Annotated in this window: 35 protein-coding genes and 2 pseudogenes; 10 read left to right on the top strand and 27 right to left on the bottom strand. The window is 62.2% G+C overall.

Annotation, left to right across the window (positions count from 1 at the left end):
• Positions 1-291, top strand: a pseudogene (locus tag BBIA_RS05925) (integrase core domain-containing protein); the annotation flags it as partial.
• Here BBIA_RS05925 and BBIA_RS15220 read toward each other — a convergent pair.
• On the bottom strand, positions 283-549 hold the full coding sequence (locus BBIA_RS15220; protein WP_152600622.1) for a DUF559 domain-containing protein: 267 nt from the start codon (positions 547-549) through the stop codon (positions 283-285). The pseudogene BBIA_RS05925 and the gene BBIA_RS15220 overlap by 9 nt on opposite strands.
• Before the next feature lie 897 nt (positions 550-1,446).
• Here BBIA_RS15220 and BBIA_RS05920 point away from each other — a divergent pair.
• The 3 genes from BBIA_RS05920 to BBIA_RS05910 all read left to right on the top strand — a co-directional run bounded on the left by BBIA_RS05920 (position 1,447) and on the right by BBIA_RS05910 (position 3,687).
• Entirely contained in the window at positions 1,447-1,677 is a 231-nt protein-coding gene (locus BBIA_RS05920; protein ID WP_033495215.1) for a DUF6364 family protein, read from the top strand.
• Complete coding sequence (locus BBIA_RS05915; RefSeq protein WP_033495217.1) at positions 1,677-2,102, top strand: PIN domain-containing protein; 426 nt, start codon at positions 1,677-1,679, stop codon at positions 2,100-2,102. The genes BBIA_RS05920 and BBIA_RS05915 overlap by 1 nt, the downstream gene beginning before the upstream one ends.
• 226 nt (positions 2,103-2,328) lie before the next feature.
• On the top strand, positions 2,329-3,687 hold the full coding sequence (locus tag BBIA_RS05910; RefSeq protein WP_033495219.1) for an ATP-binding protein: 1,359 nt from the start codon (positions 2,329-2,331) through the stop codon (positions 3,685-3,687).
• 14 nt (positions 3,688-3,701) lie between these two features.
• Here the strand turns inward: BBIA_RS05910 and BBIA_RS05905 are convergent, their stop codons facing one another.
• The 6 genes and pseudogenes from BBIA_RS05905 to BBIA_RS05885 form a co-directional block, all read right to left on the bottom strand.
• Positions 3,702-4,631, bottom strand: coding sequence for a class C sortase (locus BBIA_RS05905; protein ID WP_051923847.1), 930 nt, complete (start codon positions 4,629-4,631; stop codon positions 3,702-3,704).
• Positions 4,632-5,424: 793 nt separating this feature from the next.
• On the bottom strand, positions 5,425-6,456 hold the full coding sequence (locus tag BBIA_RS05900) for a Cna B-type domain-containing protein (RefSeq protein ID WP_033495221.1): 1,032 nt from the start codon (positions 6,454-6,456) through the stop codon (positions 5,425-5,427).
• Between the two features lie 118 nt (positions 6,457-6,574).
• Positions 6,575-8,713: an isopeptide-forming domain-containing fimbrial protein gene (locus BBIA_RS14860; RefSeq protein ID WP_035138133.1), complete on the bottom strand. Its 2,139-nt coding sequence runs from the start codon at positions 8,711-8,713 to the stop codon at positions 6,575-6,577.
• A gap of 377 nt (positions 8,714-9,090) precedes the next feature.
• Complete coding sequence (locus tag BBIA_RS15215) at positions 9,091-12,000, bottom strand: SpaA isopeptide-forming pilin-related protein (protein ID WP_420796688.1); 2,910 nt, start codon at positions 11,998-12,000, stop codon at positions 9,091-9,093.
• A 285-nt stretch (positions 12,001-12,285) separates the two neighbouring features.
• Positions 12,286-13,365, bottom strand: a pseudogene (locus BBIA_RS15210) (choice-of-anchor A family protein); the annotation flags it as partial.
• 1,072 nt (positions 13,366-14,437) lie between these two features.
• A complete protein-coding gene (locus tag BBIA_RS05885) occupies positions 14,438-15,592 on the bottom strand; it encodes an ATP-binding protein (RefSeq protein WP_033495225.1) in 1,155 nt (384 codons plus the stop codon).
• Positions 15,593-15,838: 246 nt separating this feature from the next.
• Here BBIA_RS05885 and dapD point away from each other — a divergent pair, with 246 nt between their 5' ends.
• Positions 15,839-16,858, top strand: a complete 1,020-nt coding sequence (gene dapD / locus BBIA_RS05880) for a 2,3,4,5-tetrahydropyridine-2,6-dicarboxylate N-succinyltransferase (RefSeq protein ID WP_033495227.1) — start codon at positions 15,839-15,841, stop codon at positions 16,856-16,858.
• A gap of 102 nt (positions 16,859-16,960) precedes the next feature.
• Here dapD and BBIA_RS05875 read toward each other — a convergent pair whose 3' ends face one another.
• The 6 genes from BBIA_RS05875 to BBIA_RS05850 form a co-directional block, all read right to left on the bottom strand.
• Positions 16,961-18,094, bottom strand: coding sequence for an ATP-binding protein (locus BBIA_RS05875; protein WP_033495229.1), 1,134 nt, complete (start codon positions 18,092-18,094; stop codon positions 16,961-16,963).
• Positions 18,095-19,076: 982 nt separating this feature from the next.
• The gene (locus BBIA_RS05870) at positions 19,077-20,708 is read right to left on the bottom strand and encodes a dipeptide ABC transporter ATP-binding protein (RefSeq protein ID WP_033495231.1); all 1,632 of its coding nucleotides are present in this window, start codon (positions 20,706-20,708) and stop codon (positions 19,077-19,079) included.
• Positions 20,705-21,655, bottom strand: coding sequence for an ABC transporter permease (locus BBIA_RS05865; RefSeq protein WP_051923846.1), 951 nt, complete (start codon positions 21,653-21,655; stop codon positions 20,705-20,707). The genes BBIA_RS05870 and BBIA_RS05865 overlap by 4 nt, the downstream gene beginning before the upstream one ends.
• The gene (locus tag BBIA_RS05860) at positions 21,648-22,586 is read right to left on the bottom strand and encodes an ABC transporter permease (protein WP_033495233.1); all 939 of its coding nucleotides are present in this window, start codon (positions 22,584-22,586) and stop codon (positions 21,648-21,650) included. Before BBIA_RS05860 ends, BBIA_RS05865 begins: the two co-directional genes overlap by 8 nt.
• A gap of 89 nt (positions 22,587-22,675) precedes the next feature.
• Positions 22,676-24,199, bottom strand: a complete 1,524-nt coding sequence (locus tag BBIA_RS05855; RefSeq protein ID WP_033495235.1) for a S10 family peptidase — start codon at positions 24,197-24,199, stop codon at positions 22,676-22,678.
• Between the two features lie 100 nt (positions 24,200-24,299).
• Positions 24,300-25,949: a peptide ABC transporter substrate-binding protein gene (locus tag BBIA_RS05850; protein ID WP_160268259.1), complete on the bottom strand. Its 1,650-nt coding sequence runs from the start codon at positions 25,947-25,949 to the stop codon at positions 24,300-24,302.
• Between the two features lie 369 nt (positions 25,950-26,318).
• On the opposite strand from BBIA_RS05850, the gene BBIA_RS13335 reads away from it, so the two are divergent.
• The 3 genes from BBIA_RS13335 to BBIA_RS05835 all read left to right on the top strand — a co-directional run bounded on the left by BBIA_RS13335 (position 26,319) and on the right by BBIA_RS05835 (position 29,381).
• Entirely contained in the window at positions 26,319-26,864 is a 546-nt protein-coding gene (locus tag BBIA_RS13335) for a GNAT family N-acetyltransferase (protein ID WP_051923844.1), read from the top strand.
• Positions 26,865-26,940: 76 nt separating this feature from the next.
• The gene (locus BBIA_RS13330) at positions 26,941-27,951 is read left to right on the top strand and encodes a glutathione S-transferase C-terminal domain-containing protein (protein ID WP_051923843.1); all 1,011 of its coding nucleotides are present in this window, start codon (positions 26,941-26,943) and stop codon (positions 27,949-27,951) included.
• Positions 27,952-28,052: 101 nt separating this feature from the next.
• Complete coding sequence (locus tag BBIA_RS05835; RefSeq protein WP_051923842.1) at positions 28,053-29,381, top strand: amidohydrolase family protein; 1,329 nt, start codon at positions 28,053-28,055, stop codon at positions 29,379-29,381.
• A gap of 570 nt (positions 29,382-29,951) precedes the next feature.
• Here the strand turns inward: BBIA_RS05835 and BBIA_RS05830 are convergent.
• The 4 genes from BBIA_RS05830 to BBIA_RS05815 all read right to left on the bottom strand — a co-directional run bounded on the left by BBIA_RS05830 (position 29,952) and on the right by BBIA_RS05815 (position 34,566).
• The gene (locus BBIA_RS05830) at positions 29,952-31,127 is read right to left on the bottom strand and encodes a glutathione S-transferase C-terminal domain-containing protein (protein ID WP_202962035.1); all 1,176 of its coding nucleotides are present in this window, start codon (positions 31,125-31,127) and stop codon (positions 29,952-29,954) included.
• A 156-nt stretch (positions 31,128-31,283) separates the two neighbouring features.
• Entirely contained in the window at positions 31,284-32,576 is a 1,293-nt protein-coding gene (locus BBIA_RS05825; RefSeq protein WP_033495237.1) for a citrate synthase, read from the bottom strand.
• Positions 32,577-32,745: 169 nt separating this feature from the next.
• The gene (gene map, locus BBIA_RS05820; RefSeq protein WP_033495239.1) at positions 32,746-33,528 is read right to left on the bottom strand and encodes a type I methionyl aminopeptidase; all 783 of its coding nucleotides are present in this window, start codon (positions 33,526-33,528) and stop codon (positions 32,746-32,748) included.
• A gap of 24 nt (positions 33,529-33,552) precedes the next feature.
• Positions 33,553-34,566: an HdeD family acid-resistance protein gene (locus BBIA_RS05815; RefSeq protein WP_033495240.1), complete on the bottom strand. Its 1,014-nt coding sequence runs from the start codon at positions 34,564-34,566 to the stop codon at positions 33,553-33,555.
• Positions 34,567-35,908: 1,342 nt separating this feature from the next.
• On the opposite strand from BBIA_RS05815, the gene BBIA_RS05810 reads away from it, so the two are divergent.
• Positions 35,909-37,996: a M13 family metallopeptidase gene (locus BBIA_RS05810; RefSeq protein ID WP_420796687.1), complete on the top strand. Its 2,088-nt coding sequence runs from the start codon at positions 35,909-35,911 to the stop codon at positions 37,994-37,996.
• Positions 37,997-38,281: 285 nt separating this feature from the next.
• Here the strand turns inward: BBIA_RS05810 and BBIA_RS05805 are convergent, their stop codons facing one another.
• The 5 genes from BBIA_RS05805 to BBIA_RS05785 all read right to left on the bottom strand — a co-directional run bounded on the left by BBIA_RS05805 (position 38,282) and on the right by BBIA_RS05785 (position 43,165).
• On the bottom strand, positions 38,282-38,659 hold the full coding sequence (locus tag BBIA_RS05805) for a HigA family addiction module antitoxin (protein WP_081892106.1): 378 nt from the start codon (positions 38,657-38,659) through the stop codon (positions 38,282-38,284).
• Complete coding sequence (locus tag BBIA_RS05800) at positions 38,631-38,924, bottom strand: type II toxin-antitoxin system RelE/ParE family toxin (RefSeq protein ID WP_033495242.1); 294 nt, start codon at positions 38,922-38,924, stop codon at positions 38,631-38,633. Before BBIA_RS05800 ends, BBIA_RS05805 begins: the two co-directional genes overlap by 29 nt.
• Before the next feature lie 79 nt (positions 38,925-39,003).
• Positions 39,004-39,729 carry a single-stranded DNA-binding protein gene (locus BBIA_RS13325; RefSeq protein ID WP_051923841.1) on the bottom strand — a complete coding sequence of 242 codons (726 nt, stop codon included), beginning with the start codon at positions 39,727-39,729 and terminating at the stop codon, positions 39,004-39,006.
• A 536-nt stretch (positions 39,730-40,265) separates the two neighbouring features.
• Positions 40,266-42,059: a GH39 family glycosyl hydrolase gene (locus BBIA_RS05790; RefSeq protein WP_035138129.1), complete on the bottom strand. Its 1,794-nt coding sequence runs from the start codon at positions 42,057-42,059 to the stop codon at positions 40,266-40,268.
• A gap of 110 nt (positions 42,060-42,169) precedes the next feature.
• On the bottom strand, positions 42,170-43,165 hold the full coding sequence (locus BBIA_RS05785) for an AEC family transporter (protein ID WP_033495244.1): 996 nt from the start codon (positions 43,163-43,165) through the stop codon (positions 42,170-42,172).
• A gap of 274 nt (positions 43,166-43,439) precedes the next feature.
• Between BBIA_RS05785 and BBIA_RS13320 the strand changes: the two genes are divergently transcribed.
• The gene (locus BBIA_RS13320) at positions 43,440-44,759 is read left to right on the top strand and encodes a LacI family DNA-binding transcriptional regulator (RefSeq protein ID WP_051923840.1); all 1,320 of its coding nucleotides are present in this window, start codon (positions 43,440-43,442) and stop codon (positions 44,757-44,759) included.
• 144 nt (positions 44,760-44,903) lie between these two features.
• On the opposite strand, the gene BBIA_RS05775 is transcribed toward BBIA_RS13320, so the two are convergent.
• The 5 genes from BBIA_RS05775 to BBIA_RS05755 form a co-directional block, all read right to left on the bottom strand.
• The gene (locus tag BBIA_RS05775; protein ID WP_033495246.1) at positions 44,904-46,154 is read right to left on the bottom strand and encodes a hypothetical protein; all 1,251 of its coding nucleotides are present in this window, start codon (positions 46,152-46,154) and stop codon (positions 44,904-44,906) included.
• 394 nt (positions 46,155-46,548) lie between these two features.
• Positions 46,549-48,354 (bottom strand): proline--tRNA ligase, encoded by a 1,806-nt coding sequence (locus BBIA_RS05770; RefSeq protein ID WP_033495315.1) that lies wholly within the window; start codon positions 48,352-48,354, stop codon positions 46,549-46,551.
• Positions 48,355-48,657: 303 nt separating this feature from the next.
• Entirely contained in the window at positions 48,658-50,094 is a 1,437-nt protein-coding gene (locus BBIA_RS05765; RefSeq protein WP_081892100.1) for a PIF1 family DEAD/DEAH box helicase, read from the bottom strand.
• Between the two features lie 108 nt (positions 50,095-50,202).
• Positions 50,203-50,850, bottom strand: coding sequence for an oligoribonuclease (gene orn, locus BBIA_RS05760; protein WP_033495248.1), 648 nt, complete (start codon positions 50,848-50,850; stop codon positions 50,203-50,205).
• Positions 50,851-51,034: 184 nt separating this feature from the next.
• A partial coding sequence (locus BBIA_RS05755) for an IMP dehydrogenase (protein WP_035138127.1) occupies positions 51,035-51,548 on the bottom strand: 514 nt, incomplete at its 5' end.

The following is a 51,548-nucleotide window of genomic DNA, read 5'->3' as shown; positions in this document are numbered from 1 at the left end:
GGCTGACGCGGGCATGCTCCCCTCGACCGGCACGGTCGGCGACTCGTACGACAACGCGCTGGCGGAACGCACGAACAACACGTACAAACGCGAGCTGATCTGGGTCAACAAGCCCTACCGGAGTGTGGCCGAGCTGGAGTATGCGACGATGCGGTGGGTCTCGTGGTACAACTCGAAGCGACTGCACGCCTCCCTGGGCTACAGGACACCGGAACAGGTCGAGAACGAGTATTATCAAAAGCAGATGGCACAAGCCGTCTCATAGCAGAGACGGAACAAAAATCAGGCCACTTCATTTCGCTTGTTGCTCCAACGTGTAGTGTGGCCTTCACTGTCGAGTTCGGCCACAAGCTTGGCTTTCGCGCAGTAGAAGTCGACGATGTATCGGCCGATTAGGGTTTGCCGTTGCCAGCGCAGGGTGTGAGTGCTTAGGAACCGGTACCAGAGTGGCTCTTCGTATTTTGGCGTGTAAGGATTGTTGACCGATGGCGTGTAGCTGAGAGTGTGGGCATGGACGGTATATGTACGCGGCTTATGAGCGTGTTTAATGACCCGTTTATGCCCACGCTCCCGTATATGAACCGGATATGCCCACGATCATCACCACGATCATCAGACCAAATGATCCGATTTCCACCCACACTCGGCACGGATCCGATCTTCGATCCGGTTTTCTTATATGGAAAATGACCCGTTTATACCCACACCCGGTATTCGACGGGACCGATCCGTCGTGCCTGCCGGACGTGGTGTGGGTGGGAACGGCACATTATGGGCTCTGGGCTCTTTGCATTGTGGTGTGGTTGAGCTGTGTGGCGGGTCGCGCAGTCCAAAGGTATTGGAATCGCGCTTGCGCGCGATGCTGTGCTTGTTGGCGGCACTGGCGTGCCGCGGACGCTCCCCCAGTCAGCCTGCGGCTGACAGCAACCTGCAATTACGGACAGCCTTCGGCTGACTGCTTGCTGGCTCGCTATCGCTCGCTCCTCGCCTAAAAACAGTCCACTGGACTGTTTTCTTAACGGCTCGGCCTATCCGAGGGGGCCGAGGCTACCGCCAGCATCGTGATGCGTTGAACACTCGCAAGTGCGGCGGCTGAGCCGTCGTCGGGAAACATAGCATTGCACGCGAGCGCAATCTCACAGCAACACAGCATCACGCGACAGCGTGATTCCGACACCACCAGACAACGCCCATACACACCAAAATGCGAAGAGCCCGTATGCGTCGGTGGATTCGCGAGGATGCAGTCTCATTCGCCGTCCTTAATGATTTTCATCATGCTAAAAAGCAGCATATATTGGCTGCCTCATTTTCAGTGTGCCGAACACAGTGGTGTCATGAAGAGTTGGTTCAGCAGCGACATTCGCACCACTCCCGTTCAGACGTGGTTTCCAGATCAACGATATACGTATACAATATGCTTTGTATACGTATAGGAGGTTTGTCATGACCAAACTCACGCTCAGCGTCGACGAGAGGGCCATCGAAAACGGAAAGGCCTACGCACATCGGCAGGGACGCACGCTGTCGTCGATCGTGGAATCGTATCTGTACTCGCTTGCAGCTCCGACAGGAGAGCGCGAAACATTGCCACCGTCCGTGCGCGCCCTTATGGGCATCGGCCGCGGACCGACTGACGAATCGGATTATCGCCGTCACCTGATGGAGAAGCACTGATGCAGCGACTGGTTGTCGACACCAATGTGTTTTTGGACGTCATACTGGAACGTGAACCATTGTGCGACGCATCGGCCCAGATTCTGGCATTGTCGTCGCGAGAGGGTTTCGAGCTGCTGATGCCGGCGCATAGCGCCGCAACCATCGCCTATATCGTGGAAGCGAACACTAAAAGCCGAGACAAGGCCCGCCAGGCTTTGTCTTTATGCCTAGGGCTCGCCCATGTTGCAGCGCTGGACGAGACGGCGATACTGCGTGGTCTGTCTTATGGCTTTAAGGACACGGAGGGCAGTTTCGTCGCCGCGATCGCAGAACGGGATCATGCGACGCATATCATCACAAACAACGTGAAGGATTTCGCGCTTTCGCCAGTCGAGGCCCTCTCCCCCGCTGAATATCTGAACCGCAATCCGTCATTGTTCTGACTTTCCGCAGACTTCCCGCAGTCCTATGCAGGGGCAAAACGTCACGTGCATGCCGCGAAACCTTAGAAACGTGCAATCTCAGGGCATCGCTAACCCTTAAAAACGTGTGATTTTCTCACCTTGCGAAACCTCAAAAACGTGCAATCTCAGCACCACACGAAACCTTAGAAACGTGCAATCCAGTGGTATGCTTAAACCTTAGAAACGTGCAATGCAAGGAGTTGACATGTTCCGCAGGAAGGCATACGACCGGTTGCTCGAGTGGAAGAAGACAAGCGCCGGACATACCGCCATGCTCATCGAGGGGGCACGTCGTGTGGGTAAGTCCACCGTCGCCGTCGAGTTTGCCCGCAATGAGTACGACTCGTACGTGCTGGTGGATTTCACGCGCGTCACCGACGAGTTCAAGCAGACGTTCCTTGACATGCGCAATGATTTGGATGGCTTCTTTCTGTACCTGAGCGCGGCGTTCGGCGTCAATCTGGTCCGTCGTAAATCATTGGTGATTTTCGACGAAGTGCAGCTGTTCCCGCCGGCGCGCGAGTTCATCAAACATCTTGTGGCCGATGGTCGTTTCGACTACATCGAAACGGGATCGCTCATCTCGATCAACGCCAACGTCAAGGACATTCTCATCCCGTCCGAGGAGGAGTCCATGACTATGGGGCCTATGGATTTCGAGGAGTTTCTGTGGGCGATGGGAGAAACCGCGCTTGCCACGATGATTCGGCATTCGTTTGATGCGGATACGGCGATGCCGGATGCGCTTCACCGCAAGGCTGGGCGACTGTGGCGCGAGTATATGCTGGTCGGCGGCATGCCCCAGGCCGTTGCGGCGTACACGCCGTCCCGTGATATGGCGGCAGCTGATCGCGCGAAACGTATGGTGCTCAAGTTGTATCGGGAGGATATCGAGAAATACGGTGATTTGGCCGCCAAACGCATTCGTGCCGTGTTTGATGCCATTCCCGGGCAGTTATCGAAGCATGAGAAGCGTTTGGTGTACACGCAGGTTGAGAACGGCTCCCGATCACGTGATTTTATGACGGCGTTCGCGTGGCTGCGTGAAGCGGCGACGGTCAACCTATGCGTGTTGGCGGAGGATCCGTCGCTGGGACTTGCGCTTAGCGCTGATGAATCCACGGTGAAATGCTATATGGCCGATACGGGTTTGCTGTCCACTATGGCTTTTTCCGCCAGCGGATCGTCCATGCCTGACGTGTACCGTCAGGTGCTGCTTGGCGCGGACGGAGTCAATGAGGGCATGTTGGCCGAAAACGCCGTCGCGCAGCAGCTTGCGGCGTCGGGGCATGATCTCTACTTCTATTCCAAGGCATCCAACGTCCGGGAGGAACGCATGGAGATTGATTTCCTCATCGTGCGCCCGTACCCGGATGCGGCCATGAAGCCACGTATCAGTCCAATCGAGGTCAAGTCCGGCAAACGGTATTCAACCATCTCGCTTGATAAATTCGCCGTCAAGTTCGCCGGTCGCATCGGCACCGAATACGTGCTGTATCCCCGACCGGCCACACGAGAAGGAAACCGCCGTTCCCTCCCGTTGTACATGTCATTCTGTCTGTAAATCGGCTCTTCGTATTATGACGCGACGCCATTATTGTCGGAGACAGTGGCAGTACCCAGCTTGCTTGTTATTCCGGTGGAGTGTCCGCCGCGTGGGCGACGGCGGCGTACGATGAGCCAGCGGACGATGATAAGGCCGAGGATGAATACGGTTGCCGCGACCGAGACGATGGCCGTCGTGTACGTACGCACCGGAGTGTCATAGTCGGTCGTATCCGGAGTCCTCGGATTAGGAATACGATGACCACGCACCAACAGACGATGCGTATTCACCCCATACGGGGTGCAGGTGACCACGGTCGCGTAATCCTTGCCATCCTCGATAGCGAGATTGTCGAGTTCATTCGGGAGGACCACGCTGATCTTGTCGACCTGATACGTATAGGTTTCATCCAACACGTGGAACGCGAACGTATCACCCTTCACCAGAGTATCGAGACCGGTCAGCAGCTTCGCACTGGGAAGACCAGTATGCCCCGAGACGACAGCATGAGTCGTCGCCCCACCCACGGGGAGCGAACTGCCTTCCAAGTGGCCGATCGCGATCTGCAACACGCCCTCATCCGTACCGTGGTAAACCGGAAACCGTACCTTCAATTTCGGGATGGTGACGTAGCCCATGATGCCGGTACCCGACACATCCAGGATCGACTCGTACTCCTGCTTCTGCTCATCAGTCAAACGCCAACGATCCGCAATCGAAGGCAGTTTCGCATTGTATTCGCGGGCGGCCTTCAACATCTCGGCCTTCTTTGCTTTGCTGAGGTCTTCGGTCTGTTCGATATACGTGGCCACCGCGCGAGACTGGTGCATCCGATTCCACCAATCCGCCACCGACGGATACGCAAGAAGCCCGATCCCAACCACAAGCACCACCGCGAAAAACGCGGAAATGATCGTGGAAATCACGTCAATCGGCTTCCGCTTCCGACTACGAGCAGCCATATCCACTGTCCTTTCCACGAGCAACGAGTGCGAGTGAGATACGAGAGAAGACCCTCCCCGACCGTTGGAATAGGAGTAACGAACGATCAGGGAAGGTCTGTTTTGTTGTTATACGGGCGATGGGATGGATAGGAGAACATGAGCACTCACGAGGTGAAGAGAGGTGAGGAATGTGAGTCCCCACGCCCATTCATGCCATCAAGACTTCAATTATTCGTTCCAGCCTCACAGCCGAAACAGGAACTCCCTTTCAGGAAGTAGTCCCTCGGTTTGATCAAAACCAGTGCCCGGCGCACGATTCCAGACACCGACTCCAACCATCACCGCGGGAAGCATTACATTCAGGCTGATTCAGGTAAATAGGAGTTGCGGCTTCGCGCTTCGCGCGCGGAATCGCACTGAGTGCGATGCAGTGCTGCCAGCGGCCTATGGCTGCGATCACTCCGCTTGCGCTCCGTGTAACGGAATCACGCTAACGCGTGATACTGTGCCGTTGGCAGCACTAGCGTGCTGCGACGCTCCCTCAGTCCGCCTACGGCGGCCAGCTCCCTCAGCCGAGGGAGCCTGCCAGGCCACCACAACCACCCCGGTTACCAAAGCTCAACCTCCAACCCAGAAAAACCTTCTGAAGCTGGCGGAGCTCTCGGCTCCCTCGGCTGAGGGAGCTGTCACGCGAAGCGTGACTGAGGGAGCGTCGCGGCCGCAGGCCGCCAATCAAACAGCATCGTGCGAAGCACGATTCCAACGCGCAAAGCGCAAAACCACTACCCTAATACTCGAATCAGCACACTCTTCAGTTATTCGCCTGATGCTTACGACGGACTCGCAGGACAGCCAACCCAGCCCCAGACAAGCCAACCGCACAAGCCGCAACAGTCGACACATTCGAACCAGTCTCAGCAGGCTTCTTGCCCTTATGCTCCTTCTTATCCTCGTGACCGTGATGATCATGATCACCCGGCTGATACGTGTTCACGACCAACACCTCAGTGTTCTCACGATCCACCAACACCGTGTAATGATCAGCAACCACCTTCTCCACGGTCCGCCACTCATGCTCAGCGGGAAGATCAGACCACTCATGCGTCCAATCGTTCGCCTCGTTCAACGAAACCTCGTCATAGATTTCCCCATCACGAAGCAACTGAACCGTGACCTTGGCGGGACGGGATTCACCGTCACCATCGTTCTTCCAAACCTTGGTGACCTTGAGCTTCGTCTTCTTCTCTTCCGGAGTCTGAGGCTTCGGACTGCATTCGGTCTTCGGCTGAAGCGTCACATCCAACGAACCCGAATCAGACGGCAACACCACCAGAGTGGAAGAAGCCTTACAGGTAAGCGAGTCACCATCGAAAGCGTCAACCGTCACCAGATACAATCCCCGCGACAGACCATTGAACACCGCAGTGCCAGTAGAGTCTGTAAGTTGATCGGCCTGCGACTTCAAGCTGTCGCGGGAAATGTACCCGGCAAGCGTTTCAGCCAACTGACGAAACGTCTCAGAATCCGCACCAAACACATTCCAATCCACGGAATAATCCTTGAACTGGGAAGTCGGCGTGAACCCATTATTAGCATCATTCCAGTCGGCCACATGAAAAAGATGAGCTTGAGCCCCAACGATGGGAGCATCATCATCCTGATAGTTCACCGTGATACTCCCCTTATCTTCCGCATACGCGGTAGACACAGGAAACACCACAGCAAAACCCGTTACAAAAAGAGCCAGTGAGCAGACCGCTGCAAGGACACTCGTCACCCAGCGCGCCCCCAACGCTCTCACGCTATGACCGCTCTCACGATCACCGTTTGCGTTAGCCAACATACGTCTCCCCACAGAGATCCCAAGAAAACAGAGAGACTCTTTGCTTCGCCCCGCCTCACAGCGAGGCGAAGCAAAGAACCCTTAGGAAATCCTCAAACGAGGATCATCAGACCACTATTCAGCGGTTGGAGAAGCGACGACGCAGACCGAACCACAGGCCCGCGGCGACGACGAACGCACCACCGAGAGCGTAGAGGATCACCGTGCCCATGCCACCGGTCTCAGGAAGGCTGGAACCCTTCTTGTTCACAATGGTCGTGGAAGCGATGGCCTGCTGGTGAGTGACAGAACCCTTACCGGTTTCCTTGATCACTTCATCCTTGATGCTCCAAGAAGCATCCGTCTTCTCGGTGTTCAGTTTGTCGCCCTTGGTCACAGCGGTCACATTACCCTTGTCATCAGTGGTGACAGTGCCCTTGTAGATGTTCAGCGTCAGATCTTCCGGATCCAGCTCTTTCTTGTCAGCGTCGTTGTTGTCGTAATCGGTGTCGTAGGTGGCTTCGACCACGAAGTACTGGTCTTCAGCCTTGTCGTAACCGAGCGGGACGGTGCTTTCCTCGAGCTTGTAGGTGCCAGAGTCGATTTGCTTCCACGTGAATGTGGTCGGCGTCTTGTCCTCATCAACTACTTTGTTGCCATCGTCGTCGAGCAGGTTGCCGTCAGCATCCTTATGATCCGCATCCGTAGTATCGGTAGCCTTCTTATACACCGGAGCGATCACGGAGACTTCCTTCCAGCCGAACTTGGCCGTTTCACCTTTCTTTGCAGTGTTCTCCCACTTGTACAGGGTGAAGCCGGCACCCTTCAGCGAGGTCGTTCCATCTTCGCCGACCTTGTTGGCTTCGATGGTGAAGGTGAAGACGGTGACCTTGTCCCACGGAGTGTGACCGGACTCGCCGTCACCCTCATTGTTCGGGTTGTTGGAGTAGGTGAGGCGGGCCTCGTTCGGGTTGCCCGGCTTACCAATGACGGCCTTGTCGTTCAGCTTAGCGGTGTAGTCAACCACGATACGGTCACCAGCGGCAACCTCAATCTTGTCACCGTTAGCATCGTAAAGATCCTTGACGTCCTTGAAGGCGATGTCGAAGGTATCACCGTCGGTCGTCTTATCGGCATCCTTGGTAGCACCAGACCACGTCACGGTGTAGTTGGTGTGCTCGACGCCGTCCTTCGTGCCCTTGGCAGGAATAACCGTTTCCTTGGTCTCGGTCTTCTCGCCTGCATCGGTCTTAGTGGTGACGTCGTGCTTTAGAGTCAGCTTAGCGTCGTCGTTGAAGGTCAAGCCCACGCTCTGCTTATCGTGGAAGGTCAGGTGGTACTTCTCGTAGGCGGCGAAGCGGGTCGCATCCTTCGGCAGGGTCGCGGTCAGCTGGAACGGGACATTGTCGTTCACATCGTAGTCGGCGCCGTCCTGCCAATCGGTCGGGTTCTTCGGAGTGGACTTATCAGACTCGGCGGCAGAATCGTTCTTCTCCTGCACCTTCTTGGTCAGGGTCGGCACTTCGCTCTTCGGAGCCACATTGACGTCGGCGACGAGCTGGAGGATGAACTCAGTGTAGGCGGACTTGGAGTTCTCATCGTTCACATCCTCGCCGGTAGCATCCTTGCCCGGCACAGTGGTGTTCAGCACGATGTAGTAACCGGCGTCAAGACCGGAGATCCTGTAACCGGTGATGTCACCGTCCTGATTGTTCTCATCCCTCAGAACCGGAGAGCTCTCATGACCCTTGTCAGTCGTACCCGCGGTTTCATCCGTCTTGTTGTTGAGGTGCTTGCCAACAACCTTGGCGAACGCCTGCATGAACTCGGAAGTCTTGTCAACCGTCGAGGTCTGGCCGCTGAGAACCTTAGCTACATCCTTCGCGTCCTTAGCGTCCTTGAACGGGTTGTACGTAACGGTCTTTTCCTGATCGCCTTCACCCTCGGTCTTGGTGAGCAGCAGCTTGGCGAGGTTCGTATCCTTGGTATCTTTATCGAGGCCCGTCAGCTCCTTCAGCAGTTCGGTTCCATCAACACCATCGCCCCACTCAATGTCGGACAGGGTCTGCCTGCCACTCTCCGTAGACAGGGTGCCAGAGAACACCTGATACGCCTTGTAGGTGTAGCCCTTCACCGTGTTGTTGATGGTGATGGAATACTTGGTGGTAGCCGCAGACGTCTCATCATCCGCGAAGGCGGTGGTGGGGGCGACGAGGCCGGTGACGAGCATCGCCACGGCCGCGAGAAGACCCAACAGGGCCTTGCCTAACTTCTTCATGATTACTCCTTTGAGTGATCTTCCTTGATTTGAATTGGGTTAAGTTATGAAAACTTGATTGGTGGCGGGAAGTCGGGCGTTCCGTAACGCTTGAAGTTTTCCCACCTGGTTCTGTGGCTTGAGGAGGATTTCTGGGATTGTGGAGTGGTGAACACTCCCCCAGTCAGCCTCCGGCTGACAGCCCCCTCAGCCGAGGGGGCCGAGAGCTCCGCCAGCTTCAGAAGGGGTTTTGAGTTATGTAGGGAGCGGCGACTGCTCGCCGGTAGGCGAGCTGACAGCACAGACTCGCCGATAGGCGAGACCACGCCGCGACAGCGGGGCTCCCTGGACTTGAGAAAGGGAAGGCTATGGGGCGCCTCCCTTCGGAGAAGAACCAGTCATGAGCGACGCCTCCTTGCCATGAAGGCCAAGCCGAGCGTCGCCACGAGGACTGCGAACGAACCCGCTCGCAGGAACATCGCCGTACCCTCGCCGCCGGTTGCCGGCAGTTCGGGGCCGTAAATGTTGTTGGTGAACGTGGCAATTGGCTTGGCAGTCTCGCCGCCATTCGCGTTGTTCGACTGATCCGAATTCCACGAGCCGACGGTCGCATTCGCGCCTTCGACAGAGGTACCGGCATCGGTCTTTTCACGAGTCATCGTGTACGACACTTTCAAGCCGGCCCACTTGCCGGACGAATCCTTGGCCTGCTCGACCGTTACGACCACCTTGTACACGGCCTGCGAATACTCGATGAACGGATCCGCGTTAGCCGGCTTCACCTCAGTGATCTTGTACGTGTACGTGTTCGCATATTTATTGCTCGCATCCGCACCAAGGTTGTTGGCGTTAAAGTGCAGTCCCTTGAACACACCATCCGCAGTGAACTTGCCGGTTTCATCGGGCTTAACATCGATCACGCAAGCGGTTCCGTGCTCAATGTCAGCGGACGGAGCGTTGCTGCAGTTGGTCGGAGTCGGGATTGCCTGTTGCGTATCGTTCCCGTACTTCTCCAGTTTGAACTGGAACGCCACCGGCTGGCCATCCGAACCGGTCGGCCAGCTTCCGCCGGTCACCGACTTCTTCACTGGAATCTCGGTTTCGACCGGAGTCAGCGAGTTGTCGATCTTGTTGCCGGTCAGGTCGTCGATCTGCACGGTCGACGCGGAATCGTCAACCTTGAACGTATACGAATCGCTCAGCTTGTCGTAACCGGTCGGAGCCACGGTTTCCGTCAGTGTGTACGTGCCCTTGGGCAGCTTCTTGACGGTGATCGTACCGGCCACGGTATCGGCCACATCCTGCAACGTGGTTCCGGAGCAAGCGGACGTATCGACGGTCGCATTGTCATCGGCAACGCAGTAGATCGCGGTGCCGCCACTGAGCTGAATCTTCCACTGCGAACCGGCGAGCGCGAAGGAGTGTTTCGCATCCTGCTTGTACCACGTCACTTCGGTCGGCTTGTCGTCAATGTACATGACGCCGTTCACCAGTCCAGCCTGGTCACCGTCCCAAGTCGGCACACCGTTGACGACGGTGAACTTGTACACGGTGGTGTTCAGCGTGTAGCCGTTCGGAGCGACGGTTTCCTTCAGCTCGTACGTACCGTCGGCCAAATCCTTGACGCGGAACATACCGGAGGCCGGGTCGATGTCGCACAGGTATCCGGTCGCAGAGCAATCGAACGCAACGGCCTTCCCGTCTTGCTGACCGGCATCCGTTTCTGCAGCGTCAGTCATCCGCTCGGCAGTCGTCTCAGCCGCGTTCGTCTCGTCAACGTCAGCGATCACCGCATCAGTGGCATTCTCGACGGTCGCAGCATCGTCGGCATCGTCGGCGGCATCAGCCTGCGCATCGTCCATGCCGGCAGCCGCAGTCCTCGTCGTCGCGCGCACCGTGCAGTCGGGCATGTCGTCGGTGCCGGAGGCGTTGCTACCGTCCAGCACGATGACCGCACGGCTGTTGAACTTGATGTCCGAACCGGTACCGGCCGGATACCATGAGCCGCCGGCGTTGTTGTTGCCTTGATTGACGATCTTGAACGCCGTATCGTTGCCCTGACGGGGAATACTCACATACATCCAGTCGTCGTTGCACTCGCTGGCCGTCATCTTCGCGTACGACCACGCCGCACCAGTTCTGCCGTAGCCGATGTAGTAATCGTCACCCCAGTTCGGATACGTCTTGAGCACGACGCTCTTCTTGACGTACACGAGCGTTTCGGTACTGTCGGTGACGCGCACGACGACCGACGTCTGCTTGTCACCGGCGTACACGGTGATGGTTGATACGCCCACGGATACGGCCTTGATCAGACCGTTTGCAGTGACCGTTGCCACGTCCGGGGCGGATGATTCCCACAGCGCGGATACTGTGGTGCCGCTCTGCGATTCGACGACGGCGTCCAGCTGGAGACTGCCGTCTTTCGCCATGTCCAGCGTGCTGTTCGCAGCCACGACCTGATTGCCGTTCTTAATCGTAATGCCGGTCACGCTGACGCTGCTGACAGTGACGGTGATCGAGTCAGACTTGGTGTCGTCCGCAACGGCAGTGGCCTTGATGACCGTGGTGCCGGGCTGCTTGGCGATGACCACGCCGTCGGCGGTGACGCTGGCGACGGTTTCGTTGCTGGATGTCCAGGTCACGTCGCTGTCGTTGTCGGTTGTGGTGTTGTCACGATAAGTGATCTTGGCCTTGAAGTGCACGCTCGAAGACTGGTTCATCGAGTGCGTGGCGCCCGCGTCGGCGTTGGTGGACGCGTTGAGGATGTCGACCTTGATCAGGGAACGGGTGTTGTCCTTGATCGTCCACGTTTCGTCGTCGTTGGGACTGTTCGTACCCTTCTTAGTCAGCTGCCATTCGGAACCGGGCAACGGGGTCTTGTTCTTGTCGCCGTTCTCGTACTTGGCCCAGCGGACGGATGCACCGGACGGGGTGTTCGCGATGTTTTCGCCTGCCGTCGGCTTGTAGATGGTTTCGCCGCCGGCTCCGGCCTTGATCTCGTACACCGTATCGGAAGCCGTGTAGTTGTCCGGGGCCTTCAGCTCCTTGATGTAGTAGGTGGCATTCGGCATGAGGTTGCGAACGGTGATCACACCTTCTGTGTAATCGGAATCGTTGCTGCCGTTGTCATCGACCACCAGCAAGGCGTTCTGGTTGGCCTTTGCCTCAGCCTCAGTCTTGTAAATACCCCATTCGGAGCCACCGATCTTCTGCTGAGTGTTCGCATCGACCTTGTTCCAGCCGATCACCGCGCAGTTCTGGGTAAAGTTGCCAGACCAAGGAAGGTTGTGACGTTCCTGATCCATGTTGATCACGGATGTGGTCTTGCCTTCGGAGGTCTTCAACTCGGTGCCGTTGATCTTGATCGTAGCGCTCTCCGGGTTGTACATGGAGAAGTCCACGCCGACCCACACACGGCCGTTCGTGCTCACGTGCGATTCGAGGCTGCCGTTCGGTACGAGGATGCTGCCAAGGAAGGCGGCGGCAGGATCGTCTGTGGTGGTGACGTTGTTGTAGGTTCCGTTATCGGTCGCCTTGTTCTCGTTGACGTCGACCTGCTGGACATTCTTGATCGTGAGCGTGCCAGTACCCTTGCCGCCGAGAATCGTAACCTTCGAAGCGTCAGCGAAGTTCCATATGACCGACTGCGCGGCGTGCGCGTACTTGTTCTTGACCTCGTCGCCGGCCTTGGTACGGTAGCCCTCCGACACGTCAGTGCCGTTCCACCACACACGCCAACCGTTACGGAATGTGATTTCGCTGTTGTTCGCACCGGTCACGTTGATGACCACGGACGCGTTGGCGGGAATGTTCGTGAACTCGAACGAAATGCCCTGATCACCAGACAACATCGATGCGGGAAGACTGAAAAATTGCATCGAGGACTTGTTGTCACCGTTGAACGTGATGACCTTTTCGGTCTGGCCTCCATTGAACTGGAAGCCATAGGAAGCCCACTGATCACTGACATCCCAGTTGTATTTGCCGCGCCATACGCCGTTCAATGATTTCTTGCTGCCATCGTTGCTCTCGCTCGCGCTGGCACCGGCGGTGTTACCCAGTGCCAGAGTCTTGGACAGCGTATCGATTGTCTCGTTGTAGTCCGAATAGTTGTTGGTGTACGACTTGTTGTCGTCATCAGTGCCGGTGACCTTCATCGCTTCGTCATACGACTTGTTATCGGAGTTATCATCCTTGTACCAGTGGCTCTGCTGGCCAACCACCGCATCATGCCTGTTATCGGACTGCCACTTGCCCATCGTGCCGACGATCTGCGACGTGTATGCAGGGCTGGAGGTGTTGACGTCGTAGTTGTCCTTAGATTTCCATTCCGCAGACTGGCCGGTCCATGCACCCTTAGTCCACGCGCCGACATTGGTGTTCACGTTGCCGGTTCGCATGTTCTTGATGGCGGAATTCTTGCCGCCGACAACCAAGGCGGCACCGCTCTTCGGGCGGAACTGCGCGCCAAAGCCAACGGTACCGAAGCGGAAACCAGCGGAGTTCCGATTGCCATCGTTATCTTTGATGCGCCAGCTGTTGTTCAGGGGGTTCATTGCCAGCTTGCCGTTGACAACAGTCAGGCCTTCGGCCTCCACTGCGTATGAACCGTCAGGCGCATTGCCGTCTTCCAGATATTCGCTGTTGTTATTGTTTGCACCGATATACATATCGCGGCCGACATATGTGGCCACACCGGTGTCGGTGGTGCTCTTCGTGATGTCGTCGCCAAGGTTGATGTTCGTGGGCGTGCACAGACCAGCTGCGTCGGAACCACTGGTGCTGTCGGTGGCGTAGGCGGAGATGGGGGCGGTGATGATGCCGGCAAGGGCGGTGCCGAGCATCATGGAGATGGCGAGGGCGGACGCGGCTAGGCGACGGGTGTAGGTCCCTGCCACGGTACGGGTTGTGAATCCCTGCATTGCTCTCTCCTCCGGGCTTTCGATTCGCTCTGCCGCCCTCGGCTTGTTCTGCTGTCAGCCCGAACGCGCGACCGCTGCGAAGCGCGTTCTTGTTGTGCGTCGATGCGTCGGCGTTGACGTTGGACCGTGCATGTCGTCCGATGGTCGGTTGTTGTCCAACCACGGCCGGCATACGTTTGCAAGATTGGTACTTCATCTCTTGTGGAGATGAAAACTTCCTCACCTGCGATGGTCACTGTCTGCCTACCGCATCTCCTTGATGCCCAACCATACTGCGAACGCTTTCAGTCTGCAAATCAAGGAAACATCAGTCTAGAAGATTGCAAGAAAAGGCATCGTTAACAATGGCGGAAATACGCCGCCGAAAGATACCCCAACCATCGGCGTGTCTTGATTACGCTTGCAAAATGCAAGTATTATTCATGGTCAGGGAGTGAGATGGGCGGCAACACTGGTGCGAGAATCTGATATGGACGATTCCGTTGGATAGCGGAATCGCGCTGCGCGCGATGCTGTGTTGTTGGCAGCACTGGTGTGCCGCGGACGCTCCCCCAGTCAGCCTGCGGCTGACAGCCCCCTCAGCCGAGGGGGCCGAGGCTCCGCCAGCATCGCAGTGCGTCGAACACTTATCGTGGCGGCAGCTACCGCTGCCGCTGACGGCACAGTATCGCGTGACGGCGCGATTCCGATCGCATCGCGCAGCAACGCGATATTGAGATTGCACTACCTCGCAGTCTCACGACAACATGGCATCGCGCATAGCGTGATACCAAAAACAACAGGAATCTCGGCACATACGCGCCGAGATATGAAGAGCCGGTCACTCGCCGGATTCGGCGCTCATCCGGTAGAACGCCGCATGTTCTCGGAGATACTCGCGCAAGTAAGGAATAGCGAAATCCACTTTTCCGTATCCCTTGTTCTCAATGACCTGCGCTTCGAGCAGACGGGCACGATAATTGCCCGCATAATTCACTCCCTTGCCGAGACGTTCGGCGATCACGGAAGTAGAGGACGGCCCATCATCCTGTGCCATGGCCAGCAGATACGTTCGATCAACGGACGACAACCCGTCCAATTCCGGACCATGAACGGTCTCGCCCAAACGAGTCAAAGCCTTGCCGATACCTGCCTGAGCATCCTCGATGGTGACCTCAGGATCATCCGGATGATTCCTCCTCGCCTGACTCCAAACGTAATAACCAACAAGCTGGATCATGAAAGGATATCCGAACGTGGCCTCCGTGGCCGCTTGCAAAGGATCCCCAGCCAAGATCATGCCCGTTCCTTCAAAAGTATCCCCGAACGATACCGCCACCGCAGACAAAGGAACATCCCTGAGAGCATGAGGCTCCGCACGGCGCATGAACGTGGTCGCATCATTGTTCAGCCATTTGGAAGACATGGAAGGCAGTCCAGCGAACACGAGAGCGTAATTCCGATTCTCCACGTTCATGGCTTGCGCGGCATTGGCTATGGCGATCATGTCGTTCTTATCCACCGCCTGAGCCTCGTCGATCTCGATGAGCAGGCCGGCGTCTCGTTTCTCCAGTCGACCGATTCGTTCCCTCATGGCACCGGCCAGCGTCAAAGGCATCTGCTGAGGAGACTCATAATGATAAGCACCAAGACTTCCCCCGATGAGCCCCGCCACATTGACGCTCGGATTCAGCGTGAAATCATGCCTTCCCCGAGCCGGCGGCTGCAATTGCGCAACCAGCCTGGCGCACAATCCCTCGGAGGCCGATTCGCGAATGACCTCCCAACCCCGAGCACTGGCGACCTCGGCGAATTTCGACAGCAGCACCGTCTTGCCGATGCCTCGTGCTCCGGTGACACGCATCAGACGCGAAGGCGCCCCCGGGCCGTTGTCCAATCCTTCGACGAAATCGTCAATGTCATCGTCGCGCCCGATCAGGAGCGGCGGAGCATAGCCGGCACCGGGTTTGAACGGATTCTGTTTCGTCTTGTTCATAAGGCGCCCTTCATTCGTCAAATTTCATAAATTTCATAAATTATAAAAAGTATAAAACATTTCACAAGCGGCATCAGGCCCGAGGCGCACGACGACCAGCGTTCATATGCATATGCACGAGAGTCGAAAACCGGCGAAGGACCGCGACACCGCGCAGCGCGTTCGGAGGGTGAGGCGCGGCGGGCGCACGGGCGACGCCGCAATCTATGCTGGAACCATCAACGCTTACCGATAAGGAGCACACTCATGGCAAACGAACGCACCGCATGGGGCTGGGGCCTCGCATCCGTCGACGCAGCCGGCACCACGCTGGACGTCTGGTATCCGCAGCTGACTCTCGGCGACGCCCCGGCCGAAGCCGACCGTCCCAACCACAACTTCGGCGCACTCGCGCACGACAATGCCGACGCGCGCGGCGTCCGCCGCATCCCCGTCTTCACCGTGTCCGACCTCGACGCGCCCATCGCCGACGCGGCCGACGCGTACCTGCGCCTGCACCTGCTCTCGCAGCGACTCGCCAAGCCGAACACGCTCAACCTCGACGGCATCTTCGCGCAGCTCGCCAACGTCGTATGGACCAACTACGGCCCGTTCGCCGTCGACGACTTCGCGCTGCGCAAGATCGACGTCGAATCCGCCGCCATCACCGCAGCCGAAGCGTTCGCCGCGCAAGTCGGACTGCCGCACGCCGCGCCGGCCGCGCAGGTCAACGTGCTCTCCGTCGACAAGTTCCCGCGCATGATCGACTACGTGACCCCCACCGGCGTGCGCATCGGCGACGCCGACCGCGTCCGCCTCGGCGCGCACCTGGCCGAAGGCACCACCGTCATGCACGCCGGCTTCGTCAACTTCAACGCCGGCACGCTCGGCGTCTCCATGGTCGAAGGCCGCGTTTCGCAGGGCGTCGTCGTCGGCAACGGCTCCGACATCGGCGGCGGCGCATCCATCATGGGCACCCTGTCCGGCGGCGGCAAGCTGCGCAACTCCATCGGCGAACACTCGCTGCTCGGCGCGAACGCGGGCATCGGCATCTCACTCGGTGACAACTGCGTCGTCGAAGCGGGCCTGTACGTGACCGCCGGCACCAAAGTCACCGTCTACGACAAGGCCAAGGTCGCGGCCGGCGAACCGCTCGACGTGGTCAAAGGCGCGGACCTGAGCGGCAAGGACAACATCCTGTTCATCCGCAACTCCGTCAACGGACGCATCGAAGCGCGCTACCGCAAGACCGGCATCGAACTCAACGAAAAGCTGCATAAGAACTGATTTCGTCAGTCTTATGCAGCCGTCGCGGCACAGCCGCTCCCCTCACCTACAGACGATCCATCGGATCGTCCGTTTAACGGCTCGGCATAAGAACTAACTTCGTCAGTTCTGCGACTTGAGATACTCGCCCAAATGGGGCACGGCAAATTCCAGCTCACCGTGCCCCGACGGGCGGATCAGCCGGTCCTTGATCAGAATCGCACGATACTTGCTCACCCAACTGCGACTGCGACGCACACGCGACGCAACATCGGCAACCCGCGTCGAACCGGGCGCATCCTGCGCCATCGCCTGCAAAAACAATCGTTCCGCACCGGTCGTGCCATCCAGCGCAGGCGCGCAAACGGCGTCGTCGAACGCCAGCAACGCATCCGACAATCCAGTTTCGACATCCTGCGACGAAATCACGCTCGAACCGCGACGCTGCGCTGACTGCCACATGTAATATCCGATCAACTGCACCATGTATGGGTACCCGTCCGACTTGCGCGCGGCCTCAAGCGCATCCGATTCGCTCATCGACTTACCGGACGCGGCCACCGTCACAAGAAACGCATTCTTCACATCAGGCAGTGGCACATTGTCCAACTCGCGGCGCATCGCGCGACGCAAAAACGTCGTCACCTCATTGTCAAGCAGATCGTTCACCATGTACGGCAGGCCGGCAAACACAATGGCCACGCCCTTCTTGTCAGCCTCCGGAACATCACTCTCATCACTCTCGGCCGTCACATGCTGAATGGCCGTGGCGATCGCAACCAGATCCTCGCGAGACGCGGCCTGCGTTTCATCGATCGTGATCAGCACGCCCTTGCCCTTGCCAACTTTCCGACTGGACAGGCACTTATTCAACGCATTGCGCAACGTCAACGGGTTGGATTCTGCGGAAAACCGAGCCTGGCCAAGACTGGCGGTTGCAACTCCGGCAATACCGACGGATGGGCTGAAATCCGCCTGTTCCAACTTCATGCCCGACGGCGACAACGCTTGCACAAGACGGGTGACCAAGCCTTCCGATGCGGTTTCCGCAATCGTTTCCCATTTGCGAGCCTTGGCGATACGGCGAAACTCGGTCAACATGACGGTTTTGCCGAAACCACGCTGACCAGTCACCAGCATGATGCGACCCGGCGCACCGACTCCATTATCCAATGCTTCGGAAAAATCATCGATCACCGACTGACGTCCAATAAGAATCGGCGGCATCTTGCCAGCGGTGGGTTTGAACGGGTTCATGGTGCGGTGACCTTCCAGACTTGTTTAATGCTCAGGCTTTTGACGCGCGTGCGGGGATGGTTGGCTGGCCCTTCCGTATGCACACCGTTATACATGAAGATACATCAAATTGCACTAAATTACACCAAGTTACACTAAAGTGCACGAATGCACACCAAATTACACCATATCGCACTCGCCGCAATGGCTCGCGTCAGCGAACGACGGTGTTCGCCGACGCGAGAGAAGAATAGCTTCGCCGGCACGGGGCCGAGGATGGAAGATCACCGTTGCCGAGGATCGACCGTCACTGGCTGGTGCCGGCATCCGATACGGTCCCGCCACGGAATGCCGCGCATGCATTATCGCGCTTGGGAACCACCTCAGCCGAGGCGCTACCGCCGGTCGGCGATGGGATTGATCGGATGATTGTTCTGAGCGGCCGGGACCGGGGCCCAGATGATGTTGTTGGTGGCGTATGCGACCGGACGAATGATGTCGTACATGGCGTTTCTCCTTTTGGGATCGATGGTTGGTGCGATGGGGCCGGCACGCCGACCCGTCGAACGCAGGATCCAAAAGGTCGGACGCATGGCCAAACCGCATGGTCAGAACGCGCTTTTGGCACGTCCCACCATCCACTATACGATCATCCGCTTGCATTCGCATCGTGTGTCTGCTCACTGCAAATGTCTTGCGATCGCCGCCATCAGAACGCCGCCATCATCCATCCACCGTGACATCAACCCCGGTACCATCGACCTATCGGGGTTGAAGCCACGCTACACGGGCGATCTGCGTGACATCAACCCCAGTACCATCGACTTACCGGGGGCAATGCCACGCCACACAGGCGATCTGCGTGACATCAACCCCAGCATGACCGACTTACCAGCAACAATGACACGCAACGCACCCCAAGTCGGCACCGTGACCGGCGCAAACCAGCGCAAACCGACATCAACCGGTTTGCGGCACAACCGGCTTCCCGCCAACACCGCCATCAGAACGCCGCGCGCCCCGGAACCGAAGCAAGCAACTCCTTCGTGTAGTCGTCCTGCGGGTTCAGGAACACGTCCGACACCGCACCGCTCTCCACGATCCGCCCGTGATTGATCACGGACACGGAATCGGCGATCTCCGCCACCACGGCCAGATCGTGCGTGATGAACAGCATCGACAGGCCGAGCCGTTCGCGCAGGTCGCGCAACGTTTCGAGAATCTGCGCGCGCACGATCACGTCCAGCGCGGACACGGCCTCGTCGAGCACCAGAATCTCCGGTTCGAGCGCGAGCGCACGCGCGATCGCGACACGCTGGCGCTGGCCGCCGGACAGCTCGTCCGGGTAGCGGCCGAGCAGGTCCTCGTCGAGCCCGACCAGTTCGAGCAGGTGCAGAATCCGCTCGTAGCGCTCGTCGGCGCTCCACTGGCGGTGATGCACGGCGAACGGTTCGAGCAGCGTGCGCTGCACGGTGAACTGCGGGTCGAGCGACGCGTACGGGTCCTGGAACACGATCTGGATGTGATGCGCCTGCTCGTCGAGTTCCTGGCCGCGGATGTCCCAACGGTTGCGGCCCTGGATGATCACGTCGCCGCGGGTCGGCTTCTCGAGCCCCATGACGATCTTCGCGATCGTGGACTTGCCCGAGCCGGATTCACCCACGAGCGCCCGGCATTCGCCGCTGCGCACGGTCAGGTTCACATCGTTGGACGCTTGCAGGATGCTCGCGCCGTGACGGTTGAAGAACCAGCCGGACTGCTTGAGCGGATACTCCTTGTACAGGTGGCGGATTTCGAGCACTTTCTCCGCGTCCGTGAAGTCAGCAAACTTGCGGTCACGAATCGCGGAAAGCTTCGGCACGGCTTCGAGCAGGTGCTTCGTGTACGCCTGCTTGGGCGCGCGGATCACCTCGTCAATCGAGCCGGTTTCGACCTGGTCGCCGCGGTAGAGCACGCTTACGCGCGTACAACGGTCGGCGACGAGCCCAAGATCGTGCGTGATGAGGATCAACGACGAGCCGAGACGGTCGGTCAGGTCCTCGAGCAGGTCGAGGATCTGCTTTTGCACGACCACGTCGAGCGCGCTGGTCGGCTCGTCCGCGATGATCAGCTTCGGCCGGGCGAGCAGGGCGAGCGCGATGAGCACGCGCTGTCGCATGCCGCCGGACAGCTGGTGCGGATACTGCTTGAGCACGCGTTCGGCGTCGTTCAGGCCGACTTCGCGCAGGCGGTCGGCGGCGAGCTTGCGCCACGCGTCACGGCCGTCCTCGCGCGAGACGAGATGATGCGTGCTGATCGTTTCGCGGAAATGGTAGCCGATCGTCCACACTTCATTGAGCGAGAGCATGGGGTCCTGCGGCACGTAGCCGATCTGCGCGCCGCGCACCTTGTACCATTCGCGCGTCGGCAGGCCGATGAGTTCGGTGCCGTCGAGTTTGATCGAACCGCTTACGTTCGCCTTGCCGGGCAGCAGGCCCATGATCGCGTTGGCGACAGTGGACTTGCCGGAGCCGGATTCGCCGACGATCGCGACGCGCTCGTTCGCTCCCACGCTCAACGAGAACGATTCGACGGCCGGCTTGTCCGTGCGGCCGTGCGGATAGGCGATGCGCAGATTGGTGATGTCGAGTGTCATCGGCTGTCCTTTCGAGAACCGAAGGCGTTGCGGATCGCTTCGCCGAGGGAGATGAACGCGAGAACGGTGAGGGTGAGCGCCAGCGCGGGCCACAGCATGATGCCCGGGTTCACGCGCAGCACTTTCTGTCCGTCGGCGATGGCCTTACCCCAGCTGGGGATGTTCGGCGGTAGGCCGATCGACAGGTAGCTGAGCGACGCTTCGGCCGCGATGAGGCCGCCGATGCCGATCGTGGCGACCACGATGATCGGCGCGATGATGTTCGGCAGGATGTGCGTGAGCAGGATGCGCCCGTTGTGCACGTGCAGCAGGCGGGCTGCGGCGATGTACTCTTTGGTGCGCACTTCGAGCGTGGCGGAGCGTGCGATGCGCGCGGTGTTGGTCCAGCCGAAGAAGATCAGGATGGCCGACAGCGTCCACACGTTGCGGTGTTCGGTGACCTGCATGGCGACGATCGCGCCGAGGATGAGCGGGATCGCGAAGAACACGTCGGAGATGCGCGAGAGCAGCGCGTCGACCCAGCCGCCGAAATACGCGGCGACGATGCCGATGATCACGCCCACGGCCGTCGCGCCGAGCGACGAGACGACTCCGACGGTGAGCGACGCGCGTGCGCCGTACGCGATGTTGGCCATGATGTCGCAGCCTTGCAGGTCGGCGCCGAGCAGGTATTCGCCGCCGGCGGGCGCGCGCGAGTCGCCCAGATCGCAGTGGTCGGGCGTGTGCGACGTGAACAGCGACGGGAAGATCGCTAGCACGAGCAGGAACGCGATGATCACGACGGAGATCCAGAACAGCGGCGAGATGCGCAGGCGCAGCCATGCCTGGCCGAAGGAGGAGTACGATTTGCGCGGCTTGTTCGCGCCGGTTTTGGCGGCGTTCGCACCGGCGTTGGAGCCGCTGTTGGCACCGGGGCGCGCGGACTGCTTGACGTTCGGCTCACTCATGGGCGCCGTACCTCACTTTCGGGTTGAGGACCGCGTACAGCAGGTCCACGAGCAGGTTGACCGTGACGAAGATGATGACCAAGACGCTCACGAGCGAGACGGTCGGCGCGGTTTCGCCGCGGATGATGTGCTGGTACACCTGCTGGCCGAAGCCGGGGATGTTAAACACGGATTCGGTGATGATCGCACCGCCGAGCAGGCCACCGAACTCGGTGCCGATCACGGTGACGATCGGGATGAGCACGTTACGCAGCACGTGCGCGAGGCCGATGCGCCACTCGTGGATGCCGCGAGCGCGGGCCGCCTTGACGTGGTCGGAGTTGAGCGCGTCCACCACGCCGGAGCGGGTGAAGCGGATCAGGAACGCGATGGATCCGACCGCGAGCACGAGCGCGGGCACAACCAGTTCGCCCCACGTCGCGAATTCGGATACGGTCGGCTTCATCCAGCGCAGCTTCACGCCGAAGAAGTACTGCACGGCGAACGCGAGCACGAACGACGGGATGCCGAGCAGGATCATCGTGACGGTCATCACGACCGAGTCGAATCCGCTGCCCTTGCGGCGGCCAGCGACGAGGCCGACGAGCACGCCGATCACCGTTTCGATCACAATCGCGATGATCGCCAGACGCGCGGTGACGGGGAACGCGGTCGCGATGACCTCGGTGACGGGCCGTCCGGCGAACGTGGTGCCGAGGTCGCCGTGGAACACGCGGCCCAGGTACAGCGCGTACTGCACGAGGAACGGCTTGTCGAGATTGTATTTCGCGGCGATCGCGGCGCGGGTGGCGGCGTCGAGCGTCTGGTTTTCGCCGGCGAGCGCCGCGACCGGGTCGCCCGGCATGGCGTAGGCCAGCGCGTACAGGAGCAGCGTGGCCACGAAGATGACCACCACCGCCTGTGCGAGTCTGGAGAGAATGTAGCGTGCCAATGCTGCTCCTGTGCTTGTGTGCTTGATTGCTGAGGTTGTTGTTGCTGTTGCTGTTTGCGTTTGCCGCGTAGCGTGCGGCGAGGCCGCGTCTATTCTTCGGTGACGAACCGGCGGATGTCGGCCGATTCGCGGATGCGACTCGCGTCGTCGACGTAGATCATGTGACCGGAGTCGAATTCGCTGACGCGCACGTTGCCGCGCAGTTCCGGTGGGATCTCGAGCAGTGCGACGTCGCTGATCATGCCCCAGAACGGCGTGCACAGGTCGTAGTGGCCGACCTGGTACAGCACGCGCAGCGTGCGGTTCGTGCGCAGCGCCTTGGACAGTTCGGGCAGCACGTGGAACGGGTTGCGGCGGTGGTTCTGCGGCACGTTCCACGGTTTGACGCGCGTCGTGTCGATCTCGTAGCTCAGGTCGTTCTCGTAGCCGACTTCCTGGCGTAGGTACGAGTTGATGCCGGCCGCGAACGCGCCGCGCAACACCTGGTCGGCGGGGTCGCCGGCCGGGGTCTCCCCCAGTCCGTTGCGATCCCAGCCGATGAACCGGCCGTCGTTGCGGCCGACGACGCGGCTTTGCGAGCGCAGCAGTTCGGCGCGGAACTGCGCCGGCGTGACTTTGAGGTCGGCGCGGTCGACGAACGCTTCGTCCAGGCCGGTCAGGCGCGAGTAGGTGGCGATGATTTCGCGACGCTTGTCTTCGGTCAGGCGGTGGCCTTGGTTGAGGGCCCACAGGTAGTCGGTGTCGGCGAAATGCTCGGCTTCGGCGAGCACGTCGTCGAGCGTGCGGTCGGCGTTGAAGCCGTGATAGTGCGCCACGGCCGCGTAGGTGGGCAGGAACGCGTGGTTGCCAAGGATCGTGCCGGGCGCGAAGTCCATGCGTCCCAGCGTGATCGGCGAGGAGATGAGGATCAGGCCGGACAGGTAGATGCCGTAGCGGATGGCGAGACGGTCGGTGACGGCGCTGCCACGCAGCACGCCGTACGATTCGCCGGCGATGTATAACGGCGAGTTCCAGCGGCGGTTGCGGGTGATCCACAGGCGGATGATGTTGGTCATCGCTTCCACGTCGACGTCCGCATCGTGGTACTGGTCGGCGGTTTCGCCAGTGGCGACGCGCGAATAGCCGGTGGAAATCGCGTCGACGACGACTAGGTCGGCGAACGCGAGCGGCGAGTCGGGATTGTCGCGCAATTGGTACGGCGGGCGCTTCGGCGTGACGCCGTCCTCTTTCACCACGTCGACGATGCGCGGGCCGAACAGGCCGAGGTGCAGCCATGCGGACGAGCTGCCGGGGCCGCCGTTGAACAGGAAGATGACCGGGCGTGTGTTGTCGCCGTTCGCGGTGCGGTTGTCGTTGGCCTCGTCGGCGACGTACTGGGTGAGGAAGACGCGCGCCTTGACGGTGGCGTCCTCGGCGAGCGGGCCGCCGATGTTTTCTTCGGTCAGGTCGAAGTAGCCGGCGGTGACGGTGTAGTCGAGGCTGGCGCCGTCGCGCGTGACGAGGGTTTTCTTGGCGCTGGCCGGGGTGAGGCGCGCGGCGAGGTTCGGGTCGGCGATCGGTTCGGCGGCCGGCTGCGTGCGGCGGTCGTATGCTTCGTAGTCTGCGTCTGGCATGGGTGGCTCCTTGGTGGCTGCGCTGTACGGTTGCGGTGCTGCGCATGAGCGGACGGACCCGGTAGCGGGTCCGTCCGCCGTTGCTTCGGTGATGGATCGGTTACTTCTTTTCGACGAGGTACAGCGTGCTGCCGAACACGTTCGTGTGCACGTTGGAGACCTTGGTGGAGTAGACGCTCGGGATCTTCGTGTACCACAGCGGGATGGCGGGCAGGTCCTGGAACAGGATCTCCTGGGCCTCGTTGAACTTCTCGTTCGCGGCGTCCGTGTCCTTCTGCTGCCAGCCTTCCTTCAGCTTGGCTTCGAAGGCGTCGGACGTCCATTCGGAACCGGAGTTTGCGGAGCCGGACGTGGAGTACACGTTGCGCAGCATGTCGTCAAGGCCCGGGTTGAACGGGATTTCGGAGGCACGCCACGGGCCGGTGAACTGGTGGTCGGCGCGCTTCTGCAGGAAGTCGGAGAACGTGGTGGTCGGCTTCGGGACGGCGTTGATGCCGAGGTTCTTCTTGATCTGGTTGGCCACGGCCTCGACCCACTGCTTGTGGGCGCCGTCGGCGTTGTAGTAGATCGGCAGCTCCTTGGTGTAGCCGCCCGCCTCCTTGAGCAGCGCCTTGGCCTTGGTCACGTTGAAGTCGAGCACGTCGGAGCCCTTGATGGAGTCGCTCCAGCCGTTCAGGCCCTTGACGGTGAAGTCCTTGGCGGGCACCGCGTAGCCGTTGAACACCTTGTCGACGATCTCCTCGCGGTTGATGGCCAGCGAAATCGCCTGACGGACCTTCAGGCCGTTGCTGCTCTTCCAGAAGTCATCCCACATCGGGAACGTGATCGTGGTGTTCGGGCCGGTGATGACCGGCTCGACGAGACGGTCGCCGAAATCGTCCTTCGCGGTCAGCAGGTCGGCACCGCCGGGCGAGGTGATGTCAAGATTGTCGGCAAGCACGTCCTGGTAGGCGGCCGAGCTGTCGGTGTAGAAGCGCACATACAGGCCGGTGTTATGCGGCGTGCGGTTGCCCTTGTAGTACTTGTTGAGGTCGAAGTACGCGCCGGTGGCCTCGTCGACGGCCTGGCGCAGCTTGTACGGGCCGTTGCCGACCGGGTTCTTGCGCCACGCGTCAGGATCCTTGAAGAACGAATCGGGCAGCGGGTAGAACGTCACGGAGGTCAGCAGGTTCACGAAGCTCGAATACGGGCTGGTCAGTTCGACGGTGAACGTGTAGTCGTCCACCTTCTTGAGCCCCTCGAACTCGGTGGCGGTGGCCTTCGAGCCGTCGGACGGGTGCAGCTTGTCGTATCCCTTGATGACAGCGAGGTCGCCGGACGCGATCTGCGCGTTGGCGATGTCGGCGCCCCACGTCCACGCCTTGATGAAGTTGTCGGCCTTCACCGGCGTGCCGTCGGAGAACTTGCGGTCCTGGTTCAGCGTGATCGTCCACGTCTGCTGATCGTCGGACGTGATCGACTTGGCGACCTCGTTGCGCACCTTTCGCGTGTCCGGATCGACGTCGACCAGGCCGTCGAACAGCTGCCAGACCAGCGTCTTCTTGCCGGACTCCTGCGAGTTGGTCGGGATCAGGTCGCCGCCGGGCGCGGTGCCGGAAACGCTGACCGGATTGTACGCGGCGGTGGACGTCGAATCGCTGCCGCTGCCTTCGGCGGCTGTGGACGCGCCGCAGCCGGCGAGCACGCCGCCCAGCAGCGCGCCGGCGGCGAGCGCCGCCAGCGCCTTCTTGATCGTGTTCTTGGTGGTCATCAGAGTCTTCCCCTCTTGTCGTGTGCCCTTGACCGGAGCCTTGTTGGTCTTGCCGATCCCCATGCGGTGGTCGGCGGTCCGGCGGAGGCATCCCCTTGCGGATGGCTCACACACTATCGGAAGAACGAGGGCAAAAGTACGGCGTGGCTATACGCTCTGCTTATGGCGTGGTCATAAACCCCTTGTTTTCCAATGGTTTCACGCATATGGCCGGCTACATAACCGTTCCTTATACGTCGTCACAACCAATGCCGATAGTTCCGGCGACGTGTTGGACGGCATGGTTTGGAAAGATGATGCGCACAGTCTTATCGGCACAACGCGTCCGCCAACTCCATGCGGGGACGCATGCAATACAGGGGGAACGCGATGACGGCACACCATGACATTCCCATCCCGCAGCCACTGCTGCAATGGGATCTGGGCGACGGTTTCACGCTGCGACTGGCCGAACCGGACGAATACGAGGCGGTCGGCGACGCGCTGTTCGCCGCGTTCCATGACGGCTGCTGGGTCACCGACTTCTACGGTAAAGGACTCAAACGCATCGCGCAACGCGCCGAAACCGCGCACGTGTGGGGCATCTTCGACCGCTCCGGCGCAGTGCAGGCCGCCGTGCTCACGCCCAAGCCCGAAGACCACCATGAGGCCAACTACACGTTCAACATCCTCGGCGTCGCCCCGTGGGGGCGCGGCCACGGGTTCGGCCGCACGCTCGTGCGTCACAGCCTCGACATCGCCCGCGCATACGGCTACCGGACAGTCGAACTGCATTCCAGCCCGCAGATGACCGCCGCGCACCGCCTCTACTACGCGTGCGGATTCCACCGCCGGCCCGACTGGGAAACCATCATCGTCGACCACGGGCAGCGGCTGCTCACGTTCACGCACACCGACTACGCCGTCGCCGGCTGAACGAGCCGCATCGTCCGATCACGCGCAGATCGAACGCATCATCCACAGCACAGACCAACCATCGCAAGGAACATTTATGACCAACGCAACCTCCACCGACGTGTCCGTTTCGTTCGAGCCGGCATCCTCCGCACGCAAGCTGCCGGCCGGCGGCACCGGCCGACTCGGCTTTTTCGAACCGGCCGCGCCCGCCCTGCCGCTCAATCCCGACGACGCGCTCGCCGACATCGCCGCGGAATCGGCGGGCAACGCGCAGCCGTATCCGCTTGTCCTGTCCGCCAGCCCGCTCGACCCGCGCGCATGGCCGGCGATCATCGCCGCACGCGTGGCCGGCGGAGTCACGATCGGCAGCAGCACCGCCGATGACGTCGAGCGGTCGGCCGCGTCCACGGCATCCGACGCCCCGGCATCGTCCGCCAACTCCTTCACCGTCGACACGATCGACGTCAACGGTGACGAACTGCCCGACGTGACGCTGTACGCGGCGCGCGCGGACGGCACGCGCACGGCTGTCAGCGACGACTGGGCGCGACTGAGCCGGCTCATCGAACGCTTCTCGCCGCACGCCGGCACGCTGTATCCGTCCGCGCTGGCCCGCGACATCGACCGGCTGGACGCGATTATCGACCAGGATCTCATCGGCACACTGTTCGCCGTCATCGCATCGTCCGAACATCCGCACGACGAGCGTCTCGACCGGCGCGACTTCCTGCACGGCGCGCAACAGCACGCCGCATTGCGCCGCGTCTTCTACGCGCGGCTCGGTTGGTTCGACGACATCCTCTCGCGCAGCCCGTATCTGCTCGGCTCCCAGCCGACTGACGCGGACGCGCACCTGTTCGGCGTGCTGCTCACGTTCGACATCGGCTATCGCAACGCGTTCCCCGTGCCGGACGCTGCCGTGGTCGACTATCCGCACCTGTGGGAGTACGCGAAACGACTGTACGCCACGCCCGGACTGGTCAGTGACGACGACCGCCGCACGATCGGCCTGCTGCCTGACACGGACGGCGCGTACACGCAACCGTGGGGCGAGCCGGCGTTCACCGAAACCGTGGACGACATCCGCGCCGCGTGGAATGCGTGACAGCTCCCCTGACAAGGGAAGCCGAGCAATACAACATCACCGTTAAAGCCCGGCAAAGCACTAGCCAACAATAATCAACAACCAACAACAGGGGGAACAATATGGGGAACAACAACGCGCACGACACACACGCTGGGCCGGCGAACGTCGTCGAGACGAACGAACGATACGTGGTCACGGTCGGCCGTCTGATCACCGGAAGGCCGGGCGAATCCCTCGCTGACCAGGCCGTTGCGGTGGACGGGCGACGCATCGCGTGGGTCGGGGACGTTGCCGCACTGCCGGCGGAGTACGCGGATTGGGCGCGCGCCGACTATTCGGGCTACACGCTGCTGCCAGGACTGGTCGAAACGCACGCGCATTTCGGCGCGCGGCCCGGTTCCGCACCCAACGTGTCCGATCCGGCGCGGCACGTGCAGGGATGGAACGCGCTGCACTCCCTGCACTGGGCGCAGCAGCTCGCCTCGCTGGGCGTCACGTCCGCCCAGTCGCTGGGATCGAAGTATTTCACCGACGTGGCGCTGCGCGAGGCGATCAACGCCGGACTGGCCGAAGGGCCGCGCATCGTGGCGGCCGGTTCGATGATCACCACCACGGGCGGGCACGACTGGAAAGACAGCGGCGAAGTCGACTCGCTGGACGACATCCGCCACGCGGTGCGCGACCATCACAAGGCCGGCGTGGACACGATCAAGGCCGCAGCGACCGGCGGATTCTTCACGCCCGGCACCGCACAGTGGAAGGCGCAGTTCACCGTCGAAGAGCTGCGCACGCTCGTCGACGAAGCGCACCGGCTCGGACACCCCGTGGCCGTGCACGCGCACGGCACGCAAGGCATCCGACGGGCCGTCGAAGCGGGCGTCGACTACATCGCGCACGGCACGTTCATCAGCGACGACGGCACCACCCGGTTCGACCCCGAACTCGCCGATCAGATCGCCGAGAAAGGCATTTACGTGGACGTGGCCGCTCCCCCGTCGTATCCGCCGGTCGAAGGCGAGACGATCGCGCCGCGCGCGCTCGACCTGTACCGCCACGGCGTGAAAATCGTCACCGGGCACGACATCGGCGCGGTCATCCCGCCGAACGCGTACCTGTACGGGCTGCACCAGCTCGAAGCGTCCGGCATTCCGCGCGCCGAAATCCTCGTGGCGGCCACGTCGCGCGCGGCCGCCGCGATCGGACTGGCGGGCGTGGCGGGCGTGATCGCGCCCGAGTATGACGCCGACCTGCTCATCGTGGACGGCAACCCGCTCGACGACCTCAACGCGCTCGAACGGCGGCAGCTCATCATCACGCGCGGGCAAGTGTTCCATCCCGTGCCGGTCGAGGAATACCACGGGCGCAAGCGCGACGGCAAAGGGCACACCAACAACGTGCTCGAGGAACGCTTCGCCCGCGTCTCACGCGCAGCCCTGCAGAACTGGTGACGGGCGCGGCGCAAAACTGCCTCCCTGCAAAGCAAAGGGCCGCCCGGGAGCTTCCCGAACGGTCCTCAGATCGCAGATAGCGCAGATCGGCACCCGAATACAACGCACGCATTACCGGCTTTTCGTATTTTGGTGTGTCGGTGAGGCGTGGCTCTGTGGTGTCGGTATCGTCCGCACTGTTCGTGCGTCCGATGCTGTGTTGTCGTGAGATTGCGCGACAGCGCAATCTCAGCATCGCGCTGCGCGCGATGAAAACGGCATTGCACTGCGTGCAATACGCTGTTTCCGGCGGCAGCAACCGCTGCCGCGCTCCTTATGGTTGCAACACTCCCGGATGCTGGCGGTAGCTCTCGGCCCCCTCGGCTGAGGGGGCTCCCGGCGAAGCCGGGTGGGGGAGCGTCGCGGCGCTACGCGCCGCCAACAAGCACAGCATCGCGCGATAGCGCGATTCCGATACAACAGGCACGCGTGCCATACACACCAAAATACGAAGAGCCAGCATTACCCGAATACGCAAAAGAGGGCCGTCCGGGAAGTTCCCGGACGGCCCTCAATGGGTTTCAGCGTGAATCAGCCCTGATAGTAGTCGGCGTAGGCGCCGAACTTCCACAGCTCGAACGAACCGCCGCCGCCCGGGCCGGAGTAGAGCGGCGAGCCGCCGAGCGACTCGCGGCCGGCCGGTTCGAGCCACTTCTCGTAGACGGCCTTGCGGGCGTCCTTAACGGACTGCGGGGTGTGGCCCTCGTCGTCAGTGAACGGGTTGCGCGCATAGTCGCCGTTCTCGTCCGGCGTGTAGCCGAGCGCAAACAGTTCGGCATCGTCGATGAATCCCGGCGTCTGGAACAGGTCGCGCGCATACGCCCACAGGTTCGGGTAATCCCACACGTGCACGATATCCTCGGTGCCGAGGCTGTCGATGAAGCCCGGACGGTAGCCATTCTCGAACGATTCGAGCGTCTGGAACAGGCGCACGTCGCTGTCCGTGTACTGGTCGCCGAACAGGTAGCGACGAGAAGCGAGACGGAAGTCGTAGTCGGCCAGGCGGGCCTTGAAAATGGTGTACGCGGCTTCGGCGGCGCCCTTCGACGTGGCGAAGTTAACCTTGTAGGTGCCGTTGTTCACGTCGTCGAAGATCTGCTGGTTGAGCAGGTCGATCTCCTCGCGCAGCTCCTGCGGGTACAGGTCCGGGGCGCCCTCCTTGTGGAACGGGGCCCACGCGGTTTCCAGATCGTTGCTCAGAATGTGGTAGTTGTTGGTGACCACCTTGCCGGTCTTGAGGTCCACGACCGTGGGCGAGGTGCCACGGCCGGTGAACTTGTCGCCGACGGTCGCGCGGTAGAAGTCGTTGAGCCGGTCGTAGCCGAACAGTTCGGCCACGCCGCCCGGCGTCTTGGTGAGCTTCCAGCCGTCCGCGTCACGGCCGTAGACGACCTCCGGCACGAACGCCTGCTCAAGGCCGAGCAGACGGATCACGATGCGCTGGCGACGGTTCCAGCCGCAGCCGAGCGCGCCGAGCACGTGGTAGCGGCCGGCTTCGACCGGAGCCTGGCCGGGTTCGTCGCCGAAGCGCACGGTGAACGCGTTGCGCTGGCGGCGGAACGCACCGTCCGGGGTCTGCTCGACGGTCGTCTCCTCGATCGGGCGGTCACGCTTATCGTGTCCGGGGCGCGGGGCCGGTCGGACGCCGCACGCGTCCGCGGCGGGAGCGCTGAGGCTGATGGCGGATTCCTTGAGTTCCAGTGCCATGGTTGGGTTCCCCCTTATTCGTGTCGAAGTGGCTGCGCGGTTCCCTCCCGCGCGGGTTGGTAGCCATCTTCGCAGACGCGCCCCCGCGACACGACGGGGTGATTATCGCCGTTCCTTGTGACGGCATATAAGGCCACCCGATAGGCGCGCCGCCGCTCAGCGCTCGTCGAGCGGCACGTAGTCGCGTTCGGTCTCGCCGGTGTAGACCTGGCGCGGGCGGCCGATCTTCGTGTTCGGGTCGGCGAGCATTTCGCGGTACTGCGCGATCCAGCCAGGGATGCGGCCGAGCGCGAACAGCGTGGTGAACATGGCCGGGTCAAATCCGATCGCACGGTAGATCAGGCCCGTGTAGAAGTCGACGTTCGGGTACAGGTGACGCGAAACAAAATAGTCGTCAGTCAACGCGATGCGTTCCAACTCGGTCGCCACGTCGAACAGCGCACGCTCGTCGGCAGGCAGCTTGGACGTGTCCTCGCGTTCCATGATCTTCTCCAGATACGTCTTGGCGATCGCCGCGCGCGGATCGTACGACTTGTACACGCGGTGGCCGAGGCCAGAAATACGGTGGCCGTTCGCCTTCGCGTCCTCGACGAACTCGCGCACGGTTTTGCCGGAGTCGCGGATCGCCTTGAGCTGGCGCAATACGGCCTCGTTCGCGCCGCCATGCAGCGGGCCAGACAGAGCGTTCACGCCAGCCGCGACGGCCGAATACAGGTTCGCGTGCGCGCTGCCGGCGATGCGCACGACGGACGTGGAGCAGTTCTGCTCGTGGTCGGCGTGGATGATGAGCAGACGGCCGAGCGCGTGCACGTACAGCGGGTCGGATTCGAACGGTTCGTACGGCACGGCGAAGCACATGCGCAGGAAGTCGTCGACGTAGCCGCGCGCGTAGTCCGGGTAGAGCATCGGCTCGTCGCGACGGCGGCGGAAGATGTACGACACGATCGTGCGCACCTTCGCCATGATGATGATCGCCGCCTCGTCGAGCTGGTCCGAGTCGGTGATGTCGGTGGTATCCGGGTAGAACGTGGCGAGCGCGTTGATCGCGGACGCGAGCACGCTCATCGGGTGCGCGGTGCGCGGGAACGAGCCCATGAACGTGCGGAAGTCCTCGCCGACCATAGTGCGATGGTTGATCGCGGAAACGAACTTGTCGTACTGCTCGCGGCTGGGCAGTTCGCCGTGGCGCAGCAGCCACGCGACTTCGAGGAAGTCGGAGTTTTCGCACAGCTGCTCGATCGGATAGCCGCGGTAGCGCAGGATCGAATTGTTGCCGTCGATGAACGTGATCTTCGATTCGCACTGCGCGGTGGTCAGAAAGCCGGGGTCGAGCGTGACCCAGCCGTCGTTGCGCAGCGTGGAGACCACGATGCCGTCCGCTCCGGCCGTGGCCTTGACGACCGGCAGAGTGTACTTGCTGTCATCCACGTTCAGCTGAGCTGTTGCCATACTTGCTCCCTCGATTGGTGCGGGCCGATCGGCCCAAAAGTAGGGCTCACTATATGGCATGCGTGTTTCGGCGCAAGTCGGCGTCTCAAAAACGACGAACGGCTCCCCGCGTTGGGGAGCCGTTCGTTCGGTTAATCTTACCGGTCGATCTCGCCGGATCATTGCATCGTCACAGGTTGGTGCGGTCGGTGAAAATGATCGGGCCGTTTTCCGTGATGGCGATGGTGTGCTCGCTGTGCGCGCCGCGGGAGCCGTCCTCGGAGCGCAGCGTCCAGCCGTCCTTCGGATCCTGGTAGATCTCGTCGGTGGTCTTGAGGAACCACGGCTCGATCGCGATGACCAGGCCCTCGCGCAGCTTGTAGCCGTGGTGCGCGCGACCGTCGTTCGGCACGTGCGGGTCGCCGTGCATGATGTGGCCGACGCCGTGGCCGCCAAACTCGAGATTGATCGGATAGCCGTATTCGCGCGCGACGTCGCCGATCGTGTTGGAGATGTCGCCAAGGCGGTTGCCGGGCTTGGCCGCGTCGATGGCGGCGGCGAGCGCCTCTTCGGTGCACTTGATGAGGCGCAGGTCCTCCGGGTCCTTGTCCTTGCCGACCACGAAGCTGACGGCCGAGTCGGCGACCCAGCCGTCGACGCTGATCGCGAGGTCGAGGCTGACGAGGTCGCCGTCCTTGAGGCTGTAGTCGTACGGGACGCCGTGCAGGACGGCGTCGTTGACGGAGGTGCAGATGTAGTGCGCGAACGGGCCAGTGCCGAAGTCGGGCGCGTAGTTGACGTAGCAGGATTCGGCGCCCTTGCGGTCAACGATCTTCTTGTGCACGAATTCGTCGATTTCGAGCAGGTTGGTGCCGACCTTGGTGGTTTCGGCGAGTTCCTTGAGAATGCCGCCGACGAAACGTCCGGCCGGCTTCATCTCCTCGATTTCCTTGGGTGTTTTCAGTTCGATCATGCGGCCCAGCCTACTCGCCGCGCGCTACTTCTTGTTCTTGGCGGGCTTGCCGAACGTGAACGCGCGCACGATCGCGGAGACGCCCATGACGACGAGCGCGCAGCCGCCGAGGATGACGAGGAAAACCATCGAGCTGACCGGGGAGAGGATCACGGCGATGCCGGCGATGATCGACACGATCGCGTAGCACACGGCCCAGCCGGACTTGGGCAGTCGCCACGATTCGGCGAGCGCCATCACGCCTTCCATAATCCAGCCGAAGCCGACGATGAGCGTGACGAACACGGCAAGCGACGTGCCGGACAGCGCTGCGTTTTTCAGCATGATCACGCCGCCGAACGCGAGCAGGATGCCGACGAGCACGTCGAGCACGCGCCAGCCGCCGGGCAGGCCGAGCGTGACGAGCGCACTGACGATGCGAATGACGCCGGAGACGACGAAGTAGATGCCGAACGCGACGGCGAACACAGTGAGCGTCTTGCCGGGCCAGACGAGTAGCGCGATGCCTAGGATGACGGCGGCTGCACCGATGATGCCATACAGGCCGCGGATTGTGTTCTTGGCCTGCTGCGGGAGGAGTTCCTCGATGAGCTTGAACGGACTGAACTGCTGGCCGGGCTGCTGCCAGTAGCCGTTGGGGTTCTGCTGGTTCGGATTCTGCCCGAACGGCTGGTAGGCGAACGGCTGGCCGTACGGCTGGTTCTGCTGGCCGTACGGATTGCCGGTCTGTCCGTTGGCCTGGTATTGGCCGTAGGGCTGACCGTACGGATTCTGCTGGTACTGGCCGTACGGATTCTGGCCGTTTGTGCCGTTCGCGTTGTTCGCGTTGTTCGCGTTGTTCGCGTTGTTCGCGTTCGAATCGTTGGGATTACCGCCGTACGGATAGTCCTGATTGGTCGGCTGTCCGTTCGGAGCGTACGCGCCATATTCGGGCTGCCCGTTGCCGTTCGGTTCGCCGCCGTTCTGACCGTTGCCGTTCTGACCGTTGCCGTTGACGCTGTTCTGACCGTTGGCGCCGTTGATGTTCGGATCGCTCATGATGACTCCTTCGCTTGCATGTTCCGGATATCTCGTGCCGGATGTTCGTCCACCCTCAGTCTAGACACACTGTCTAAATTCACACCATCAGCATAATGCGACAATCTGTCTATTTATCCTACCGCGGCGATCCAGCCCTTCACATTGTGATGTGCACAAGTCATGCAATCCGAAGTATCGGAATCGCGCTGCGCGCGATACTGCGTTGTTGGCTCGCTGTCGCTCACCCCACGCCCACAAACACCTCTGATACTGGCGGAGCCTCGGCCCCCTCGGCTAGGCCGAGCCGTAAAGAAAACAGTCCAGTGGACTGCTTTTAGGCGAGGAGCGAGCGATAGCAAGCCAGCAATAACGCTCGCGAAGCGAGTCCATAATTGCAGGACGCTGTCAGCAGTAGCGGTAGCTGCCACCAAGACAAGTGTTCAACGCACTGCAAAGCTGGCGGAGCCTCGGCCCCCCTCGGCTGAGGGGGCTGTCGAGCGTAGCGAGACTGGGGGAGCGTCGCGGCATGTTAGTGCCGCCAACCAGCACAGCATCGCGCGCAGCGCGATTCCGATACCACCGCGCACATCCACTACACTCAACCCATGAGAGAGATGCCGGCTCTGCGTATTGCGGCGTGTATGCGAGGGGTTGTTGGATCCGCGAGGGACGGGCTTGTTGGCTGGTCATGACGGTCGGCGCTGTTGCCGTTTCGGTTCCGGCGTTGTCACAGATGGTTGTCACAGATAGGAAGATTGAGGCATTTCCGACAAAGTGTGACGGCCGGGCTGCCACACATCGTGGGAAAGACCATGCGCAGATAGGACGTGACAAACCCGACAATCCACGGAAACCTTGGAATTCCAAGCGAAACGGTTCGTTATCCAGAAATTGTCCGGCACGGTGTCCTGTCACACTCTGAAGGAATCCTAGACAATCTACAGGGTCTGACACCGTGCCGTGTCATACCCAGTCGGTCCCATGCTGCTCTACACAAAGCATGACACGCAGCACAACAGGTCCTGCACAATATGACCAATCCGTCGCATCGGAATCGCGCTTTGCGCGATGCTGTGCCGGTTGGCGGCACTAACGTGCCGCGACGCTCCCCCAGTCAGCCTGCGGCTGACAGCCCCCTCAGCCGAGGGGGCCGAGGCTCCGCCAGCATCACAGGGCATACATGTGGGCGCGGCGACTAGGCCGCCAATCTCACAACAACACAGCATCACGCGACAGCGTGATTCCGACACACCAGCCAACACCCATACACGCCAAATGCGAAAAACCACGAAACAATCGTGTGCAACGGCCGATTTCCCGCCCGGCGCAACATCGCGCGACGTCACCGAACGCAGATAGTATGGGCGGCATGACTACAACGCTCACATCCGGACTCGATCCGGCATCGTTCTCATCCGTCATCAAGCCGTCCGACGATCTGTTCCGCTACGTGAACGGACCGTGGATCGACACGTACCGCCTGCCCGACGACAAGGCGCGCTACGGTTCGTTCGACAAGCTCGCCGAAGACGCCGAGTCGCAAATCCGCGAAATCCTCGAAGACGACGACTGCCCGGCCGTCAAGTCGCAGGCGCTCTACCGTTCCTTCCTCGACACCGACGCGATCGAAGCGGCCGGCGTCGACCCGATCAGGCCCGAACTCGAGGCGATCGACTCCGCCGCCGACAAGGCCGCGCTTGTCCGCGCGCTCGGCACGCTCAACCCGACCGGCGGCCCGGACCTGTTCGGAGTCGGCATCTACGGCGATCCGAAGGATCCGACCACCAACATCGCGCACATCGAACAGGGCGGCCTTGGTCTGCCCGATGAAGCGTACTATCGCGAGGACCACTATGCGCCGATCCGCGAAGCGTACGTCGACATGGTCGCCAAGCAGCTGCATAACGCCGGCTACGGCGAGCTCGACGCGACGCAGGAGCAGGCCAAGCGCTTCCTCGACGTCGAGACGCGCATCGCCGCGCACCACTGGGACAACGTGTCCACGCGTGATTCGGTCAAGACCTACAATCCGACCGACTTCGCGCAGCTGAGCGCCACGCTCGCCGACTTTGACATCGCCGCATGGGCCGAAGCCTGGCAGGCCGCGTACGACACAACGCCGGCCGCCGCAGCCCAGCCGGTCAGCGTGCTCGACGTGCTCAAGCGCACGATCGTGCACGAGCCGAGCTTCCTCGAAGGCCTCAACTCGTTCTGGAAGTCCTCCGAGCTCGACGACCTCAAGCTGTGGGCGCGCGTGCACGCGATCGTCGGCGCCGCGTCCATGCTGTCCAGCGCGTTCGACACAGCCAACTTCGACTTCTACGGCAAGGTGCTTTCGGGCGCGAAGGTGCAGCGCGACCGCTGGAAGCGCGCCGTGTCGCTCGTCAACGGCATCTGCGGCGAGGACGTCGGCCGCGAGTACGTGCGCCGCCACTTCCCGGAAAGCTCCAAGCAGCGCATGGAACAGCTCGTTGCGAACCTGATCGACGCGTACCGCGTGTCGATCACGAACAGCACGTGGCTGGGCGCGGAGACGCGCAGCAAGGCGCTCGAAAAGCTGTCCAAGTTCACGCCGATGATCGGCTACACCGAGCACTGGCGCGACTACACAGCGCTTGACGTGCACGCCGACGCGGGACTCATCGCAAACATGGCCGCGGCCAGCCTGTACGAGTCCGGTTATCAGCTCGCGAAGGCCGGCAAGCCGGTCGACAAGGGCGAGTGGGAGATGAACCCGCAGACCGTGAACGCGTACTACGATCCGAGCAAGAACGTGATCGTGTTCCCGGCCGCGATCCTGCAGCCGCCGTTCTTTAACCCGGAAGCCGACGACGCGGCCAACTACGGCGGCATCGGCGCGGTGATCGGCCACGAGATCGGCCACGGATTCGACGACCAGGGCGCCCAGTACGACGGCGACGGCACGCTCAACGACTGGTGGACGGCCGACGACAAGGCGAACTTCGAACAGCGCACCAAGGCGCTCATCGAGCAGTACAACGCGTTCGTGCCGACGCAGCTGGCCGAAAAGTACGCCGACGAGCCGGGCCGCGCTCCGCACGTCAACGGCGCGCTGACGATCGGCGAGAACATCGGCGATCTGGGCGGCGTGAACATCGCGCTCAAGGCGTACGCGTTCGCTTTGGACGCGGAGGCCGGACGCCCGAAGGACGGCTCGCCGGAGGCGATCGAGGCGTCGCTGGCGACCGCGCCGGAGATGGACGGCTTCACCGGCCTGCAGCGCTTCTTCCTGAGCTACGCGTCGATCTGGCGCACCAAGAACCGCGACGAGCTGGCCGAGCAGTACCTGCAGATCGACCCGCACTCCCCCGCCGAATGCCGCACCAACGGCATCGTGCGCAACGTCGACCTGTTCTACAAGGCGTTCGGCGTGAAGGAGGGCGACGCCATGTGGCTCGACCCGTCCAAGCGCGTCTCCATCTGGTGACCGCACACTGACGCGCTGCAGCCGTACTATAGCCGCCGCAGCGCAGCCAAGACACCGGGCCGTCCTCCGCAAAGGGGACGGCCCCTTTGTTGCGTGCCGGCTTTTGTTATCGTCCCGACAACTTCGCCTTCGGCTTGCAGGTTTTCGCCGTTTATCGCTTCTCGCCAATGACGCGATGCCGCCGACGGCTGACGGCTCTTGTGCGTCGCGCTTCCACCGGCCGGATCGGCCGTTTTGCCATCCCTTATAACTACATGACTACCCCCATTCCGCGGCTCCCCGCTCTCACGGGTTCACCAGCGGCGTGATGTCTCCGATGGTGGCGGCATCGAAAGTGAACACGTCCCAGTCGCGCTGCAGGTTCATCCAGAACTCCGGCGTCGTTCCCAAAGCCCTGCCCAAGCGGTGCGCCATCGCCACGCTGATTCGACGTTTGCCGTTGACGATCTCCCCCACCGCCGTTTCGGAGACGCCGATGGCTTTCGCCAGCCGGTAATTGCTGATATGCAGCGGCTCCAGAAACTCTTCCTTGAGAATCTCCCCCGGCGTGCTCAGATATTCGCCAGGCCGTCGTTCCGCCTCGTTCCCTCGCGACCGGTCAGGTTCGCGGTTCGAGGTGCGACTCCGTTCCCAATCAGGCGTGGTAGTCGGTGAAGTAGACATCGTATGCCTCCTGTTCCTCGTCGTTCCAGCGGAACACGAGCCGGTATTGGCGATTGACCCGAATGCTCCAATAGCCGGCGAGATCGCCGGACAGCTTTTCAAGCCTGTTGGCCGGAGGCACCGCCAGATCACGCAGCGAACCTGCGGCCTTCAGCATCTGCAGCCTTCGTGCCAGCTGTCGTTCGCAGCCGGACGGATATCCTCGCGGATACGGTCCGCCGTACAGGAAGTCGCCCAACTCCTTGTCTCGTGTCGCAATGTACATAATACTACCTCTATACGTTAGTATCGCAACGCGTTACTATCGGATGCTGATGGAGGCAGCCGAAGGCATGAGCGAACCCTCAGAAATCGCCGGCACCGAAGTCGTCCGACGGAGGTTCCTCGGCGGGCGGTATGTCGTCAAGGGCGGCAGCTTCCGCCGGCATGGTGCCGTCTCCGGACGGTTCTTCGGACGGTTCGCCGGGCAGCTTTCCGGACATTGAGGCAGCGTTCGCACTCGCAGGCAGGGGCGAGGCCAGCTGCGAAGCCGTACTACGGAACGGATCATTGGCGAGCGACGCGGACAGTGATGCGCCCACCAACGCAGGGTCGGCAGCCGGCCCGTATTGTCCGCCCCGCCCTCCGACCGCGTTGGGATCCATGCCGTTCGGACCACCCTGCCCGTTTGCCGCTCCGGCTGCGCCGTTCGCTCCCGTACCGTCGCGACGCTGCATATTAAGGTGCGAGGTGCCGTAGTTGAGGTCGTGGCCGACGCTACTGGCCTCGAGCACGTTGCGTGACCGTTTTTCGCCGTTGTCGGCGGTCCATTCCTCGGTGGCGAGCATGCCGACGACGATCACCGGCTGGCCGGTGCGCACGGATGAGATGACATTCGCAGCGAGCGCCCGGTACGTTTTGACGGTGATCCATGTGGTCGGCAACGTTTTCCACTGCCGGTTCGCGTCATAGTAGCCGCGCCGGCAGCCGAGGCGGAACGTGCAGATCGAGGGCGGACTGCTGTGTCCGAAGCCCTGCGGCGTGCTGCCCACTCGGCCGGTGATGGTGACGTGTCCTTGCTGCAGTGCCATGATCGGTCCTTTCTTCGGCGCTGACGCCGGCATGACTGCCGGTGAAGTTGGACCGCGCGGACCACGACGCATGGGACTTGCCCTTGAGTGGAGGTGGAGATGCGAGGTTGAGAGAGAAAGGGCTTCCTTCGTCAACCAGCGCGGTGATCCACGCGGTGACACCAACTATGCACGATCGACCGCGATCACCATAGGGAAAACGGGCATTGTGGACGCAGACTCGACTCCTCGGCGTGTTGTGGATAACTCCATGTGGACAACCCGCCGACTTATCCACGGCAATCGTTTGATTCGCTTCACCGCACCGGAGTGACATTCGCGATACGAACCAGGCGTTCCTAGCGTCAATGTCACTCAACAGCCGCTTCTTGCGTGACATTGACGCTACTTACGCACCATTACCGGGGGCTTTGTCACTCAAAGACGTCATTTTTCGTAGCAAAGTCCCCAGCACATCCCAGCTGACCTCCTGTTTGCCACGCAAACGATCGACCTCTCACCCGTAATGCGCTCGGTCAGTCGAACCAACAACGCGATCAATCGACCGGATCAATCGTCAGCAGCGAGAGCGCGTGGGTCGGCAAGGCGAAGCGCAGCACCAGCGGCTCGCCGTCGGCCGGCACCGTCATGGTACGGTCGGCATCCAGCCGTTCAAGCTCGCCGGCGCGGCGGATTGCGTCGTATTGCTCGCCCTGCGGATACGCCGGCCGCCCTTGCACGATCCACGCCGTGTGCGCGTTGGAGTGCGCCGCGTCGACGCGATAGTGCGACAACCGGTACGTTCCCGGACGCAAGCCAGCCACGCGCACTTCGACATCGTGCGATTCGTCGACGTCGATGTCGTCGCAGTGCGAGTAGACGAGCGCCCGCACCGCGCGACGATCGGCAACGTCGCCGCCGGCCGCATCGTTTGTATCAGCAGCGACATTCTCGACCGCATCGACCGTCGCATCACCCACCGTATCGACTACCACATCACCAGCCGCGTCATCAGCCGTATCGACCGTCGCAACGCAGCCGACGACCGTCTGCGCGCCTTCGCCAGTGTATCGCTGCGGCGTGCCCTTGCCGTACGCCTCGTCGATCGAGCGTTCGAGCGCGAGATCCGGCGCAATGCCGCCGCTCACGGCCACAGTCGTGCCGCCGAGCCGCGAGAACATGCGGAACGCGTTGAACACGGGCTTGTCGATGTCCTGCGTGCTGAACGAGCGCGTGCCGGCGAAGCACTCCTCCTGCGGGAACATGAACGCCCACGCGAGCGGGGAGACGGTGATGCCGCGCGCTTCGCCGAGCGTACGGATGCGATCGTATGCCGCGGCCACGTAGGACGCGTAGTATTCGCTGTTGCGGAAGCGCATGTTCGAATTGTCGGCAATGTTGCCGGCCGCCCACGTGTCCGGATCCGCTTCGGACAGCACGACGTGACGGTCGCCGAAGCCTTCCGCCGCAACGATGTCGAGTCCCTGTTCGACCTGGTGTACGAGGTTGCCGACGCTCGGCACGGCCTTGTCGGCGTTCGGCCGGCCGCCCGGGAAGTGCGCGCCCTTGACGTGGAAGGTCACGAAGTCGAGGCGTGCGCCCGTGCCGCCGGTGCATGCGTTCTCACCTTCGCGGCAGTGTTTCAGGAACGTTTGCAGCAGGCGGCGTCCGCTGCCGCCATCGAACACGCCGGTGACGGCCGGTCCGGACAGTCGCGCGCCCGGCAGCACCGAGTGCAGCGCGTTTTCCGTGTAGTCGTACAGCGTGCAGTAGCCGTCGTCGCCGCCCGCCCAGTAGCCGATGTCGGGCTCGTTCCACAGTTCGAAATACCACGTGCCGAGTTCAGTCTCGCCGTAACGCTCCTTGAGATGCGCGGCGAGCGCGGCGATGAACGCATGCCAACGTTCCCAGCTCTTGGGCGGGTACGTCCAGCCGTTCGCGCGGTACAGGTCGACCCACGGCAGGTGCGACTGGTCCTGGTACTTCGGATCGGCGAGCGCCTCGGGCATGAATCCAAGCTCGACGAACGGCTTGTTGCCCGATTCGACGATCGCGTCGAGGATCATGTCGTAGTGCGTGAAGTCGTAGACCGGATTGCCGTCCGCGTCTTCCGTGTAGATGTTCGTCGAGCCGAATTTGGGGCTGCCGTAGCAGTTGCCCGAGCAGAACATGAAGTGGGTGCGTACCCAGTACGGCGCGTCCGGCAGGGCGCCGAACCGGCCGAGCAAACGTTTGCCTTCCGGCATGTACGTGTAGTTGCATTCGTCGTAGCCAACGAACCGCCAGTCGTGGCCCAGCGGTCCGGCTGCGCGCGTCGCGTCGACGTCGATACGGCAGATGTCGTCGCTCATGATGATCTCCTTGTTGATTGGTTGATATTGGTTGACGTTGGTGGTTGGTCCGGATTTGACTGATGCGCCGACTGACTGCCGATTGATCGGCAATCGGTCGATGGCGGCGGTCAGCCCGCGATCGCCGCGTGGAGTCCGGTCATGGCGAACATGGCGATGAAGCTGGTCGTGGCGAGGGTGAAGCCGGCGAGACGCGCGTTGCCGAGCACGCGGTCGGTGAACAGCGTGCAGAACACGGCGGTCGGCGCGAAGCACATAAGCGCGACGGCCTGCCGTGTGGTCGCGTCGAGCGGCAGCAGGAACCATGCGGCGAGCGCGAACAGCACGCTGCACGGCAGTCGCCAGCCGATCACCTGCGCCACGTCGCGCATGTCGTTGCGGGTCGCGGGCAGTTCCATCAGCATGCCGACCATGAGCATCGAGCAGAACGGGTTCGCGTCGGCGACCGGCGCGAGCACGTCCGGTATCAGGCGCGGTATCGGCAGGTCAAACAGCACGACGATCGTCATGGCCATGTACATGTCGAACGGGCCGGACTTGAGAAAGCCGAGTGCGATCGTACGCAACCGTTCACGCAGCGCACGTTTGCGATCGGTTGCAGTCGGCGGCGTAAGGCAGCCGACCGGTCCGTCCGTGCGCTGTTCGGTAAGCGGCCGCGACGGGTCGATTTTCAGCAGCGTCGTGGTCATGACGTTGCCGCCGGCGGTGGTCATGATCGCGTTGCCGATGTCCATCATCGCGCCGATCACGATCGCGCCGGACCCGTAGAACGCCTGCAGCAGCGGGAAGCAGAAGTTGCCGATGTTGTAGCCGGACGTGTTGAGCATCAGGAACGCGCGGTCGGCGACCGGCCGGCGGCGCGTGGCCCAGTACACGAACGGGACCGGCAGGAACGCGGCGAGGAAGCCGAAGAGCGTGACCCACAGCAGGCTCGCGCTGTGCGGGTTCGTGGCAAACGAGACGACGATCGCTGCGGGCAGCGTCACGTCGAAGACGACGACCTGCATGATGCGGTAGTCGCGCGGCTTGAACAGGCCGCAACGCTTGAGCGCGTAGCCGAACAGGATGATCAGCAGAAACGTCGCCGGCTTGAGCAGCTGGCCCATCATGCCTCCTTTGCCGAAGCGGAGTGTCCCGTCATGGCCCTCATGGCCTTCATGGCCTTCATGGCCTTCATGGCCTTCATGGCCCACAAGACCCAAGACCCAAGACCCAAGACCCGCGGCTGCCGTGCGGACGACAAGACAGCTTCCGTTTCCCGATTTCCAGGTTTAACCTTAAACCAATACTGATTATGGCACCGCGGCCAGACGCGACACGCCAACGCATGTTCCGTTTCCCACGAGCGCAGGTTCCTTCAGACTTCCTAATATGGAACCCATGCAGTCCAGCCAGAATGACGCCGACGCCGTTTCGCCAGCCCAAGCCGAACCGATCGACGATCTACCGACCAGCGACCGGCCTTCCGCAGCCATGCCGGCGCAATCCCAGCCGACCCACGAACAACCAGCCGATACCGCACCGGCCGACCCGAACCACGTCGTCACGCTGGCCGACGTGGCGCGCGCGACCGGCTTCTCGCAGATGACCGTATCGAACGCGCTGCGCGACCGGCCCAAAGTCAGCGAGGCCAACCGGCGAAAAATCAAGGAAATCGCGCAGCGCATGGGCTATCAGGCCAACGCGGCCGCAACCATGCTGCGCAACCGGCGTAGCGGCATCATCCAGATCGTCATCGACGACTTCGAAGTGCCGTTCCACGCCAGCCTGGCCAAATATCTCGCGCAGGAGGCGACCGCGCGCGGCTACCAGGTCGCGGTCCGCCAGTCCGAGCGCTCGGGCAGTGCGGAAATGCGCGTGCTGAAAACCGAACGCGGGCTGATCTACGACGGCGTCATCCTCGACGCGCCGAACATCACCGAAGCGCAGGTGCTCGCCCACGCGCACGGTCGACCGGCGTTCGTGATCGGCGACTGCGCCGACTTCTCCGCCGTCGATTCGATGGACACCGCGTGCGCGCCGGGCGCGGCCGCCGCGGCGGAACACCTGTGGGAGCGCGGCTGCCGCGAGTTCTACGTGCTCGGCGCGCCGGAGCACTGGCCAGCGGACGCAGCCACGACAAACGCGACAAACACGACAAACCATATGGACTTCGGCCCGCGCCGGTTCGCCGCGATCGTCGACGCGCTCGCACGGCACGGCGCGTGCATCGACGACGACCACCGCATCCCCTGCGACTGGACGCTGGAAGGCGGGCATGACGCGGCGACCCGGCTTGCGACGCGACTGCGCGCCACGCATACGATCAACGCCGCCGACGGCATGGCCACAGCCGACGACTCAAACAGCATCCGCCATTCCAACACCGGCAGCGAATCAGCAGCGGTCTGGGCAACGGACGTCCCCGTCGGCGTGCTGTGCCTGACCGACACGGTCGCGTTGGGCGCGCTGCGAGCGTTCGCCGAACACGGCGTGCGCGTGCCGGACGACGTGCGCGTCATCGGCTTCGACGGACTGGCGATCGACGCATACGCGGTTCCGTCGCTGAGCACGGTCGCCATGGACGTGCCGGCGATGGCCGCAACCGTCGTCGCGCGGCTGGTCGCGGCCATCGAAACGCAGCCGGCGAGCGCTCCCCCGGCCGGCGCCATGCACGAGACAATCCCGTACCGTCTCGTCGCGCGCGAATCATCCCGCTGAGCAGTCCGGACAGCGCAGCACAGCACAACGCAGCAGCCCCGGCGCAGCCCAACGCAGCCCAACGCAGCCCAACGCAGCCGGACATACGACGGCGGTCCGTTCCGAACAGGTCGGAGCGGACCGCCGAGCATGCAAATCGCGCGATCAGTCGCCGTTGGAAGCAGGCGCGGACTCGCCGCCCTGCTCGGCGTGCTTCTGGTCGAAAACCTGGCGCATGTACGGGCCGAACGATTCGATGATGTGCGCCGCGCCGATCAGATCGTCGTGCAGCTTCTCGTCGCCCGGCGTCTCGCAGTGAGAGCCGACCGGCTTGCCTCCCTCGAATTCGACGACGATGCGGCCGAGCGGCAGCGTGTTCTGCGGCGGCTCGGGACGATTCGTAAACGCGTAACGGCGGTAAATGCTGCCGTTCTCCTTCGACTTGGGCAACACGTCGTACAGCTGGGAGACGAACGCGAGCAGCGCGCCGCAATTGTCGACATTGTCGGTGATAAACGACGACAGCGAGAACTCGAGCTTCGTCTTGCCGTCCTCGTCCGGCTCGTCGACGTCGATCTTGGCGATCGCGCCAGGATCGTCGACAGTCACGCCCATGTCGTACGCGTAGAAGTAGCCGAACACCTTCGACTCTCGCTGGCCGCCGTTGCCACCATTGCCATCATTGCCGGGCGCGGCGTTCGCGGCGGACTCGTCGCCGATGGCGGCCATGTCGGCGGCGATCGACGCGATGTCGGTGATCGCGTCGGCCGAAGCGCCGCCATCCTCGGCAGGCGCGGCGGACTGCGCGTTCGCGGCGTTCGCATCATTCGAGGTATCGCGTTCAGCCTGCTCGAGCTGGCCGAACAGCTGCGGCAGGTGTTCGGTCACGCCGGCAACCAGACGCTGAGCTCCGACCAGTACCTCCTGCTTGAGCTGGCTGTTGATGGCGCAGCGATGCGAGATGGTCACGCCCTCCTCGCTCGCGCCGAATTCGGCGGTGAACCGCGCGACCGGCATGACGCCCTTGGGCAGCTCCTCGGTGCAGGAGAACGCGTAGCGGCGGAACGTGATGTCCTTCGCGTTCGCATCCTCGTGTTCGGCGAGCGCCTGGCCGAGCAGCTTGACATCGGCGAGCAGCAGCTGGCGGTTCTCCGCATGCTGCTTGATGAGGTCGCCAGCGTGGATGCTGATCTCGCGCTCACCGCCCTTCGGCTGTTCGAGCGACACCCAGATCAGCTGGTCGGAGTCCTTGGGATCGTTGTCGGCGTCGAATGCATAGAACCAGCCGATGATGCGCGGCTTGTTGTCCTTGTCGTCCTCCGCGTTGGCGTTCGCGTTTGCCGCATCGGCGTCGTGCACGATGCGCTCCGCCTCCGCCACGGCATCGTCGGCGTTCATCTTGTCTTCGTTGGCCATGATGGGTCCTTTCTGGTCTTGTACCGTGTCCAAGACTACGCCATATACGCCATATGCGTCGTTCAGTTGAGGCTTTCTTCAAATTGAGCGGCGTATGACCGCCCATGATCACGCTCTTCTCCGAATCGAGCGGCGTCATCATGCCTTATCGGGCCCGGATCGGACACCGATCGATCCGAATCGGCTTGGAATCGGGGTGCATATTCGTTGTGGCACCGCTCAATTTGCGAATCGACCCATACCAGAGGCGTAAAACACCGCTCAATTTGAAGAATGCCCGTCAAACGTGCCACAAAACGCATCAAGCCCCTCGCGAAGAGGGGCTTGATGGTTGTACGACGGGTCATACGTAGCCACACGTTGGCCATATGCCTCCGTATGAAGACCTCGCGAATCAGGCCAAACGATCGACGATCGCCGCGACGGCGTCCTCGACCGGGACGGCGACCGAGTTGTCACCGTTGCGGTCGCGGACCTCGATCGTGCCGTTGTTGACCGTGTCGCGGCCGGCGACGGCGATCAGCGGCACGCCGATGAGCTCAGCGTCCTTGAACTTGACGCCCGGGGAGACCTTCTTGCGGTCGTCGTAGATGACCTCGACGCCGCGCGCCTCAAGGTCGGCAACCAGCTTCTCGGCAGCCTCGAACGCGGCCTCGTCCTTGCCGGTGGCCACGACGTGCACCTGCGCGGGGGCGATCACGGCCGGCCATGCGAGGCCCTTCTCGTCGTGATGCGTTTCGGCGATACACGCGAGCACGCGGGAGACGCCGATGCCGTAACAGCCCATCCACACCGGCACGGCCTTGCCGTTCTGGTCGAGCACCTTGAGGTCGAGTGCCTTGGAGTACTTGAGGCCGAGCTGGAACACCTGGCCGATTTCCACGCCGCGCTCGAAACTCAGCGGGCCGGAGCCGTCCGGGCTCATGTCGCCGTGGCGGACCTCGACGGCCTCGACCACGCCGTCGGCCTTGAAATCGCGGCCGTAGACGAGGTTGTAGTAGTCGACCTCGTGCTCGTCGGCGCCGGTGAACCATGCGGAACCCTTGACGACGTGCGCGTCCACGAGGTAGCGCAGCGGTTCCTTGACTCCGGCGGCCGGGCCTTGCGGCCCGAGCACCATCGGGCCGATGTAGCCCGGCACGAGTTCCGGATGCTTCTTGAGATCCTCCTCGGTGGCCTCTTCAAGCTCGGACGGAGCGAACTGCGCCTCGAGACGCTTCATGTCGACCGTGCGGTCGCCCGGCACGCCGACAACGATCAGCTCGCGCCACGGTTCGTCGTGATCCGCGTCCTCCGGATGCTTGACGGCGATGACCACGTTCTTGAGGATGTCGGAGGCTTCCCACGAACGGCCGTCGGTGCGCGGATGGTCGGCGTTGGCGCGTTCGATCATCTTGTCGATGGTCTTCGCGTCCGGCGTGACCTCCTTGGTGGCGGCCGGGGTGTTCGTGGCGTCGATCTCGGGCAGTTCGGGCGTGTGCAGCGCCTCGACGTTCCACGCCTTGCCGGACGGGGCGAGCGCGAACGTGTCCTCGCCGATCGCCATGGGAGCGAGGAACTCCTCGGACGCGGAGCCGCCCATCGGGCCGGACATCGCGAACACCGGCACGTACTTCAAATCAAGCCGCTGGAAGATGCGCTCGTACGCGCCGCGCTCGTCCAGATACGCCTTGCGCATGCCCTCCTCGTCGATGGTGAACGAGTAGGCGTCCTTCATCACGAACTCACGGCCGCGGATCAGACCCGCGCGCGGACGGAACTCGTCGCGGTACTTGGTCTGGATCTGGTACAACGTGACCGGCAGGTCCTTGTACGACGAGTACATGTCCTTGACGAGCAGCGTGAACATTTCCTCGTGGGTCGGCGCGAGCAGGTAGTCGGCCTGGTGACGGTCCTTGAGACGGAAGATGTTGTCGCCGTACTCCTCCCAACGGTGGGTGGCCTCGTACGGTTCGCGCGGCAGCAGCGCCGGGAAGTGCACTTCCTGCGCGCCGATGCCGTTGATCTCTTCGCGGATGATGTCCTCGATCTTGTTCAGGACGCGCAGGCCGAGCGGCAGCCAGGTCCAGATGCCGGGCGCGGCCTTGCGGATGTATCCGGCGCGCTGCAGCAGTTTCGCGGAATCGACGTCCGCGTCGGCGGGGTCCTCGCGCAGGGTGCGCAGGAACAGGGTAGACATACGAAGTGCTTTGGAACTCATGCGTTCCAAGGTACTCAATCAAGCCGACAGGGTATATGAAGAAAAGAGCTCTTCGTATTTTGGCGTGTATGACGAGGCTGCTCTCTGTATCAGAATTGTTCCGCGCGCAATGCTGCGCTTGTCGGCGGCACTAGCGTGCCGCGACGCTCCCCTAGTCGACCTGCGGTCGACAGCTCCCTCAACCGAAGGGACCGAGGCTACCGTCAGCGCCAGAAGCGTTGGACTGAAGCTGACACGGCAGCCATGCAGCCGCCGGCAACCCAGCATCGATAGACAGCATCGTTAGACAGCGCGATTCCGCGCTCAGAACAGTTCGGCCTGCTCGAATTCGGGGTCGGCGCCCGCCCCGGCGGATCCTCCCGAGCCGGCGGAACCCACCAGCCGCGGGTCGAACGCCTCCGGCCCTTCCGCCTCCAGCCGCATCGCCGCGTCGGCCGAACCGGCGCGCAGGTCGCCGTCAAGCATCACCGCGTCGGGCGAAACGTAGAACATGCGCTCGCTCACGCCGGCCAAGTACAGTCCATCCATCGACTCCACGCGCGACAGCGCGACGTAGCCCATGCCAGGCGCAAACGTTCGCTTCAAATCCATGACCGCACGATCCAGCGTCATGCCCTGCGACTTGTGGATCGTAATCGCCCACGCGCAGCGCAACGGCACCTGGTTGATCGACGCGAGCACCGTCTCGCCGTCCGTCATCTCCCACGACGCGGGCTTCATCGTGACCACGTTGCCGTTCTCGAATCCGACGATCGGCCAGCCGCCCTTCGACTCCGGCGCGAACCCGCGCACCGTGCCGAGCGAGCCGTTCACGTACTGCCGGTCGGCGTCGTTGCGCAGCGCCATCACGGCCGCGCCTGTCTTGAGTACAAGCGTTTCCGGCGCGAGCATGTTCTTCTTGAGCCGGTCGACCATGGTCGCCGGGCCGGCCTCTTCGGCGTGGAACGTGTGCTCCTCCGCGCCGATCTGCGCGAGCCGCAGGTCGTTGAGCCCGTCGGCCTGCCGGTTGACGGGGAACAGGTGCACGGCCACCTCGCCGGGCTGTGGCTGCAGGCCCAGCCGCGCGGCGAGCACGTCGTGGTCCTTCTGGTCGACGCGCCCCTCGCGGATGTCGGTGAGCACGGTGAGCAGCGCGCCTGTGTCCTGACGATGCTGCTCGGTCAGGTAGCAGATCGTCGGCGCGAGCTCGTCCCACACCAGCGATTCGGTGACGAACCCGTCCGGATTGCGCCCGGCCCGCGCGTAGCGTTCGCGCGCGGCGACGAATTCGGGCGGCGGGGCAATCACGTCGTGGTTGCGCGACGCGACGCTCACCGGCGGCAGCTGGAAGAAGTCTCCGGACAGCACGACCTGCAGGCCGCCGAACGGGCGCGGGTCGCGGCGCACGTCGCGGCAGACCTGATCGACCATGTCGAACAGCCACGCGTGCATCATCGACACCTCGTCGATGACGAGGATGTCGGTGTCCTGTATCTTGCGCCGGCGACGCGTGCGGATGAGCTTGAGCAGGCTGGTCGTGAGCGCCGTGGACACGCCGACGCCGCTCCACGAGTGGATCGTCTGGCCGTTGACGTGCGTCGCGGCGATGCCCGTGGACGCGGTGACGGCGACGTGCGCGCCGGCTTTGCGCGCGGCGGTCACAAATTCGTTGAGCACGTAGGTCTTGCCCGCGCCGGGAGCGCCCGTCAGAAACACGTTTGCGCCGGCGGCGAGGATGGCGAGGGCTTCGGTTTGGAGCACGGTTCCTGCGTTTCTGCTGATGGTCTGACTGTTGGTCCGCTCGTTGGGCCGACTGTCGGACCGCTTGTCGAGCTGTCTGCCGGACTGTTGTTGGATTGTTTGCTTGGGCTACTTGTTGATGCTCGTGGCGACGATGTCGGCGGCGATGCGCTTGGCGGTCGCCTCGTCCGGGCCGGGGGCGGGAGCCATGACGGCCTCGCGGTAGTAGCGCAGCTCGTCGAGCGATTCGATGATGTCGGCGAGCGCGCGGTGGCCGCCGTTCTTCGGCGGGCGGTTCTCGTACACGGCCGGATACCAGCGGCGGGCGAGCTCCTTGAAGGTGCTCACGTCGATGCTGCGGTAGTGCAGGTGGCTCATGAGGTTCGGCATGTAGTGGTCGAGGAACTTCTTGTCGGAACCGATGGTGTTGCCGGCGAGCAGCGGGCGCACGCCGTCCGGGGTGAAGCGCAGCACGTATTCGGTGACCTTCTTTTCGGCCTCGGCCAGCGACAGGCCGTGCTCCCATTCGTTGATGAGGCCGGAGCGGGTGTGCATGTTGCGCACGAAGTCGTTCATGTGCGCGACGGCCTTGTCGGAAGGCTTGATGACGTAGTCGACGCCTTCGTCCAGCACGTTGAGGTCGAAGTCGGTCGGCACGACGGACACTTCGACGAGCTCGTCGCCGCCGAAGATGTCAAGTCCGGTCATCTCGCAGTCGATCCAGATCAGTCGCGAATCCTTCGAAGTGTACGTTTCCGCATCATGCGCATCCACCATTGTGGAACCCCTTTCCTTGGCTGTGCCCTGGCTGTGCGTCAGTCCCTTATCGAACAGTACAGGCTACCGCGCCGACGCTACAAGTCCGCGCGTCCGCGGACCTCACGGCAGCGCATACGCAAATGGCTCCCCTGCCGCACATGGGCAGGAGAGCCATTGCCAGTCAGCCGATTCGATCAGCGGATCAGTTGTTGTGGAAGCCGCTGTAGTTCGGCGCTTCGGCGGTCATCACGATGTCGTGCGGGTGCGATTCGCGCAGGCCGGCGTCGGTGATGCGGATGAAGCGGCCCTTCTCGCTCATCTCCTTGATGTTGTGCGCGCCGATGTAGAACATCGACTGGTGCAGGCCGCCGATCATCTGGTAGAGCACGGCGTTGAGCGGTCCGCGGTACGGCACTTCGCCCTCGACGCCTTCCGGCACGACCTTGTCGTTGGAGGTGACGTCGGCCTGGAAGTAGCGGTCCTTGGAGTAGGACTTCTTGCCGCGCGGAGCCATGGCGCCCAGCGAGCCCATGCCGCGGTACAGCTTGTACTGCTTGCCGTGCAGGAGCACCTTCTCGCCCGGGGCCTCCTCGCAGCCGGCGAGCGCGCCACCGAGCATGACCGAGGACGCGCCGGCCACGAGGGCCTTGGCGATGTCGCCGGAGTAGTGGATGCCACCGTCGGCGATGCACGGGACGCGCGSCGGCCTTGCAGGC

Source organism: Bifidobacterium biavatii DSM 23969 (assembly GCF_000741165.1).
GTDB lineage: Bacteria > Actinomycetota > Actinomycetes > Actinomycetales > Bifidobacteriaceae > Bifidobacterium > Bifidobacterium biavatii.
Note: the sequence above shows the minus strand (reverse complement) of the source record. Positions and strands in the feature narration are given on the sequence as shown.

Excerpts from the sequence above, each read along its gene's own strand:
- BBIA_RS05885 (WP_033495225.1), bottom strand. The coding sequence starts at position 15,592 with ATGAACAAGACGAAACAGAATCCGTTCAAACCCGGTGCCGGCTATGCT.
- BBIA_RS05800 (WP_033495242.1), bottom strand. The coding sequence starts at position 38,924 with ATGTACATTGCGACACGAGACAAGGAGTTGGGCGACTTCCTGTACGGC.
- BBIA_RS05870 (WP_033495231.1), bottom strand. The coding sequence starts at position 20,708 with ATGACACTCGACATCACCAATCTGCGCATCGCCTATCCGCACGGCCGC.
- BBIA_RS13330 (WP_051923843.1), top strand. The coding sequence starts at position 26,941 with ATGACCAACGCAACCTCCACCGACGTGTCCGTTTCGTTCGAGCCGGCA.
- BBIA_RS05915 (WP_033495217.1), top strand. The coding sequence starts at position 1,677 with ATGCAGCGACTGGTTGTCGACACCAATGTGTTTTTGGACGTCATACTG.
- map (WP_033495239.1), bottom strand. The coding sequence starts at position 33,528 with ATGATCGAACTGAAAACACCCAAGGAAATCGAGGAGATGAAGCCGGCC.
- BBIA_RS14860 (WP_035138133.1), bottom strand. The coding sequence starts at position 8,713 with ATGAAGAAGTTAGGCAAGGCCCTGTTGGGTCTTCTCGCGGCCGTGGCG.
- BBIA_RS15215 (WP_420796688.1), bottom strand. The coding sequence starts at position 12,000 with ATGGATCAGGAACGTCACAACCTTCCTTGGTCTGGCAACTTTACCCAG.
- BBIA_RS05830 (WP_202962035.1), bottom strand. The coding sequence starts at position 31,127 with ATGGCACTGGAACTCAAGGAATCCGCCATCAGCCTCAGCGCTCCCGCC.
- BBIA_RS05855 (WP_033495235.1), bottom strand. The coding sequence starts at position 24,199 with ATGCCAGACGCAGACTACGAAGCATACGACCGCCGCACGCAGCCGGCC.
- BBIA_RS05850 (WP_160268259.1), bottom strand. The coding sequence starts at position 25,949 with ATGACCACCAAGAACACGATCAAGAAGGCGCTGGCGGCGCTCGCCGCC.
- BBIA_RS05900 (WP_033495221.1), bottom strand. The coding sequence starts at position 6,456 with ATGTTGGCTAACGCAAACGGTGATCGTGAGAGCGGTCATAGCGTGAGA.
- BBIA_RS05805 (WP_081892106.1), bottom strand. The coding sequence starts at position 38,659 with ATGTCTACTTCACCGACTACCACGCCTGATTGGGAACGGAGTCGCACC.
- BBIA_RS13335 (WP_051923844.1), top strand. The coding sequence starts at position 26,319 with ATGACGGCACACCATGACATTCCCATCCCGCAGCCACTGCTGCAATGG.
- BBIA_RS05920 (WP_033495215.1), top strand. The coding sequence starts at position 1,447 with ATGACCAAACTCACGCTCAGCGTCGACGAGAGGGCCATCGAAAACGGA.
- BBIA_RS05905 (WP_051923847.1), bottom strand. The coding sequence starts at position 4,631 with ATGGCTGCTCGTAGTCGGAAGCGGAAGCCGATTGACGTGATTTCCACG.
- BBIA_RS05810 (WP_420796687.1), top strand. The coding sequence starts at position 35,909 with ATGGGCGGCATGACTACAACGCTCACATCCGGACTCGATCCGGCATCG.
- BBIA_RS05785 (WP_033495244.1), bottom strand. The coding sequence starts at position 43,165 with ATGGGCCAGCTGCTCAAGCCGGCGACGTTTCTGCTGATCATCCTGTTC.
- BBIA_RS05865 (WP_051923846.1), bottom strand. The coding sequence starts at position 21,655 with ATGAGTGAGCCGAACGTCAAGCAGTCCGCGCGCCCCGGTGCCAACAGC.
- BBIA_RS05875 (WP_033495229.1), bottom strand. The coding sequence starts at position 18,094 with ATGAACCCGTTCAAACCCACCGCTGGCAAGATGCCGCCGATTCTTATT.
- BBIA_RS05770 (WP_033495315.1), bottom strand. The coding sequence starts at position 48,354 with ATGAGTTCCAAAGCACTTCGTATGTCTACCCTGTTCCTGCGCACCCTG.
- BBIA_RS05910 (WP_033495219.1), top strand. The coding sequence starts at position 2,329 with ATGTTCCGCAGGAAGGCATACGACCGGTTGCTCGAGTGGAAGAAGACA.
- dapD (WP_033495227.1), top strand. The coding sequence starts at position 15,839 with ATGGCAAACGAACGCACCGCATGGGGCTGGGGCCTCGCATCCGTCGAC.
- orn (WP_033495248.1), bottom strand. The coding sequence starts at position 50,850 with ATGGTGGATGCGCATGATGCGGAAACGTACACTTCGAAGGATTCGCGA.
- BBIA_RS13325 (WP_051923841.1), bottom strand. The coding sequence starts at position 39,729 with ATGGCACTGCAGCAAGGACACGTCACCATCACCGGCCGAGTGGGCAGC.
- BBIA_RS05835 (WP_051923842.1), top strand. The coding sequence starts at position 28,053 with ATGGGGAACAACAACGCGCACGACACACACGCTGGGCCGGCGAACGTC.
- BBIA_RS05775 (WP_033495246.1), bottom strand. The coding sequence starts at position 46,154 with ATGGCCAACGAAGACAAGATGAACGCCGACGATGCCGTGGCGGAGGCG.
- BBIA_RS05790 (WP_035138129.1), bottom strand. The coding sequence starts at position 42,059 with ATGAGCGACGACATCTGCCGTATCGACGTCGACGCGACGCGCGCAGCC.
- BBIA_RS05815 (WP_033495240.1), bottom strand. The coding sequence starts at position 34,566 with ATGAGCGATCCGAACATCAACGGCGCCAACGGTCAGAACAGCGTCAAC.
- BBIA_RS13320 (WP_051923840.1), top strand. The coding sequence starts at position 43,440 with ATGCAGTCCAGCCAGAATGACGCCGACGCCGTTTCGCCAGCCCAAGCC.
- BBIA_RS05825 (WP_033495237.1), bottom strand. The coding sequence starts at position 32,576 with ATGGCAACAGCTCAGCTGAACGTGGATGACAGCAAGTACACTCTGCCG.